The organism is Streptomyces polygonati (assembly GCF_042650325.1).
Classification (GTDB): Bacteria; Actinomycetota; Actinomycetes; order Streptomycetales; family Streptomycetaceae; genus Actinacidiphila; species Actinacidiphila polygonati.
On record NZ_JBHSBB010000034.1, the window covers coordinates 1 to 57098 of the forward strand.

General features: G+C 73.2%; 48 protein-coding genes, 1 rRNA gene and 2 pseudogenes (1 of these 51 running past the window's edge). 41 read left to right on the top strand and 10 right to left on the bottom strand.

The window, feature by feature from the left end; all coding sequences use genetic code 11:
• The first annotated feature begins 201 nt into the window (after positions 1 to 201).
• From rrf to ACFO3J_RS31760, 3 genes and pseudogenes are all read left to right on the top strand, one after another.
• Positions 202 to 318, top strand: a 5S ribosomal RNA gene (gene rrf / locus ACFO3J_RS31750).
• A gap of 159 nt (positions 319 to 477) precedes the next feature.
• Positions 478 to 1398, top strand: a pseudogene (locus ACFO3J_RS31755) (hypothetical protein); the annotation flags it as partial.
• A 486-nt stretch (positions 1399 to 1884) separates the two neighbouring features.
• Positions 1885 to 2596: pseudogene (locus ACFO3J_RS31760) on the top strand (hypothetical protein); the annotation flags it as partial.
• 382 nt (positions 2597 to 2978) lie between these two features.
• Here the strand turns inward: ACFO3J_RS31760 and ACFO3J_RS31765 are convergent.
• Positions 2979 to 4268: a DUF1015 domain-containing protein gene (locus ACFO3J_RS31765; RefSeq protein WP_386436938.1), complete on the bottom strand. Its 1290-nt coding sequence runs from the start codon at positions 4266 to 4268 to the stop codon at positions 2979 to 2981.
• 79 nt (positions 4269 to 4347) lie between these two features.
• Here ACFO3J_RS31765 and ACFO3J_RS31770 point away from each other — a divergent pair, with 79 nt between their 5' ends.
• Positions 4348 to 5376, top strand: a complete 1029-nt coding sequence (locus ACFO3J_RS31770; RefSeq protein ID WP_386436941.1) for an HAD-IIA family hydrolase — start codon at positions 4348 to 4350, stop codon at positions 5374 to 5376.
• 44 nt (positions 5377 to 5420) lie between these two features.
• Here the strand turns inward: ACFO3J_RS31770 and ACFO3J_RS31775 are convergent, their stop codons facing one another.
• Positions 5421 to 5768 (bottom strand): sterol-binding protein, encoded by a 348-nt coding sequence (locus tag ACFO3J_RS31775; protein WP_386436944.1) that lies wholly within the window; start codon positions 5766 to 5768, stop codon positions 5421 to 5423.
• Between the two features lie 130 nt (positions 5769 to 5898).
• Here ACFO3J_RS31775 and ACFO3J_RS31780 point away from each other — a divergent pair, with 130 nt between their 5' ends.
• The 6 genes from ACFO3J_RS31780 (at position 5899) to ACFO3J_RS31805 (ending at position 12372) form a co-directional block, all read left to right on the top strand.
• Entirely contained in the window at positions 5899 to 6858 is a 960-nt protein-coding gene (locus tag ACFO3J_RS31780) for a histone (protein ID WP_386436947.1), read from the top strand.
• Positions 6851 to 7168, top strand: coding sequence for a hypothetical protein (locus tag ACFO3J_RS31785; RefSeq protein ID WP_386436949.1), 318 nt, complete (start codon positions 6851 to 6853; stop codon positions 7166 to 7168). Before ACFO3J_RS31780 ends, ACFO3J_RS31785 begins: the two co-directional genes overlap by 8 nt.
• 7 nt (positions 7169 to 7175) lie before the next feature.
• The gene (locus ACFO3J_RS31790; protein WP_386436952.1) at positions 7176 to 7982 is read left to right on the top strand and encodes a TlyA family RNA methyltransferase; all 807 of its coding nucleotides are present in this window, start codon (positions 7176 to 7178) and stop codon (positions 7980 to 7982) included.
• Positions 7979 to 8893, top strand: a complete 915-nt coding sequence (locus tag ACFO3J_RS31795; protein ID WP_386436954.1) for an NAD kinase — start codon at positions 7979 to 7981, stop codon at positions 8891 to 8893. Before ACFO3J_RS31790 ends, ACFO3J_RS31795 begins: the two co-directional genes overlap by 4 nt.
• A 234-nt stretch (positions 8894 to 9127) precedes the next feature.
• Positions 9128 to 10879 (top strand): DNA repair protein RecN, encoded by a 1752-nt coding sequence (gene recN, locus ACFO3J_RS31800; protein WP_386436957.1) that lies wholly within the window; start codon positions 9128 to 9130, stop codon positions 10877 to 10879.
• A 368-nt stretch (positions 10880 to 11247) separates the two neighbouring features.
• Complete coding sequence (locus ACFO3J_RS31805) at positions 11248 to 12372, top strand: glycosyltransferase family 4 protein (RefSeq protein WP_386436959.1); 1125 nt, start codon at positions 11248 to 11250, stop codon at positions 12370 to 12372.
• Positions 12373 to 12495: 123 nt separating this feature from the next.
• On the opposite strand, the gene ACFO3J_RS31810 is transcribed toward ACFO3J_RS31805, so the two are convergent.
• Positions 12496 to 14319 carry a glycoside hydrolase family 15 protein gene (locus ACFO3J_RS31810; RefSeq protein WP_386437151.1) on the bottom strand — a complete coding sequence of 608 codons (1824 nt, stop codon included), beginning with the start codon at positions 14317 to 14319 and terminating at the stop codon, positions 12496 to 12498.
• A gap of 594 nt (positions 14320 to 14913) precedes the next feature.
• Between ACFO3J_RS31810 and ACFO3J_RS31815 the strand changes: the two genes are divergently transcribed.
• From ACFO3J_RS31815 to ACFO3J_RS31860, 10 genes are all read left to right on the top strand, one after another.
• Positions 14914 to 16566, top strand: a complete 1653-nt coding sequence (locus ACFO3J_RS31815; RefSeq protein ID WP_386436962.1) for a CTP synthase — start codon at positions 14914 to 14916, stop codon at positions 16564 to 16566.
• A 72-nt stretch (positions 16567 to 16638) separates the two neighbouring features.
• A complete protein-coding gene (locus ACFO3J_RS31820; RefSeq protein WP_386436965.1) occupies positions 16639 to 17262 on the top strand; it encodes an NUDIX domain-containing protein in 624 nt (207 codons plus the stop codon).
• A gap of 279 nt (positions 17263 to 17541) precedes the next feature.
• Positions 17542 to 19824, top strand: coding sequence for a tetratricopeptide repeat protein (locus ACFO3J_RS31825; protein WP_386436970.1), 2283 nt, complete (start codon positions 17542 to 17544; stop codon positions 19822 to 19824).
• 284 nt (positions 19825 to 20108) lie between these two features.
• A complete protein-coding gene (gene ald, locus ACFO3J_RS31830; RefSeq protein ID WP_386437153.1) occupies positions 20109 to 21224 on the top strand; it encodes an alanine dehydrogenase in 1116 nt (371 codons plus the stop codon).
• 355 nt (positions 21225 to 21579) lie between these two features.
• Positions 21580 to 22548, top strand: a complete 969-nt coding sequence (locus ACFO3J_RS31835; RefSeq protein WP_386437155.1) for a ParA family protein — start codon at positions 21580 to 21582, stop codon at positions 22546 to 22548.
• The gene (locus ACFO3J_RS31840) at positions 22533 to 23168 is read left to right on the top strand and encodes a hypothetical protein (protein ID WP_386436973.1); all 636 of its coding nucleotides are present in this window, start codon (positions 22533 to 22535) and stop codon (positions 23166 to 23168) included. The genes ACFO3J_RS31835 and ACFO3J_RS31840 overlap by 16 nt, the downstream gene beginning before the upstream one ends.
• Before the next feature lie 119 nt (positions 23169 to 23287).
• Complete coding sequence (locus ACFO3J_RS31845; protein ID WP_386436976.1) at positions 23288 to 24517, top strand: segregation and condensation protein A; 1230 nt, start codon at positions 23288 to 23290, stop codon at positions 24515 to 24517.
• A complete protein-coding gene (gene scpB, locus ACFO3J_RS31850; protein WP_386436979.1) occupies positions 24514 to 25224 on the top strand; it encodes an SMC-Scp complex subunit ScpB in 711 nt (236 codons plus the stop codon). The genes ACFO3J_RS31845 and scpB overlap by 4 nt, the downstream gene beginning before the upstream one ends.
• Positions 25224 to 26426, top strand: a complete 1203-nt coding sequence (locus ACFO3J_RS31855) for a pseudouridine synthase (protein WP_386436982.1) — start codon at positions 25224 to 25226, stop codon at positions 26424 to 26426. The genes scpB and ACFO3J_RS31855 overlap by 1 nt, the downstream gene beginning before the upstream one ends.
• Positions 26427 to 26660: 234 nt before the next feature.
• Positions 26661 to 27689 carry an ADP-ribosylglycohydrolase family protein gene (locus ACFO3J_RS31860; RefSeq protein WP_386436985.1) on the top strand — a complete coding sequence of 343 codons (1029 nt, stop codon included), beginning with the start codon at positions 26661 to 26663 and terminating at the stop codon, positions 27687 to 27689.
• Here the strand turns inward: ACFO3J_RS31860 and ACFO3J_RS31865 are convergent.
• Positions 27642 to 28382 (bottom strand): nucleotidyltransferase domain-containing protein, encoded by a 741-nt coding sequence (locus tag ACFO3J_RS31865; RefSeq protein ID WP_386436988.1) that lies wholly within the window; start codon positions 28380 to 28382, stop codon positions 27642 to 27644. The two genes, ACFO3J_RS31860 and ACFO3J_RS31865, sit on opposite strands and share 48 nt — an antisense overlap.
• A gap of 243 nt (positions 28383 to 28625) precedes the next feature.
• Here ACFO3J_RS31865 and ACFO3J_RS31870 point away from each other — a divergent pair, with 243 nt between their 5' ends.
• The 4 genes from ACFO3J_RS31870 (at position 28626) to der (ending at position 32900) form a co-directional block, all read left to right on the top strand.
• Entirely contained in the window at positions 28626 to 29711 is a 1086-nt protein-coding gene (locus ACFO3J_RS31870) for a prephenate dehydrogenase (RefSeq protein ID WP_386436991.1), read from the top strand.
• Positions 29712 to 29975: 264 nt separating this feature from the next.
• Positions 29976 to 30650 (top strand): (d)CMP kinase, encoded by a 675-nt coding sequence (gene cmk, locus ACFO3J_RS31875; protein WP_386437157.1) that lies wholly within the window; start codon positions 29976 to 29978, stop codon positions 30648 to 30650.
• A gap of 68 nt (positions 30651 to 30718) precedes the next feature.
• Complete coding sequence (locus ACFO3J_RS31880; RefSeq protein WP_386437160.1) at positions 30719 to 31303, top strand: lysophospholipid acyltransferase family protein; 585 nt, start codon at positions 30719 to 30721, stop codon at positions 31301 to 31303.
• Positions 31304 to 31442: 139 nt separating this feature from the next.
• Positions 31443 to 32900 (top strand): ribosome biogenesis GTPase Der, encoded by a 1458-nt coding sequence (gene der, locus ACFO3J_RS31885; protein ID WP_386436994.1) that lies wholly within the window; start codon positions 31443 to 31445, stop codon positions 32898 to 32900.
• 69 nt (positions 32901 to 32969) lie between these two features.
• On the opposite strand, the gene ACFO3J_RS31890 is transcribed toward der, so the two are convergent.
• The gene (locus tag ACFO3J_RS31890) at positions 32970 to 33212 is read right to left on the bottom strand and encodes a hypothetical protein (RefSeq protein WP_386436997.1); all 243 of its coding nucleotides are present in this window, start codon (positions 33210 to 33212) and stop codon (positions 32970 to 32972) included.
• 270 nt (positions 33213 to 33482) lie between these two features.
• Entirely contained in the window at positions 33483 to 34274 is a 792-nt protein-coding gene (locus ACFO3J_RS31895; RefSeq protein WP_386437163.1) for a hypothetical protein, read from the bottom strand.
• A 454-nt stretch (positions 34275 to 34728) separates the two neighbouring features.
• Between ACFO3J_RS31895 and ACFO3J_RS31900 the strand changes: the two genes are divergently transcribed.
• From ACFO3J_RS31900 to ACFO3J_RS31915, 4 genes are all read left to right on the top strand, one after another.
• Entirely contained in the window at positions 34729 to 35403 is a 675-nt protein-coding gene (locus ACFO3J_RS31900; protein ID WP_386437165.1) for a transglycosylase family protein, read from the top strand.
• 112 nt (positions 35404 to 35515) lie between these two features.
• Complete coding sequence (locus ACFO3J_RS31905) at positions 35516 to 36355, top strand: LysM peptidoglycan-binding domain-containing protein (RefSeq protein WP_386437000.1); 840 nt, start codon at positions 35516 to 35518, stop codon at positions 36353 to 36355.
• A 140-nt stretch (positions 36356 to 36495) separates the two neighbouring features.
• On the top strand, positions 36496 to 37860 hold the full coding sequence (locus ACFO3J_RS31910) for a glycosyltransferase family 4 protein (protein ID WP_386437002.1): 1365 nt from the start codon (positions 36496 to 36498) through the stop codon (positions 37858 to 37860).
• Between the two features lie 145 nt (positions 37861 to 38005).
• Positions 38006 to 38230 carry an I78 family peptidase inhibitor gene (locus ACFO3J_RS31915; protein ID WP_386437005.1) on the top strand — a complete coding sequence of 75 codons (225 nt, stop codon included), beginning with the start codon at positions 38006 to 38008 and terminating at the stop codon, positions 38228 to 38230.
• 209 nt (positions 38231 to 38439) lie between these two features.
• Here the strand turns inward: ACFO3J_RS31915 and ACFO3J_RS31920 are convergent, their stop codons facing one another.
• Complete coding sequence (locus ACFO3J_RS31920) at positions 38440 to 39543, bottom strand: phosphatase PAP2 family protein (RefSeq protein WP_386437008.1); 1104 nt, start codon at positions 39541 to 39543, stop codon at positions 38440 to 38442.
• A 377-nt stretch (positions 39544 to 39920) separates the two neighbouring features.
• Here ACFO3J_RS31920 and ACFO3J_RS31925 point away from each other — a divergent pair, with 377 nt between their 5' ends.
• Both ACFO3J_RS31925 and ACFO3J_RS31930 read left to right on the top strand, forming a co-directional pair.
• Positions 39921 to 41516 carry an MFS transporter gene (locus ACFO3J_RS31925; protein WP_386437011.1) on the top strand — a complete coding sequence of 532 codons (1596 nt, stop codon included), beginning with the start codon at positions 39921 to 39923 and terminating at the stop codon, positions 41514 to 41516.
• Positions 41517 to 41577: 61 nt separating this feature from the next.
• Entirely contained in the window at positions 41578 to 42774 is a 1197-nt protein-coding gene (locus ACFO3J_RS31930; protein WP_386437014.1) for an acyl-CoA dehydrogenase family protein, read from the top strand.
• Positions 42775 to 42889: 115 nt separating this feature from the next.
• Here the strand turns inward: ACFO3J_RS31930 and ACFO3J_RS31935 are convergent, their stop codons facing one another.
• A complete protein-coding gene (locus ACFO3J_RS31935; RefSeq protein ID WP_386437017.1) occupies positions 42890 to 43333 on the bottom strand; it encodes a cell division protein SepF in 444 nt (147 codons plus the stop codon).
• A gap of 847 nt (positions 43334 to 44180) precedes the next feature.
• On the opposite strand from ACFO3J_RS31935, the gene ACFO3J_RS31940 reads away from it, so the two are divergent.
• From ACFO3J_RS31940 to ACFO3J_RS31950, 3 genes are all read left to right on the top strand, one after another.
• Positions 44181 to 45317 (top strand): LLM class flavin-dependent oxidoreductase, encoded by a 1137-nt coding sequence (locus ACFO3J_RS31940; RefSeq protein ID WP_386437020.1) that lies wholly within the window; start codon positions 44181 to 44183, stop codon positions 45315 to 45317.
• Complete coding sequence (locus ACFO3J_RS31945; RefSeq protein WP_386437023.1) at positions 45314 to 46138, top strand: LLM class flavin-dependent oxidoreductase; 825 nt, start codon at positions 45314 to 45316, stop codon at positions 46136 to 46138. The genes ACFO3J_RS31940 and ACFO3J_RS31945 overlap by 4 nt, the downstream gene beginning before the upstream one ends.
• 491 nt (positions 46139 to 46629) lie before the next feature.
• Positions 46630 to 47655 (top strand): S1 family peptidase, encoded by a 1026-nt coding sequence (locus tag ACFO3J_RS31950; protein ID WP_386437026.1) that lies wholly within the window; start codon positions 46630 to 46632, stop codon positions 47653 to 47655.
• A 132-nt stretch (positions 47656 to 47787) separates the two neighbouring features.
• Here ACFO3J_RS31950 and ACFO3J_RS31955 read toward each other — a convergent pair whose 3' ends face one another.
• On the bottom strand, positions 47788 to 48252 hold the full coding sequence (locus ACFO3J_RS31955) for a PPOX class F420-dependent oxidoreductase (RefSeq protein ID WP_386437029.1): 465 nt from the start codon (positions 48250 to 48252) through the stop codon (positions 47788 to 47790).
• Between the two features lie 306 nt (positions 48253 to 48558).
• Between ACFO3J_RS31955 and ACFO3J_RS31960 the strand changes: the two genes are divergently transcribed.
• The 6 genes from ACFO3J_RS31960 to ACFO3J_RS31985 all read left to right on the top strand — a co-directional run bounded on the left by ACFO3J_RS31960 (position 48559) and on the right by ACFO3J_RS31985 (position 54267).
• Positions 48559 to 49416 carry an esterase/lipase family protein gene (locus tag ACFO3J_RS31960; RefSeq protein WP_386437032.1) on the top strand — a complete coding sequence of 286 codons (858 nt, stop codon included), beginning with the start codon at positions 48559 to 48561 and terminating at the stop codon, positions 49414 to 49416.
• A gap of 250 nt (positions 49417 to 49666) precedes the next feature.
• Positions 49667 to 51220, top strand: coding sequence for a carboxyl transferase domain-containing protein (locus tag ACFO3J_RS31965; protein WP_386437035.1), 1554 nt, complete (start codon positions 49667 to 49669; stop codon positions 51218 to 51220).
• A 46-nt stretch (positions 51221 to 51266) separates the two neighbouring features.
• Positions 51267 to 52415 carry a methyltransferase domain-containing protein gene (locus ACFO3J_RS31970; protein ID WP_386437037.1) on the top strand — a complete coding sequence of 383 codons (1149 nt, stop codon included), beginning with the start codon at positions 51267 to 51269 and terminating at the stop codon, positions 52413 to 52415.
• Positions 52412 to 52783: a GntR family transcriptional regulator gene (locus tag ACFO3J_RS31975; RefSeq protein WP_386437040.1), complete on the top strand. Its 372-nt coding sequence runs from the start codon at positions 52412 to 52414 to the stop codon at positions 52781 to 52783. Before ACFO3J_RS31970 ends, ACFO3J_RS31975 begins: the two co-directional genes overlap by 4 nt.
• Before the next feature lie 208 nt (positions 52784 to 52991).
• On the top strand, positions 52992 to 53264 hold the full coding sequence (locus ACFO3J_RS31980; protein ID WP_386437043.1) for a CDGSH iron-sulfur domain-containing protein: 273 nt from the start codon (positions 52992 to 52994) through the stop codon (positions 53262 to 53264).
• Positions 53245 to 54267, top strand: a complete 1023-nt coding sequence (locus ACFO3J_RS31985; protein WP_386437046.1) for an iron-containing redox enzyme family protein — start codon at positions 53245 to 53247, stop codon at positions 54265 to 54267. The genes ACFO3J_RS31980 and ACFO3J_RS31985 overlap by 20 nt, the downstream gene beginning before the upstream one ends.
• A 135-nt stretch (positions 54268 to 54402) precedes the next feature.
• Here the strand turns inward: ACFO3J_RS31985 and ACFO3J_RS31990 are convergent, their stop codons facing one another.
• Positions 54403 to 55692 carry a DUF5925 domain-containing protein gene (locus ACFO3J_RS31990; protein WP_386437049.1) on the bottom strand — a complete coding sequence of 430 codons (1290 nt, stop codon included), beginning with the start codon at positions 55690 to 55692 and terminating at the stop codon, positions 54403 to 54405.
• Between the two features lie 331 nt (positions 55693 to 56023).
• Between ACFO3J_RS31990 and ACFO3J_RS31995 the strand changes: the two genes are divergently transcribed.
• Together ACFO3J_RS31995 and ACFO3J_RS32000 are read left to right on the top strand one after the other, a co-directional pair.
• Positions 56024 to 56818, top strand: coding sequence for an SGNH/GDSL hydrolase family protein (locus ACFO3J_RS31995; protein WP_386437052.1), 795 nt, complete (start codon positions 56024 to 56026; stop codon positions 56816 to 56818).
• Positions 56819 to 56987: 169 nt separating this feature from the next.
• Positions 56988 to 57098, top strand: the 5' portion of a protein-coding gene (locus ACFO3J_RS32000; RefSeq protein ID WP_386437055.1) for a hypothetical protein. 153 nt of this gene lie beyond the right edge of the window; 111 of the gene's 264 nt are visible here — the first part of the coding sequence; the start codon lies at positions 56988 to 56990; its stop codon lies off the right edge, out of view.

Consider the following 57098-nt stretch of genomic DNA (forward strand, 5'->3'; position numbering starts at 1 on the left):
GGCCGGATGTGGAAGCCCTGTGAGGGGTGGAGCTGACCGGTACTAATAGGCCGAGGGCTTGTCCATGTATGCTCGCGTCCACTGTTTGGTTCCCGGGTTGCGAACAGTCGCACCGGTCGAACCAGTTCACACAATTGAAGAGTGTGCTTGTTCGCTTGGACTCTGTCGATATCCCGCAGTAGCGGGATGGCCCGATAGTGTTTCGGTGGTCATAGCGTTAGGGAAACGCCCGGTTACATTCCGAACCCGGAAGCTAAGCCTTTCAGCGCCGATGGTACTGCAGGGGGGACCCTGTGGGAGAGTAGGACACCGCCGAACAATCTTTCTGGACCCTCGGTCCTGGCCTAAGCGCTGGGACCGGGGGTCTTTTTGTTTTACCTCGACGCACGATCTCTCGGACGGTACGGGAGACGCGCACTACAGCAGCACAATCCGACAGGAGTCACGTCGATGTCCAACTCACCCGAAGACCGGCCCGAACGCCCTGAGCGTCGGGACTCTCGTAGCGGCGCTCCCCGCCGCGACGATCGGCGTGATGATCGGCGTGATGACCGCCCCCGTGGTCCCCGCCGTGATGACGACCGCGGAGCCCCGCGCCGTGATGACCGCCCGAGCGGCGGTGCCGCCGCCTTCCGCCGTGACGGCCCGCCGAGGAGCGACCGTCCGCGTGACGATCGTTCCGGTGGTGCGCCGCGTCGTGATGACCGGCCCTCGGGTGGGTTCCGCCCCGGTGGCGACCGTCCGCGCTACGACCGTCCCGGTGGCGATCGCCCCGGCGGTGGTGGCTTCCGTCGTGACGACCGCCCCGGTGGCGGCGCCGGCGGTGGCGGTTTCCGACGTGACGACCGCCCTCGTGATGACCGTTCAGGTGGCGGGTTCCGGAGGGATGACCGTCCGCGTGACGATCGTTCCGGTGGTGCGCCGCGTCGTGACGATCGGCCCGGTGGTGGGTTCCGCCCGGGCGGCGACCGTCCGCGCTACGACCGTCCGGGTGGCGACCGCCCCACTGGCGGCGGTGGCGGTTTCCGACGTGACGACCGTCCGAGGGTCGACCGTCCACGTGATGACCGCTCCGGTGGTGGTTTCCGCCCCGGCGGTGACCGCCCCCGCTACGACCGGCCGGCCGGGGACCGTCCCAGTGGTGGCGGCTTCCGTCGCGACGACCGGCCCCGTGACGATCGCCCACGCGATGACCGCTCCGGCGGTGGCAGCGGCTTCCGCCGCGATGACCGCCCGCGCTACGACCGTCCCCGTGATGACCGGTCGAGCGGCCCGCGCCGTGACGACCGCCCCAGCGGTGGTGGTTTCCGCCGCGATGACCGTCCGCGTGATGATCGTCCCCGCGACGACCGTCCGCGTTTCGATCGTCCGAGGGATGATCGGCGTGATGATCGTCCCCGTGACGATCGCCCGCGCTACGACCGTCCCCGTGATGATCGTCCCAGTGGTGGTGGTTTCCGCCGTGACGACCGTCCGCGTGATGATCGTCCCCGCGACGACCGTCCGCGTTTCGACCGTCCCAGGGACGATCGTCCCCGTGACGATCGCCCGCGCTACGACCGTCCCCGTGACGATCGCCCCAGCGGTGGTGGTTTCCGCCGTGACGACCGGCCGCGTGATGATCGCCCCCGCGACGACCGTCCGCGTTTCGACCGTCCCAGGGATGACCGTCCCCGTGACGACCGCCGGGACGATCGTCCCCGTGGGCCGCGCCAGGAGGGCGGCGGCGACCGGGACGGCCGTGATTTCGGGCGGCGGCCGTCGGTGCAGGGTCGTGGGCGGTTCGAGAACCGGGACGGTCGGGACGAGCGCCGTGACCACCGTGAGCCGATCAGGCGGCTGCCGATCCCGGACGAGGTGACCGGACAGGAGCTCGACAAGAGTGTGCGGCAGGAGCTGATGAGTCTGCCGAAGACGCTCGCCGACGACGTGGCGCGCAACCTGGTCATGGTCGCCCAGCTGCTGGACGAGGACCCCGAGCGGGCCTACGCCTACTCGCGGGTCGCGCTCCGGCTGGCCTCTCGTGTCGCGGCCGTCAGGGAGGCGGCCGGCTTCGCGTCGTACGCCACCGAGCGGTACGCCGAAGCGCTGGCGGAGTTCCGTACCACCCGGCGGATGACCGGGACCGTCGACCTGTGGCCCGTCATGGCGGACTGCGAACGCGGACTCGGGCGGCCCGAGCGGGCGCTGGAGATGGCCGGCGCGCCCGAGGTGCAGAAGCTGGACAAGGCCGGCCAGGTGGAGATGCGCCTGGTCGCAGCCGGCGCGCGGCAGGACATGGGCCAGGCCGAGGCGGCCGTGGTCACCCTGCAGAGCTCCGAGCTTGCGGCCAGTGCGGTGCACCCGTGGACGGCGCGGCTGCGCTACGCCTACGCCGACGCGCTGCTTGTCGTCGGCCGGGAGGGCGAGGCCCGCGACTGGTTCGCCAAGGCGCTGGAGGCCGACCACAACGGCACCACCGACGCGTCCGACCGGCTCGCCCAGCTCGACGGCCTGGAGTTCGTCGATGTCGTGGACGATGAGGAGGAGGCCGAGGAGGCCGAGGAGGCCGAGGACGGAGCGGACGAGATCACGACGGCCGCCCGCGCCACCGACGCGGTGGAGGACGAGGGCACCGACGAGGATGTCCTGGACGACGACCTCGATGACGAGGACGAAGAAGCCGCGCCCGCCGGCGTATCCGCGGTGGTCGGCCGGGACGATCACACCGCCGTTGATGACGTTGACGACGACGAGGATGACGAAGACGGGGACGACGAGGACGAGGACGAAGAAGACGACGACGTGAAGGCCGAGTCGCCCGGCGACGCCGCCCCCTCGTCCTTCCTGGTCTCCCCCTTCCGCGAGCCCGCCCGCGACGACCGCGACGAGGACTGACGGTCCGACCGCGGCGGCCCCCGCCGCCGACACCGCCGAGGGCGGCACCCGAACACCAGCGGGTGCCGCCCTCGGCGGTTGCCGTTACGGACGGTGCGGGCTCAGCCCAGGTCCAGGCAGCGCATGACGAGCCCGCCGGCCGGCTTCGGCCCGAAGGAGGTGGACTTGCGCGGCATCATCACGCCCGCACGGGCCAGCTCCAGCACCACCTGTTCCCGCACCGGATGCATCAGCACCGCCGTGCCGCCGTGCTGCCGGGCGAGCTCGACGGCCGCCGCGGTGTCGTGGATGTAGCGGATGTCCTCGGGGGTGTCGGGGATCCGCCAGACGTCGTCGAGCAGGAGATGGTGCAGCACGGCGGCGTCCAGGCGCCGCCACTGCTCGGGGCGGTCGTGGGGGAGGGAGCCGGCCAGCCGGTCCGGTCGCGGCCGGTCCAGCAGCTGGAAGCCGTCCCCAGCGAGCAGGAAGGCGTTGCCCTCGGCGGCTGCCCCGGCCAGCGCGGTGAGCGCCTGGTCCAGCGGGCCGGACAGCGTCCTGACCCGGAAGACGTCCCGGGCCGCCGAGAGCGCCGCGTCCAGGGGGAGGCGCGGCAGCACCCGGTGGATGGCGCGTACGCGCAGCGGATGGCGGGCGCTGTCCACCAGCAGCACCAGGCCGTAGTCCCAGGGCGTACCGGGCCGCTGGGCCTCCCGCAGGCGGAGGTAGGTGGCCCAGCGGTGGTGGCCGTCGGCGATCATCGCCTGGTGCCGGGCCAGATCGGCCTGGACAGTGGCCACTTCGGCGGGGTCGGTGAGCGCCCACAGCCGGTGGCGTACGCCGTCCTCGGTGGTGGTGGCGAGCAGCGGCGGGGTGTCGGCGGCGGTACGGTCGATCAGCCGGGCGGTGGGTTCGCCGTCGCGGTAGGTGAGCAGCAGGGGTTCGAGGTTGGCGCGGGTGGCGCGCATCAGGGCGGCGCGCTCGGCGACCGGTCCCGGCATCACCTCCTCGTGCGGCAGTACGACGCCCTCCTCGGGCGGGCTGAGCCGCAGCGCCCCCATCACACCGCGCTGGAGGTGGCCGCCGTCCAGTTGCTCGTACACATAGAGCGCCGGGCGCGGGTCGGGGGCGAGCACGCCCTCGCGCCGCCAGTCGGCGAGCGTCCGCGCGGCCCCGCGGTGGCGTTCGCCGGCCGTGGGTCCCTCGGGCAGGATGAGCCGCACCACGTTGTACGGGTCGGCGGTCTCCAGTTGACGCTGCTCGTCGGGGCGCACCACGACGTCGTACGGCGGCGAGGTGACCGCGGCGAGGCTGCCGACCCGTTCCGGTACGTAGCGCAGGCCGCGGAAGGGCGCCAGGTGAAGACCGCGCTCTGGGGCGGGGCGCGCGGGGCCGGCCGGACCGGGAATGCTCATCAGCGCATGCTACGTCCTGTCGCGGGCGGGTATGAGGGATGATCGAGCCATCGACCCACGACGAGGAGCGAGCCCCGCCATGACCCACCGGACCCGTCCGAACGGCAGCGAGCAAGCGCTCGACACGGCCTACGACACCGCGCTGCTCGACCTCGACGGGGTGGTCTACGCCGGTGGGGACGCGATCGCGCACGCGGTGGACTCGCTGGCGGCGGCCCGGCGCGACGGGATGGCGCTGGCGTACGTCACCAACAACGCGTCCCGTACGCCGCAGGCGGTGGCCGAGCATCTGACCCGGCTCGGCGTGCCGGCGGCCGCCGAGGAGGTGATCACCTCGGCGCAGGCGGTGGCGCGGCTGATCGCCGATCAGGTCCCGGCCGGGTCGAATGTGCTAGCGGTAGGCGGGGAGGGGCTGTTCGAGGCGCTGCGGGAACGCGGGCTGGTGCCCGTCGAGTCGGCGCGGGACGCGCCCGCCGCCGCGGTGCAGGGCTTCTCGACGGAGCTGCGCTGGCCGCAGCTCGCCGAGATGGCCTACGCCGTCAGCGCCGGAGTGCCCTGGTTCGCGTCCAACACCGATCTGACGATTCCCACCGCCCGGGGTATCTCGCCGGGCAACGGCGCGGCGGTGGAGGTGGTACGGATCGCGACGGGCGCCACGCCGCAGGTCGCGGGGAAGCCGCTGCCGCCGATGCACCGGGAGACGGTGATCCGTACCGGCGCGAAGCGGCCGCTGGTGGTGGGGGACCGGCTCGATACGGACATCGAGGGGGCGTGCGCGGGGGGAGTGGACTCCCTGCTGGTCCTGACCGGGGTGTCCACCCCCGGGCAGTTGCTGGCCGCCGAGCCGAAGCAGCGGCCGACGTATGTGGCCGCGGATCTGCGCGGGCTGCTCGTCGCGCACCCGTCGGTGGACCCGGCCGGCGACGGCTTCCGCTGCGGCGGCTGGACGGCGACGGCGTCCTCCGACACGCTCGTTCTCGACGGCGGGGGCGAACCGGTCGACGGCCTGCGGGCATTGTGCGCCGCCGCGTGGACGGCGGCGGGGGACGGCTCGTGCCGCCTGGACGCGGACAAGGCACTGACCGGCTTGGGCCTGGGTCATCGCTGAGCGCGGACTTCCGGCCGAAGCGGCGGGCGGTGGGCGCGGGCTCGCTACAGCAGTGAGCGCAGCCGCAGCAGGTCCCGCAGACCTGCCTGCAGCTTGATCCGGCCGCTGCCCCACGCCCGGGCGAAGTTCAGCTCGCCGCCGACCACCGCCACAAGGTCGTCGCCTTTCATCGTCAGCCGGATCTCGGCCCTGTCGGCGGGTGTGCCGGCCACCGTCGTCACGTCCTCGATCCGGCCGCCCGCCAGCCGGCCCACGAAGGTGATGTCCAGGTCCGTCAGGTGGCAGCTCAGCGACCGGTCCAGCGCGACCGCGGTGCGTACGTCGCCCTCGGCCCGGGAGAGGTTCGCCGACAGTCGGTCGAGTGCGGCGCGGCACTCCTCGATGGTGGCCATCGGAACGGATTCCCCCGATCTCGTGATACGTCCGGATGACGGTACCGCAGGGCAGGTGAGCGGGCCCGGGTGGCCGGAGGCGGTAGCGTCGTGACCACATGTGTCAACGGCGAGGCGAGGAGTGAGAGCGATGCGGGACGCGCTGCGTACCTGTCTGCAGATCGCGGGCGGCCTGACCGAGGCCACCCGGCGCCGTACGGTCGATGCGGCCAGAGACCTCATCGGCCAGACCGGCATCGATGTCGGGGCCCTCCAGCAGCGGATCGGCTCCGCCGTCCCGGCCGAGGTGCAGACCCTCGCCGACGAGCTGATGGCCTCCGGCCGGGCCAACCGCGACCTGCTGCTCGGGCTGATCCGGGAGGAGATCGACAAGGGCATGGGCCGGGTGGGCCGGATCGCCGACGAGGTGACCAAGGTCGGCGTCGTGCTGGAGACCCTGGAACGCCGCATCCGCAATCTGGAGAACCCCGCGCAGCCCGCGCCGGGTTCGGACCAGGCTCCGCCGGTCGAACATGTCCGGGTCGAGCCGGAACCCGCACCGGAGCAGCCCGCCCGCCCGGCCCGCACCACCACCTCCAAGCCCTCGCCGACGGTCAAGCCCGTACCGAACGTCAAGCCGGCGCCGACCGACAAGCCGGCGCAGACGCCGAAGGCGAGCCCCAAGTCGGCGCCCGCCCCGGCCAAGAAGGCCGCCGCGCGCAAGACGGCGGCCAAGAAGACCGCCACCACCCGTAAGGCCTCCGCCTCCGACGCGGCGTCCGGGACGACCAGGGCCACCGTCGGCGCGAAGAAGGCGGCCACCACCAGGAAGGCGGCCCCGGCCAAGAAGACGGTGACCGCGGCGGAGGCCCCCGCCGCGGGGAAGGCGTCCGCCAGGAAGGCACCGGCGAAGAAGGCCGCCGCCGAGAAGGCCACCCCCGCCGACCTCGCCGCGAAGAAGGCCGCCCCGCGCAAGACCGCCAACCCGTCCCGTACCACCGCCGCCAAGAAGGCGCCCGCGGCCGGGAAGACCGCCGCCCCGAAGCCGTCGGCCGAAACACCGGCGCCCGGAAGGGCGGGGTCCGGAAAGGCGGGGTCCGGCGATGAGTGAGCCGACCGGGACAGGCGGGCAGCCGTACGCGGCCCGGCCGGCCGACGCAGCCGCCGGCACTCCCGCGCTCGCCCCGGTCGGCACCCCCGCCGACCCGTCCGGGGCCGCCGACGCGCCCGCCCCCGGACCCGCCGAACCCCTGCCGCTGGGAGTCGTCGTCGGTGCCACGGGGAATGCTGAGGTCGATACGGCGGTTGTGCGCCTCGGCGACGCGGACGAGTTGCCGACCCAGGCGCACATCGAGGTGTACGAGGATGTGCATCGGGGGCTGCGGGACGCGCTCACCGCGCTGGACGAGAACAGGGGCTGAACTGCACGTGGCACGACGCCGACTCGACGCTGAGCTGGTGCGCCGGAATCTCGCGCGCTCCCGGGAGCACGCGACCCAGTTGATCGCCGCCGGCCGGGTGGCCGTCGGCGGCGCCACCGCGACCAAGGCGGCCACCCAGGTGGAGACCAGCGCCGCCGTCGTGGTGGCCGAGGACGGCGACGAGCCCGAGTACGTATCGCGCGGCGGCCACAAACTCGCCGGCGCGCTGGCCGCGTTCACCCCGCTCGGGCTGGCCGTGGCCGGCCGCAGGGCGCTGGACGCGGGCGCCTCCACCGGCGGCTTCACCGATGTGCTGCTGCGGGCCGGCGTGGCCGAGGTCGTCGCCGTGGACGTCGGCTACGGGCAACTGGCCTGGTCGCTGCGGAGCGACGACCGGGTCACCGTGAAGGACCGCACGAACGTAAGGGAGTTGACGCTCGACATGATCGACGGCCGGCCGGTGGGTCTGGTGGTCGGCGATCTGTCCTTCATCCCGCTCGGCCTGGTGCTGCCCGCCCTGGTGCGGTGCGCCGAGCCCGAGGCGGACCTGGTGCTGATGGTCAAGCCGCAGTTCGAGGTCGGCAAGGAGCGCCTCGGCAGCGGCGGAGTGGTCCGCAGCACCGAGTTGCGTGCGGAGAGCGTCCGCAAGGTCGCCGGGCAGGCCGCCGGGCTGGGGCTCGGCGTGCTCGGTGTGACCGCGAGTCCACTGCCCGGTCCGTCCGGGAACGTGGAGTACTTTCTGTGGCTGCGGACCGGAGCGCCCGCACTGGACCCGGCCGATGTCGACCGCGCTGTGGCGGAGGGGCCCCGTTGACCGTGAAAAGCGAAAGCCAGGACCGAACCGTCTTCCTGCTCACCCATACCGGACGGGAGGCGGCGATCCGCAGTGCGGAGCTGGTGGTGACCGCGCTGCTGCGCTCCGGCATCGGCGTTCGGCTGCTGGCGGACGAGGCGGCCGATCTGCCGCTGCCGCCCTCGGTGGAACTGGTCGGGGAGGTCGGACCCGGCGCCGTGCGGGGCTGCGAGCTGATCATCGTGCTGGGCGGCGACGGCACCCTGCTGCGGGGCGCGGAGTTCGCCCGTGCCTCCGGGGTGCCGATGCTCGGCGTCAATCTCGGCCGGGTCGGCTTCCTCGCCGAGGCCGAGCGCGACGACCTCGACAAGGTCGTGGACCGGGTGGTGACCCGTGAGTACGAGGTCGAGGAGCGGATGACGCTGGATGTGCTGGTCCGCAACGGCGGCCACGTCGTGCACACCGACTGGGCGCTGAACGAGGCGTCGGTGGAGAAGGCGTCCCGCGAGCGGCTGCTGGAGGTCGTCACCGAGGTCGACGGCCGCCCGGTGTCCCGCTTCGGCGGCGACGGCGTGGTCTGCGCCACCCCCACCGGCTCCACCGCCTACGCCTTCTCGGCCGGCGGCCCGGTGGTCTGGCCCGAGGTGGAGGCGCTGCTGATGGTGCCGATCAGCGCGCACGCGCTGTTCGCCAAACCGCTGGTCACCTCACCCCGCTCGGTGCTCGCCGTCGAGGTGCAGCCCGAGACCCCGCACGGCGTGCTGTGGTGCGACGGCCGCCGCACCGTGGAACTCCCCGCGGGCGCGCGCGTCGAGGTCCGGCGCGGCGCCGTCCCCGTCCGGCTGGCCCGGCTGCACCACGCGTCCTTCACCGACCGCCTGGTGGCGAAGTTCGCCCTGCCGGTCGCGGGCTGGCGGGGCGCGCCGCACTAGGTGGCGCCGCACGCACAGGCCCGTCCGCCCGGGGGGCGGAGCCCGCGGTGTCCGGTGCTCCCCGCTGCCTTCGGTGTGGGGGCACCCTCGGAAGGCGCCCCCGGATCGCCGGGCGCCGGACGCGCCTCCCGACGGTGACCGGGGGAGGGATTCGGCAGGCCCCGGCCCGGTGTCGGAGGCCCGCGCGGGGCCGTTGCGGGGCAGGCGCGTCGCGCGGTGGGTGGCAAACCTCGTATGGTCGTATCCGTGTTGGAGGAAATGCGGATTCGGTCGCTCGGAGTCATCGAGGATGCCGTGGTGGAGCTCTCACCCGGCTTCACGGCGGTCACCGGCGAGACCGGCGCGGGCAAGACCATGGTCGTCACCAGTCTCGGCCTGCTGCTCGGCGGCCGGGCGGACCCGGCGCTGGTGCGGATCGGCGCCAAGCAGGCGGTGGTCGAGGGCCGGCTCACCATGGACCCCGCGGCCCGGGCAGCGGTCCGGGCCGCCGAGGCCGGCGCCGAGCTGGACGGCGGCGAGCTGCTGATCAGCCGTACGGTGTCGGCCGAGGGCCGCTCCCGGGCGCATGTCGGCGGGCGTACGGTCCCGGTCGGACTGCTCGCCGAACTCGCCGACGACCTGGTGGCGGTGCACGGCCAGACCGACCAGCAGGGCCTGCTGCGCCCGGCCCGGCAGCGCGACGCGCTCGACCGCTACGCCGGCGGCGCCGTATCCGTACCGCTGGCCAAGTACGCCTCCGCCTACCGGCGGCTGCGCGAGGTCGCCGCTGAGCTGGAGGAGCTGACCACCCGGGCCAGGGAACGCGCCCAGGAGGCCGACCTGCTGCGCTTCGGCATCGAGGAGGTCTCGGCGGCCGAGCCGCTGCCCGGGGAGGACGCCGAGCTGGCCGCCGAGGCGGAACGGCTCGGGCACGCCGAAGGGCTGGCCGCCGCCGCCACCATGGCGCACGCCGCCCTGGCCGGGAACCCCGAGGACCCCGAGGGCGTGGACGCCGTCACCCTTGTCGCCGGGGCGCAGCGCTCCCTCGACGCGGTCAGCGCGCACGACCCGGTGCTGTCCGCGCTGGCCTCCCGGCTCGGCGAGGTCGGCATCCTGCTCGGCGACGTCGCCGGAGAGCTGGCCGGCTACGCGGACAATCTGGACGCGGACCCGCTGCGGCTCGCCGCCGTGGAGGAGCGCCGGGCCGTGCTGGCGCACCTGGTGCGCAAATACGGCGAGGACATCGACGGGGTGGTGGCCTGGGCCGCGCAGAGCGTCGCCCGGCTCGCCGAACTCGAGGGCGACGACGACCGGATCGCCGAACTCACCGCGGAGCGCGATGTGCTGCGCGCCGAGCTGAGCGCGCTGGCCCAGCTGCTGACCGACGCCCGGGAGGAAGCGGCGGACCGCTTCGCCGCCGCCGTCACCGCGGAACTGGCGGAGCTGGCGATGCCGCACGCCCGGGTCACCGTGGCCATCCGGCAGACCGAGGCGGCGGACCCCGAGGCCGGGGTGGATGTGGGCGGCCGGGCGGTGGTCTACGGACCGAGCGGCGCCGACGAGGTGGAACTCCTGCTCGCCCCGCACCCCGGCTCGCCGGCCCGGCCGATCGCCAAGGGCGCCTCCGGCGGTGAGCTGTCCCGGGTCATGCTGGCCGTCGAGGTGGTCTTCGCCGGGTCCGACCCGGTGCCGACCTATCTGTTCGACGAGGTGGACGCCGGTGTCGGCGGCAAGGCGGCGGTGGAGGTCGGCCGGCGCCTGGCCCGGCTCGCCCGCACCGCCCAGGTCGTCGTGGTCACCCATCTCCCGCAGGTGGCCGCCTTCGCCGACCGCCAGCTCCTGGTCGAGAAGACCAATGACGGGTCGGTGACCCGCAGCGGTGTCACCGTGCTGGAGGGCGAGGCCCGGGTCCGCGAACTGTCCCGCATGCTCGCGGGGCTGGAGGACTCCGAGCTGGGCCGCGCCCACGCGGAAGAGCTGCTGGCCGCCGCCAAGGCCGCCCGCTGACCCGGGCGGACCCCGGGGCGCGGTGTCCTCGCCGGCGCGCCCCCCGCCGGCGCCCCCGCCCTCCTCATCCGCGGGCGGTCCCGGCTTGGCGGCCCGGTCGCCGGGCAGAAGTCAGGAAGGCCGCGACGACGGCGCTCGACGACCGGGTGCCGGCGGGGAGGATCCCCGCCGCGGCCATGCGTATCCCGACCGGACCCCGGTGGTGGAACGCCCCCCGAATACGGCACGTTGACCGATGGGGCCGCCCGGCACACCCGTACGGGTGATCCCCGGCCCGGGTGAGCGGACCGGAACTGGCATCCTTGACGGGTCACCGCACACCCGCCCCGCCCTTCCCGACCGGCGCCGAGTCAGGAGCCCCACCCCAGGTGAGCAGCATCCCGCACCCCGCTCAGGGCCCGCTGCACGCCGTGCACGTGCTCAGCACGGTGGCGGGAGCGCACGTCAGCTCGCTGGCCGGCGGCCTGGTGGCGCGCGGGATCGAGGTGACCGTGTGCGGGCCCGCCGCGACCGAGCGGGAGTACCGCTTCACCGGGGCCGGAGCCCGCTTCCTGCCGGTCGACATCGGCCGCCGCCCGGCCGCCGACGCGCCCGCCGTCGGCTCGCTGCGGGCCGCGTTCACCGGCGTCGGCCTGGTGCACGCGCACGGACTGCGGGCCGGTCTGCTCGCCGCGCTGGCGCTCGGCGGCCGGCGTACCCCGCTCGTGGTCACCTGGCACGGCACCGAGGGCCCGCACGACGGCGGCCTGATGCTGCGCTGGCTGGAGCGGCGGGCGGTACGCGGCGCGGCCGTCGTCCTCGGTGTCTCCTCCGACCTGGTGGACCGGGCCCGCGCGCACGGCGCCCGCGATGTCCGGCTGGCCCCGGCCGCCGTACCGCGCCCGATCGCCCGGCCGCCGCGGCCACCGGCCGACGGGGAGCGCCACCGGCAGAAGATCCGGGCCGAATTCGGCGCCGTCGACAGGCCGTTGCTGCTGGCCGTCGGCCGCCTGGAGCCGGACAACGGCTATGACGTGCTGCTCGACGCCGCCGCCCGTTGGGCCGGGCCCGAACCGCGACCGCTGATCGTCATCGCCGGCGAGGGACCCGAACGCGCGGCCCTGGAGCGGCGGATCAATGCCGGGCGGCTGCCGGCGCTCCTGCTCGGCCGCCGTGACGACATCCCCGAACTGCTGTCCGCCGCCGACCTGGTGGTGCTGCCCAGCCGCTGGGAGGCCAGGGCGCTGATCGCCCAGGAGGCGCTGCACGCGGGTGTGCCGCTGGTCGCCACCGCGGTCGGCGGCACCCCCGAACTCGTCGGCGAGGCCGCCGTCCTGATCCCTTACGGCGACGCCGCCGCACTGGCCGAAGCGGTCACCGGCCTGCTCGGCGACCCGGCCCGACGTACCGCGCTCACCGTCGCCGGCCGCGCCCAGGCCGCCACTTGGCCGACCGAGGACGACACGGTGGCCCAAGTGCTCAGCGTCTACGACGAGTTGATCCAGGGGACCTGATCGGACCGGCGGCCCGGCCGGTGAGCGGCCGAGCCGGGTGAGTCAGCATGCCGTCGAACGTACATAGCGGCGGCGGCAGGCCCGGGCCGCGGAACGCGACAACAGCCCGGGCAGAGCGGCCCGTCAGGCCCGGAACGCTCCGGCCGCGGTGAGCCTGAGCGCCGTGTCGATCAGCGGCACATGGCTGAACGCCTGCGGGAAGTTGCCCACTTGGCGCTTGCGGCGCGGGTCCCACTCCTCCGCGAGCAGTCCCAGGTCGTTGCGCAGCACCAGCAGCTTCTCGAACAGCCGTCGCGCCTCCTCCACCCGGCCGATCATCGCCAAGTCGTCGGCGAGCCAGAACGAACAGGCCAGGAAGGCGCCTTCGTCGCCGGGCAGGCCGTCCAGATTCTCGTCGCCGCTGGAGTCCCGGGAGGTCGGGTAGCGCAGCACGAAGCCGTCCTCGGTGGACAGTTCGCGCTGGATCGCCTCGATGGTGCCGATCACCCGCTTGTCGTCCGGCGGCAGGAAGCCCATCTGCGGGATCAGCAGCAGCGACGCGTCCAGCTCGCGCGAACCGTAGGACTGCGTGAAGGTGTTGCGCCGCCGGTCGTAGCCCTTCTCGCACACGTCGTAGTGGATCTCGTCCCGCAGATCCCTGAACCGCTCCAGGGGACCGTCCACCTCGCCGGACTCGATCAGCTTGACCGTCCGGTCGACGGCGACCCAGGCCATCACCTTGGAGTGCACGAAGTGGCGGCGCGGACCGCGCACCTCCCAGATGCCCTCGTCCGGTTCGTTCCAGTGCTTCTCCAGATAGCGGATCATCTTCAGCTGGAGCACGCTGGCGTAGTCGTTGCGGGCCAGACCCGTCATATGGGCCAGGTGCAGCGCCTCGGTCACCTCGCCGTAGACGTCCAGCTGGAGCTGGTGCGCCGCGCCGTTGCCGATCCGGACCGGCGCGGAGTTCTCATAGCCGGGCAGCCAGTGCAGTTCGTTCTCGCCCAGCTCGCGCTCGCCGGCGATGCCGTACATGATCTGCAGGTTCTCCGGGTCGCCGGCCACCGCGCGCAGCAGCCACTCGCGCCAGGCACGGGCCTCGTCGCGGTAGCCGGTGCGCAGCAGCGAGGACAGCGTGATCGCGGCGTCCCGCAGCCAGGTGAAGCGGTAGTCCCAGTTACGAACACCGCCGATGTCTTCCGGCAACGATGTCGTGGGCGCCGCGACGATCCCGCCGGTCGGCGCGTAGGTGAGCGCCTTCAGGGTGATGAGGGAACGTACGACCGCCTCCCGGTACGGGCCGGTGTACGTGCACTGCTCGACCCAGCCGCGCCAGAAGTCCTCGGTGTTGACCAGCGCGACCTCGGGTTCCGGGAGCGAGGGCTGCGGCTTGTGCGAGGGCTCCCAGCTGATGGTGAAGGCCAGCCGGTCGCCGGGGGCGACGGTGAACTCCGAGTAGGTGGTCAGGTTCTCGCCGTAGGTGTCCGCCTCGGTGTCCAGCCAGACCGAGTCCGGCCCGGCCACCGCGACCGTGCGGTCGCCCACCTTGTGCACCCACGGCGTGACCTGCCCGTACGCGAAGCGCATCCGCAGGGAGGAGCACATCGGCACCCGGCCGCTGACACCCTCCACGATCCGGATCAGCTGCGGCGCTCCGTCACGCGGCGGCATGAAGTCGATCACCCGGACCGTGCCCCGGTCGGTGTCCCACTCGGCCTCCAGGACGAGCGAATCGCCCCGGTAGCGGCGGCGGGTGGCCCGGGGCGGCTGCGTGCCCGCCGGATGCGCGGGGCCCAGCCGCCAGAAACCGTGCTCATCGGTGCCGAGCAGACCGGCGAACACCGCCGGTGAGTCGAAGCGGGGCAGGCACAGCCAGTCGACCGTGCCGTCTCTGCAGACCAGGGCGGCGGTCTGCATATCACCGATGAGTGCGTAGTCCTCGATACGCCCGGCCACGTGCAACTCCAGTCGAACACGGCGCCGCCCCCGCGGGACGGTCTTGCGGTCTTGGGAACGAACAACAGCGCAGGTCTGGGTCTGTCGGGTCCGGATCTGCTCAGGGATCTGTTCGGGGATCTTGTTCGGGAATGGGGATGGGGAGGTGGAACTCGATGTGGTCTGGACCTGGGACGAGCTCAGCGATCCGGAGGAGGGCGGGGATGGTGCCGTGTGCCGGGCTGCTCGCGCAGTGCGTTCGAGCAGAATACGTCTTCGCGACGGCCGGTGTGCGTCTCTCGGTGATCTCCGCTGAGCCGAACGGGTGACTCCTGGCAACCTCGCGGCCCAAAAGCCGTAACGTCCGCGAAACGGAAGTACCACCCACCTCGCACTTCGTCGTCGCGAGGCCCGCACAACACTCCCACGAGCTTCTCACATCATCCGCACCCCGCCTTCGAGCAGCGGAAAGCGGCCGGTGGCACGTGCCGCCGGGGAGGGCACCGCGGCGGCGCTGATACCCTGGTAGCCCGTGGGCCGGTGGGCCGAACCACTGAACCGCCGCGACGGCGCTCCCAGGTACGAACGCCGTTTCGCCCCTCACCTCGCGACCACGGGAGCCCTCTGTTGGCAATTGCGCCGAAACCCACCACCACCAAGCACATCTTCGTCACCGGTGGCGTGGCCTCATCGCTCGGCAAGGGGCTCACCGCCTCCAGCCTCGGCGCGCTGCTCAAGGCGCGCGGCCTGCGGGTCACCATGCAGAAGCTCGACCCCTACCTCAACGTCGACCCGGGCACGATGAACCCCTTCCAGCACGGTGAGGTGTTCGTCACCGACGACGGCGCCGAGACCGACCTGGACATCGGCCACTACGAGCGCTTCCTCGACGTCAATCTGGCCGGCTCCGCCAACGTGACCACGGGGCAGATCTACTCCTCGGTCATCGCCAAGGAGCGGCGCGGCGAGTATCTCGGCGACACCGTGCAGGTCATCCCGCACATCACCAACGAGATCAAGTCCCGGATCCGCCGGATGGCCACCGACGACGTCGACGTGGTGATCACCGAGGTCGGCGGCACCGTCGGCGACATCGAGTCGCTGCCGTTCCTGGAGTCGGTACGGCAGGTACGCCACGAGGTCGGCCGCGACAATGTGTTCGTGGTGCACATCTCGCTGCTGCCCTACATCGGCCCCTCCGGCGAGCTGAAGACCAAGCCCACCCAGCACTCGGTGGCCGCGCTGCGCAACATCGGCATCCAGCCCGACGCGATCGTGCTGCGCGCCGACCGGCCGGTGCCGGTGGCGATCAAGCGCAAGATCTCGCTGATGTGCGACGTGGACGAGGACGCGGTGGTCGCGGCGATCGACGCGCCGTCCATCTACGACATCCCCAAGGTGCTGCACACCGAGGGCCTGGACGCGTACGTCGTCCGCCGGCTGGACCTGCCCTTCCGCGATGTGGACTGGACCCAGTGGGACGACCTGCTCAAGCGGGTGCACGAGCCCGCCCACGAGGTGACGGTCGCCCTGGTCGGCAAGTACATCGACCTGCCCGACGCCTATCTGTCGGTGACCGAGGCGCTGCGGGCCGGCGGCTTCGCGAACAACGCCAAGGTGCACATCAAGTGGGTCACCTCGGACGACTGCCGGACCCCGGCCGGCGCCGCCGCGCAGCTCTCCGACGTGGACGCGATCTGCGTCCCCGGCGGCTTCGGCGACCGCGGGGTGGAGGGCAAGGTGATGGCCGTCACCTTCGCCCGTGAGAACCGCGTCCCGCTGCTCGGACTCTGTCTGGGCCTCCAGTGCATCGTCATCGAGGCGGCCCGCAATCTGGTCGGCGTCGCCGAGGCCAACTCCACCGAGTTCGACCCGGCCACCGAGCATCCGGTGATCTCCACCATGGCCGAGCAGCTCGACATCGTCGACGGCAAGGGCGACCTGGGCGGCACGATGCGGCTGGGCACCTACCCGGCCAAGCTCGCCGAGGGCTCCATCGTGCGCGAGGTCTACGGCGACCAGGCGTACGTGGAGGAGCGGCACCGGCACCGCTACGAGGTCAACAACGCCTACCGGGTCGAGCTGGAGCAGAAGGCCGGCCTGGTCTTCTCCGGCACCTCGCCGGACAACACGCTGGTGGAGTACGTCGAATACCCCCGCGAGACGCACCCGTACCTGGTGGCCACCCAGGCCCACCCCGAGCTGAAGTCGCGGCCCACCAGGCCGCACCCGCTGTTCGCCGGGCTCGTCGCGGCGGCGGTGGCGGCCAAGCAGGGCTGAGCCCACCCCGACCACCCGATTCGTCCCACCCCGAGTCGTCCGACGGACCACAGAACCCCGGAAAGGCGCAGCATGCTCCAGGACACCCCGCAGGAGTGGCAGGTGGTGGCCAGCGCCACCCCCTTCACCGGCAAGAAGACCGGCGTCCGCACCGATGAGGTCGTCATGCCGGACGGCGGCACCGCCACCCGGGACTACCAGGTGCACCCCGGGTCCGTCGCCATCCTCGCGCTGGACGAGACCGGCCGTGTCCTGGTCATCAAGCAGTACCGCCACCCCGTGCGGCACAAGCTCTGGGAGATCCCGGCCGGGCTGCTCGACGTCCCCGGCGAGAACCCGCTGCACGCCGCCCAGCGCGAGCTGTTCGAGGAGGCGCACGTCAAGGCGGGCGACTGGCGGGTGCTGTCCGATTTCTACAGTTCGCCGGGCGGGTCCGACGAGGCGGTACGGGTCTTCCTCGCGCGGGACATCACCGCGGCCGAGGGCGAGCGCTTCGAGACCTCCGACGAGGAGTCCGACATGGAGACCGCCCGGGTGCCGCTCGACGAGCTGGTCCGCGCGGTGCTGGCCGGCGAACTGCACAACATCAGCCTGGTGGTCGCGGTGCTGGCGCTGTCCGCCGCGCTGGCCGGCGGCGGGCTGGAGACGCTCCGCCCGGCGGACGCGCCGTGGCCGGCCCGGCCGTTCGGCGAGTGACCCGGCGAGTGACCGGCGAGTGACTCGGCGACGGGGAGGGCTGCGGGGCCCCGGTCGAACCGGCCCGTCCGGCCGCTCCCGGGTACCGGTCCCGGCCTCGGTCCGGCACTGATCACCGTCCGGGCTGATGATCGGATGGCGCGATGATCCGATGGGGTGATCATGGCCCTGGCGGTCGCGTCGCATCCGGGGAAGGGCCGCACCGCGTGAACTAGGCTCGGCGCACGCCCCTCGCGGGCGGCACAGCGACGACCACCCACCCAGCCGGGAGCGTGCCCCGTGACGGACCAGGCGCTCGATCCGCTCCCGGCACACCCTGCCGACGACGCCCCGCCGGCCCCCGTCGTCCGGCCCGCCCGGGCGCCCGAGGAACGCACCGCCCCGGTGGCGGACACCCTTCCCCCGGACCTGCCGGGCTTCGTCGGCCGCGAGCGCGAACTGGCCGAACTCCGCGCGGAGATCTCCCGCCCCGGCCTCGGCGCCTCCCGGAGCAAGCACCCCGACCGGGCCCGCGTCCTGCTCGTCGTCGGCCGCCCCGGCGTCGGCCGCACCGCCATGGCGGTCCACCTCGCCCACCAGCTCGCCTCCCGCTACCCCGACGGCCGCTTCTTCCTCCGGCTGACCGGCGAGGGCGGGGAACCGATCCCGGCCGAACAGACCACCGCGACCCTGCTGCGCGCGGTCACCGGCCGGGCGGGCGGGAACACCGAGGCGGGTGAGGACCCGCCGGCCGGCGAGAACGCACCGACGGCCGCGCCCGCCACCGCCGGGCCCGGCTGGCCCGCCCCACCGCGGCCCGTACCGCCGGAGGCGGACCCCGCCGCCGCCCTGCGGGAGGCGTTCGCCGGACGGCGGATGCTGGTGGTGCTGGACGACGTGACGGACGCCGGGCAACTGGCCGGGGTGCTGCCGGAGGCCGCCGGGAGCCTGGTGCTGGTGACCTCCGGGGGGCCGCTGCCCGGGATCGCGGACGCGCGCCCCAGCACGCTCGGCGGGCTGGACACGGCGGCGGGGGTGGCGCTGCTCGGCCAGTCGCTGGGAGACATCCGGCTCACCAATGACCCCCGCGGCGCCGAGGCCCTGGTGCAGGAGGCCGCCGGACACCCGACCGCGCTCCGCCTGGTCGGCGCCTGGCTCGCCGCCCAGCCGAGGCTCGCCCTGTCCGAGGCCGCCGTGCGCCTGCGCTCCGCCTCGGCCGGCGCCTTCCCGGCCGCCAGGGCCACCGACGGCCTGGCGCCGCCCGAGCTGGTGGCGAAGGCCGCGTCGCGGACCCCGGCCGGCCGGGGGGCGAAGCCCGGGCCCGTCACCGATCCGCCCGCGCCGCCCACCGCCCCCGGCGAACTCGTCCGGGCCTTCCGGCTGGTGTACGAAGCGCTGCCGGACACCGCGGCGCGGATGCTACGGCTGCTGGTGCTGGCCCCGGCCGGCCTGGTGGACGCCCAAGCGGCGTCCGCGCTGGCCGGCTGCTCCGTGCCGGCCGCGCAGGGCACGCTGGAGGACTTCGTGGCCGGCGGGCTGCTGACGGCAGGGCCCGAGGAGGGCCAGTACCGGCTGCCCGGCTGCCTGGAGCCGCTGCTGCGCGGGCTGGTGGACAGCAGGGACCGCCCCGAGGATGTACGGCTCGCGCGGGCCAGGATGCTGGAGCGGACCGTACGGCTGCTGCTGTCCTGCCGGGCCGCGCTGGGCGGTGAGGCGCCGGCCGACGGCCTGCCGCGCACCCTGCGCTTCGCCTCGCCCTCCGTGGCGGCCGACTGGCTGGCCTCCCGGCTGCCCGCGCTGATGTCCGCCGCCCGGACGGCGGTGGCCGACGGGGAACTCGACACACTCGCCCGCCGTCTGGTGGCCGCGCTGGTCCGCGCGCTCGTCGACGCCCCGGCGGCCTTCCCGGCCCTCGCGGAGCGCTACGACCTGCACCGGCTGGTGCTGGACATCGCCGAGCGCCGCGGTCTGCACCGGGAGAAGGCCGCCGCCCTGATCAACCTCGCCGATCTGGACGCCGAGTCGGGCCGGCCGCAGGACGCGCTGGAGAAGTACCGGCAGGCCCTCGGCGCGGCCAGGACCAGCGGCGACACCGAGGCCGAGGGCCGCGTCCTGGAGGCCCTGGGCGGCACCTACCTCGCGCTGCGGGACCTGCCGCGCGCCTCCGACTGGTTCGGCCGCGCCCTCGCGCTGCGCCAGGCCCGCGGCGAGCTCGGCCACCAGGCCCGGCTGCACGCCCGGATCGGCTCGGTGCTGACCCATCTCGGGCGCTACGGGCCCGCGCTGCGCGAATGGCGGTCCGCGGTCGGCGTCTACCGCCGGCTCGGCGACCTGCCCTCCCAGGCCCGGGCCCTCACCGAGGCCGCGCGGGTCCAGGAGTACGCCGGCCACCCCGAGGACGCGCTGCGCACCTGCCGGGACGCGCTCTACTGGGCCCGGCAGGCCGGCGAGCGCCGGCTGGAGGCCGCGGTGCTGCTGCGGCTCGCCGACGCCCTCGACCGCCTCGGCGACTCCGGTGGCGCCGGGCTCCAGCGGGCGGCGGCGCGGCGCCTCTTCCGCCCCGGCGAGTTCCCCGCCTTCTGAGCCTTCTGTGCCTTCCGAGCCCTCCGAGCGGCGCCCGGCGGGCCGCCGCGCGCCGGGTCCGCACCCCGATCGGCCTACGAAACTGCCAATGTCCCCGGCTGAACCCTCCACTTTGTAAGGCTGGACAGCGGCTCTTCCTTCACTAGACTGGGAATGGCCGCGCACAACGCGGTCAGGTCCGATGCGTCGTGCCATGGCGCACCATGTCCCGGCCTCCTCCGGCGCACCCGCCGGAACCCTGCCGGATCCCCCAGTCATCCCTGAGTGCAAGGACCGTGATCGACGTGAAGGTGGGCATCCCCCGCGAGGTCAAGAACAACGAGTTCCGTGTGGCCATCACCCCGGCCGGCGTGCACGAACTCGTCCGCAACGGACATCAGGTCGTCGTCGAGCGGGGCGCCGGGCAGGGCTCGTCCATCCCCGACGAGGAGTACGTGGGCGCGGGCGCCGCCATCCTGGCCACCGCCGACCAGGTCTGGGGCGAGGCCGACCTGCTGCTGAAGGTCAAGGAGCCGATCGCCGAGGAGTACCCGCGGCTGCGCAAGGGCCAGACCCTCTTCACGTATCTGCACCTCGCCGCCTCCCGGGAGTGCACCGACGCGCTGCTGGAGTCCGGCACCACCGCCATCGCGTACGAGACGGTCGAGCTGGCCAACCGGCAACTCCCGCTGCTCGCACCGATGTCCGAGGTGGCCGGCCGGCTGGCCCCGCAGGTCGGCGCCTACCACCTGATGCGCTCGGCGGGCGGCCGGGGCGTACTACCCGGCGGTGTGCCCGGGGTGCAGTCCGGCCGGGCCGTCGTCATCGGCGCCGGCGTCTCCGGCTGGCACGCCACCACCATCGCGCTCGGCCTCGGCTTCCATGTGACCCTGCTCGACAAGGACCTGAACAAGCTCCGCGAGGCCGACAAGGTGTTCGGCAACCGGGTGCAGACCATCGCCTCCAACGCCTACGCGCTGGAGCAAGCGGTGACCGAGGCGGACCTGGTGATCGGCGCGGTGCTGATCCCCGGCGCGAAGGCGCCCAAGCTCGTCACCAACGAACTGGTGTCACGGATGAAGCAGGGCTCGGTACTTGTCGACATCGCGATCGACCAGGGCGGCTGCTTCGAGGACTCCCGGCCCACCACCCACGCCGAACCGACCTTCACCGTGCACGAGTCGGTGTTCTACTGCGTGGCCAACATGCCCGGCGCGGTGCCCAACACCTCGACATACGCGCTGACCAACGCCACCCTGCCCTACATCGTCGAACTGGCCGGCCGCGGCTGGCGCGAGGCGCTCCGACGGGACGCGGCGCTCGCCCGGGGTCTCAACACCCATGAGGGTCAGGTCGTTTACGGTCCGGTCGCCGAGGCGCACGGCCTGGACCCGATCGACTTGCAGACATTGCTGGCGTGATTCGGCAGCAGGTCCCAACTTCGCACTGATGGCCGGGTCTTGGCGTCCGAGACCCGGCCGTTCGGGTGGTTACGCCCTTGACAGCGGGGTGTTCGGTCACCGACACATCGTGCCGTGTCCGGCGGATTGTGTTGCTGCGGACCACCGACACGCCATAGAGTCGCAAAGCGTCGGCTGTAGTCGCGCCGACCTGTCTAGAAGTTTCCTGGTCACCAAGGAGGTAAGACGACTTGTGAATGAGTCGACATTTGCTCCCGGGGGTGGTCAACCAGGAATGACCGTCGGTTCGGTCGCGGTCCGCACCTTCGAGTCCCGCCGAGCCGAGACGAGCACGGGGACGCAGCCCGCTCACGCCATGACGCCTTACGACCATGACGACCACGAGTTGCAGGACGGTCAGTTCTACGACCCCGACGCGGAGTACGAGCCCGACCCGGAGTACGCCGCCACCCTCGCACCGGACGCCGCCCGGCAGCGCCGCGAGCGCGTCGGGCCCACCGGCCGTCCGCTCCCGTACTTCCCGATCCCCAACCCGCTCACCGACCACGGCCCGGCGAAGATCGTCGCGATGTGCAACCAGAAGGGCGGGGTCGGCAAGACCACCTCGACCATCAATCTGGGCGCCGCGCTCGCCGAGTACGGCCGCCGGGTGCTGCTGGTCGACTTCGACCCGCAGGGCGCGCTGTCGGTCGGCCTCGGGGTCAACCCGATGGAACTCGACATCACGGTCTACAACCTGCTGATGGAACGCGGTCTGGCCGCCGACGAGGTGCTGCTGAAGACCGCGGTGCCCGGCATGGACCTGCTGCCCTCCAACATCGACTTGTCGGCCGCCGAGGTGCAGCTGGTCAGCGAGGTGGCCCGGGAGTCCGCGCTCGCCCGCGCGCTCAAGCCGCTGCTGGCCGACTACGACTATGTCGTCATCGACTGCCAGCCCTCGCTCGGCCTGCTCACCGTGAACGCGCTGACCGCCGCCCACTCGGTGATCGTGCCGCTGGAGTGCGAGTTCTTCGCGCTGCGCGGCGTCGCGCTGCTCACCGAGACCATCGAGAAGGTCCGCGAGCGGCTCAACCCGGAACTCGAACTCGACGGCATCCTCGCCACCATGTACGACTCCCGCACCGTGCACAGCCGCGAGGTGCTGGCCCGGGTGGTGGAGGCTTTCGACGAGCACGTCTTCCACACCGTGATCGGCCGGACCGTGCGATTCCCCGAGACCACCGTGGCCGGTGAGCCGATCACCACCTACGCCTCCAACTCCGTCGGTGCCGCGGCCTATCGGCAGCTCGCCAGGGAGGTGCTCGCCCGGTGCCACGCCGAGTGAGTCTGCCGGGCGCCGACGAGCTCTTCCGGACCACCGGGGGAGCCGCGCTCCAGGCGCCGCAGCCGCGGCAGCACACCGGAGGCGACACACAGGTGCGCCCGGTCCCCGAAGGCGGGGAGGGCGGCCAGGGACAGCGGCAGGACCGCGGTCAGGAGGACGAGGCGGAACCGCGGTCCGGCGCCGCTCCCGACCGCGACAGCGGCGAGTACGCCGGCCGGGACGCCCCGCCCGGCCCCCGCAGGCCGCTGACCGCCGAGCGCGCCGGCATCCAGTCCGCCGCCGGAGCCGGCTCCACCGTGACCGCCACCGTGCCGCAGCAGGTCCCACCACCGATGCAGAACCCCGGCCCCGTCCCGCAGCCGTCGAACGGGACCCGCCGGAAGTCGTCCCGGCAGAACCGCCGGCCCAGCGGCCGCGAGCGCCACGACGAGAAGATCACCGTCTATGTCTCCGCCGAGGAGCTGATGGACCTGGAGCACGCCCGCCTCGTACTGCGCGGCGAGCACGGCCTGGCCATCGACCGCGGCCGTATCGTCCGCGAGGCCGTCGCCGTCGTGCTGGCCGACCTGGAATCCCGCGGCGACGCCAGCATCCTGGTCCGCCGCCTGCGCGGTCGCTGAGGACCGCTCCGCGCGGTGACCCGCCAGGCCGCGGCCCGCTGCGGGCGGCGCGGGGTCGCGCCGGGCTCCGGACACGGGCGATAGCCTGCCGTCCTGACCTCCCCGCACTTTGGACCTCGATGCCCAGTACATCCGACGACCCGGACCGCCCCCGCCGCCGTTTGGGCCGCGGTGCCGCTCCGAACCCGGAACTGGCGCCCGCGGTCCCCGAGCCCCGCCCGCCGGTGCCCCGGCCGGAGCTCCAGCCGGAGCCTCGGCCCGAGCCAGAGCCCCTGCCTGAGCCCGTGCCGGAGCCGCCGCCGGACTCCCCACCGGATCCCGGGCCGGACTCGGAACCGGACCCTGAGCCGAACCCTGAACCTGACCTGGGACCGCCGCCCGGGCCCGTGACCGCGGCCCCGGCCGAGCCGCCCGACGCCGCCGCACCCGCGCCCCCCGCCGAGCAGCCGCCCGGGCAGGCCGAGGCCGGCAGCCGCTTCACGGTCCGGCTGGCGAACTTCGAGGGCCCCTTCGACCTGCTGCTCCAGCTGATCTCCAAGCACAAGATGGACGTCACCGAGGTCGCGCTGTCCAAGGTGACCAATGAGTTCATGGCCTACATCCACGCCATGGGCGTGGACTGGGACCTCGACCAGACCACCGAGTTCCTGGTGGTCGCCGCGACCCTGCTCGACCTGAAGGCGGCCCGGCTGCTGCCGTCCGCCGAGGTCGAGGACGAGGCGGACCTCGCGCTGCTGGAGGCTCGCGACCTGCTCTTCGCCCGGCTGCTCCAGTACCGGGCCTACAAGCAGATCGCCGCGATCTTCGCCGAGCGGCTGGAGCAGGAGGCGCTGCGCCACCCGCGGACCGTCGGCCTCGAACCGCAGCACGCCGAACTGCTGCCGGAAGTGGTGCTCAGCATCGGCCCGGAGCGCTTCGCCCAGCTCGCGGTGAAGGCGATGCAGCCCAAACCGAAGCCGCAGGTGTACGTGGACCACATCCACGCACCGCTGGTCAGCGTGCGCGAGCAGGCCGAGCATGTGATCGCGCTGCTGCGCGAGCTGGGCGCGGCCAGTTTCCAGGAGTTGACCCGGGACGCCACCGACACCCTGACCGTCGTCGCCCGCTTCCTGGCGCTGCTGGAGCTGTACCGGGAGAAGGCGGTCACCCTCGACCAGGAGGAGGCGCTGGGCGACCTCCAGGTCCGCTGGACCGGCGTCGCCGACGAGAGCGCGCCGCTGGTGACCGACGAGTTCGACCGGCCGCCCGAGCCCGCGGCCAAGGCGGCGGGCGGATCCCGCGCCGAGCCCCCGGACTTCCCCGCGGGCAAGCCCGCCGGGAAACCGACCGAGAACGGAGAAGAGCGATGACCGAGCCGGCCGATCTGCCGCGGGGCGCCGCCGACCTGGAACCGGGAAGGGCGGAAGGTACGGCCCCGGCCCCGACCGGGCTGCTCGGCGCCGCGCTCGCCGAGCTGGAACTGAAGCCCGCCCTCGAAGCGGTGCTGATGGTCATCGACGAGCCCGCCACCGAAGAGCAGCTGGCGAAGATCCTGGACCGGCCGCGCCGGCGGGTCACCAAGGCCCTGCGCGAACTCTCCGACGACTACACCCGCGAGGGACGCGGCTTCGACCTGCGGCTGGTGGCGGGCGGCTGGCGCTTCTACACCCGGCCCGCCTTCGCGCCCGCGGTCGAGAAGTTCGTCCTCGACGGCCAGCACGCCCGCCTCACCCAGGCCGCGCTGGAAACCCTGGCCGTGGTCGCGTACCGTCAACCGGTCAGCCGCTCCCGGGTCTCCGCGGTGCGCGGAGTGAACTGTGACGGCGTGATGCGTACCCTCCTCCAGCGCGGGCTGGTGTCCGAAGGTGGGACGGAACCCGAGACAGGTGCGATCCTGTACAGGACGACCAACTACTTCCTGGAACGTATGGGCCTGCGCAGCCTCGATGAGCTGCCCGAGCTCGCCCCGTTCCTGCCGGAGGCGGACGCGGTCGAGGCGGAGTCCCAGGAAGGGCTTCCGTCCTTCGATCCGGACGCTCAGGACGAGACAGTGACTACCTCGATTACGGAAACTTGATGCGAAGCAGCGACAGGAACAGCGGCGGCGGCCGGAACTCCCGCGGTGGCAGCGGCGGCGGCGCCGGCGGCTCCGACCGGCGCGGGGGCGGCTCCGACCGGCGGGGCGCGAGCTCCGACCGCCGCGGCGGCGGCCAGCCCCGCGGCCAGGGCCAGGGCCAGGGCCAGGGTGGTCGGGGTCAGGGGCAGAGCCAGGGCCCGGCCCAGGGTCCAGGGCAGGGCCAGGGGCAGGAGCGCCCCAGCAGGCCGCGCCCGGAGGAGCGCCGCTACGACGTCGGCACCACCGGCCAGTCCGGTGCGAACAAGCCCGGCGGCATGCCCCGCACCAAGACCGAGGGCCAGCCCGGCAACCGTGGCAAGCGGGCCGGCCGCACCCTGGCCGCCCGCCCGCGCGAGCTGGACGCCCAGATCGAGGAGCGCAACCGCGAGCGGCACAGCAAGCCGAAGCTGAACCTCCCCAAGACCTTCCCCGGCGCCGAGCAGGAGGGCGAGCGGCTGCAGAAGGTGCTGGCCAGGGCCGGTATGGGGTCGCGCCGGGCGTGCGAGGAGCTGATCGAGCAGCGGCGCGTCGAGGTGAACGGCAAGGTCGTCACCGAGCAGGGCCTGCGGGTCGACACCGACAAGGACGAGGTCAAGGTCGACGGGCTGACCGTCGCCACCCAGACGTATCTGTTCTTCGCGCTGAACAAGCCCGCCGGTGTCGTCTCCACGATGGAGGACCCCGACGGCCGCCAGTGCCTCGGCGACTACGTCACCAACCGCGAGACCCGGCTCTTCCACGTCGGGCGGCTGGACACCGAGACCGAGGGCCTGATCCTGCTCACCAACCACGGCGAGCTCGCGCACCGGCTCACCCACCCGCGCTACGGCGTGCAGAAGACGTATCTCGCCGCCATCCAGGGCCCGCTGCCGCGCGACCTGGGCAAGCAGCTCAAGACCGGCATCGAGCTGGAGGACGGCTGGGCGCGCGCCGACCACTTCCGCATCGTGCAGAACACCGGCAAGAACTACCTGGTGGAGGTCACCCTGCACGAGGGCCGCAAGCACATCGTGCGCCGCATGCTCTCGGAGGCCGGCTTCCCGGTCGACAAACTCGTCCGCACCAGCTTCGGCCCGATCCCGCTGGGCGACCAGAAGTCCGGCTGGCTCCGCCGCCTCACCAACACCGAGGTCGGCATGCTGATGCGCGAGGTCGACCTGTAACCCCGGTTCGACGGCGCCTTGTTCGGGACGGTGCGGCGGTCCGGCCCGGACAGCCGCCGCGATCCGCCGAAAGCCCTCGCGTACGGAGCCGCCGACCGGCTTGGATGACCGTATGACCAGCATCCGAACCGATGTCCGCTCCGCCGCGGGGCCGGCCGCGCCCGCCAGGCGTCTTCCCCCGCTTCCCCCGCTTCCCCTGCCGCGACCCGCCGTCCGTGCGTGGACGGCGGTCCGATGACCGCCGGCAAGCGCCCGGCGACCGGCGCCATGATCGGACTGGCCCTCGGTGACGCGCTCGGTTTTCCCACCGAGTTCAGCACGGTGGCCATGATCGAGGCGAAGTCCGGGCCCTGGCGGGGCATGGAGCTGCCCCGGCCCGCCTTCGTCACGGACGACACGCAGATGACGCTGGCCGTCGGGCGCGCCCTGCGCACCGCGGCGGAACGCAGCCCGCTGACACCGCTCAGGCTGCTCCGGCCGCTGCGCGAGGAGTACGTCGAGTGGTGGCGGTCGCCGGAGAACAACCGGGCGCCCGGGCGCACATGTCTGACCGCCTGCGCGTTGCTCAGCCGGCCGGAACGGGTCTGGCAGCAGGCGAGCCAGCCCGAATCCAAGGGCTGCGGGGCCAATATGCGGGTCGCCCCCGCCGGGCTCGTCCCGGCACTCGACGAGCCGACCCGGGCCGGGGTGGCGCAGCTCCAGGCAGCCCTGACCCATGGGCATCCGACCGGACTCGCCGCCTCGGACCTGACGGCGTACGCGGTGCGGGTGCTCGCGCAGGGCGCGCGGCCCGAGGAGATGCTCCCGCTGCTCCGGGAGTACGTGGCCGCGAACCGGTCCACCTACCACGAGCACTGGCTCGGCGACCTGTGGACGTACTCCCAGGACCCGACAGCGACCCACTACATCGAGCGCGGCTGGGACGAGTGCGCGCGGGTGCTGGACCGGGTGGAGCAGGCGCTGGCCGAGCGCGACGAGGAGGCCGACCCCTGCCTGGTCACCGGCGCCGGATGGGTCGCCGAGGAGGCCTTCGCCACCGGCCTGCTGTGCTTCCTGCTCTTCCCCGGGGAGCCGGTCACCGCGCTGCGCCGGGCCGCCCACAGCTCCGGGGACTCGGACTCCATCGCCTGTCTGACCGGGGCCTTCGCCGGGGCGTATCTCGGCGCGGACGCCTGGCCGGCCCGCTGGGCGGACGGCATCGAGTACGGCGACGAGCTACGCGCGCTGGGCGGGCTCTGGGACGGCGGGGGGCTCGGCGGCTGACACCGAGGCGTGGCGGACCCGGCGCAGGAAGTCCTCCACCCGGGCGCGGTCCGGCTGCTCCGGCAGCGGGCTGCCGGCGAGGGCCGCGTCCGCCTCCTCGTGCAGGGCGCGCATCCAGGCCCGGACCTCCTCCCAGCCCAACTCGCCCCGCTTCACGGCCAGCAGCCGCGTCCGGTGCTCACCGACGTCGACGGTGAGCCGGCCGCTGCGCAGCAGGTCCCGGCGGCTGATCAGCAGCCGCAGCAGCTGCATCGCGTGCCGCCAGCCCGGCTCGCCGCCGGTGCGCAGCTCGGCCTCGGCCCGGGCCAGTCGGCGGGCCGCGGCGGCGCGGAAGCTGGCGTCCACCCGCCGCGACAAGAACGCGTCGCGCAGGTCGAGCAGCTCGCGGCCGGTCGCGTCCACGTGTTCGACCAGCGGCGAGTGCAGGCACTCCAGCAGATTCGGATGGGCCCGCAGCGCCAGCGAGCAGAACCGCTCCAGCTCCCAGGAGAACTGCTCGTCCAGGGGTCCGGCGACCTGCGTCGGCGGCTTCTCGAACCGCCAGAACAGCGGCGTGGGCGCCACGAACACCCCGCGCCGGTCGGTGTCCCCGCCGTGCGTCGCGAGCCCGAAGGCGCGTGCCCCCATGACACAGGCGTAGACCGTGTGATCCCTGACGAGGGCGTGGCCCAGCGAGCCCGGCGAGTCGCGCATGAGGGCGATTATGGCCACACCGTTCGACCCGCGCCGGGGATTCGGTGCTTCCCCTGGTGGCCGAGAGGAGACCGGAGGCCACCGGAAGGCGAGTGACCAAGGGTGCGGACGGGGCTGATGGGCCGCCGTCTCGCCCTGCGGGCGACGGCTCCGCCGGGTCGGCGCGCCCACTTACCCTTGTCCGCAGAAGACACCGGTGAAAGCTTCCGTTCCGGTGCGACCCGCTCAGTGAGGACCGCCAAGGTGAGGACCGCGCTCGTCATCGGAACCGGGCTGATGGGCACCTCCGCCGCCCTCGCGCTCAGCGCCCGCGGCATCGGGGTGCACCTCGCCGACCGCGACGACTCCGCGGTCCGTACCGCGGCGTCGCTCGGCGCCGGCACCGCCGGCGTCCCGGGAGAACCGGTCGACCTGGTGATCGTGGCGGTGCCGCCGGCCCATGTCGCCGCGGCCCTCGCCGACGCGGTCGCCCGCGGGCTGGGCCGCGGCTACCTGGACGTGGCCAGCGTCAAGGGCGGCCCGCGCCGGGACCTGGAAGCCCTCGGCTGCGACCTCAGCCGCTACATCGGCACCCATCCGATGGCCGGCCGGGAGCGCTCGGGCCCGCTGGCCGCCACCGCCGACCTCTTCGAGGGCCGGCCCTGGGTGCTCACCCCGACCCCGGCCACCGACACCGAGGTGCTCAACCTGGCGCTGGAACTCGTCGCCCTGTGCCGGGCCGTCCCGGTGGTGATGGACGCCGACGCGCACGACCGCGCGGTCGCCCTGGTCTCGCACACCCCGCAGCTCGTCTCCAGCATGGTCGCGGCCCGGCTGGAGCACGCCGAGGAGGCCGCGGTCCGGCTCTGCGGGCAGGGCATCCTCGACGTCACCCGGATCGCCGGGTCGGAGCCCGGCATGTGGATGGACATCCTGGCCGCCAACCCGGGCCCGGTCGCCGACGTGCTGGCCGACCTCGCCGCCGACCTCGCCGAGACGGTCACCGCGCTGCGCGCCCTGCAGAGCGCCGACGACGACAAGCGGCGCGGCGGGGCGGACGGCATCGAGGACCTGCTGCGCCGGGGCAACATCGGCCGGGCCAAGGTGCCGGGCAAGCACGGCACCGCCCCCAAGGCCTACGAAGTCCTCGCCGTCCTCATCGGCGACCAGCCCGGTGAGCTGGCCCGGCTGTTCGCGGACGCGGGCGCGGCCGGGGTCAACATCGAGGACGTCCGGATCGAGCACTCGACCGGCCAGCAGGCCGGCCTGGTCCAGCTGACGGTCGAGCCGCGCACCGCTCCCCAGCTCACGGCGGCGCTGCGGGAGCGCGGCTGGGCGCTGCGGAAGTAGTGCCGGCCCCACCCGGGCCCGGCAACGGCACGGGTGCCGGCCGGGCGGGGAAGCCCTGGCCCCGCATCGGCGGTGTGACCTGCCGCGGCGCCGGCCGCGCGGCCCGGACCGGCCGTCGCGTGGCCCCGGCGAAAACCCGTGGCACCGGGCCCTCCGCACGGCCGGTAACCTTGAGGGATGGCATCCGGCCCGCGCCGGGCAGCCGCGCCCCCCGATCGATGTGCACGAGGAAGGTCCAGCCCTGTGGAAAATCCGGTAAGTCCGGTGAACCCGGTGATCGTCGCCATCGACGGCCCCTCCGGCACGGGCAAGTCCAGCACCTCCAGGGCGGTCGCCGCCGAACTCGGGCTGAGCTATCTGGACACCGGCGCCCAGTACCGGGCGATCACCTGGTGGATGCTCAGCAACGGGGTGGACGTGAACGACCCCGGCGCCGTCGCCGACGCCGTCGACAAGCCGGTGATCGTCTCCGGCACCGACCCCGGCAAGCCCGCCATCAGCGTGGACGGCCTGGACGCCAGCGGCCCGATCCGCTCCCAGGAGGTCACCGCCGCGGTGAGCGCCGTCAGCGCGGTGCCGGAGGTACGCGCCCGCATGGTGGCCTACCAGCGCAGCACCACCGCCGCCGCGCCCGGCGGCATCGTGGTGGAGGGCCGGGACATCGGCATCACCGTGCTGCCCACCGCCACCGTCAAGATCTTCCTCACCGCGTCCGCCGAGGCCCGCGCCGCCCGCCGCAGCGGGGAGCTCAACGGCGCGCTGAGCGTCGCGGAGACCCAGGACGCGCTGATCCGCCGGGACGCCGCCGACTCCGGCCGCAAGACCTCGCCGCTGGCCAAGGCCGACGACGCCATCGAGGTCGACACCACCACGCTCACCCTGGAGCAGGTCGTCGAGCGGGTCGTGGCGCTGGTCGAGGAGAAGCGGGCGTCCCGGTGACATCGCAGCTCGCCCCGCCGCCGGGTCCGCGCGGCGCCGCAGTGGCACGCGGCATCGGCATCGGCCTGATGAACGGCCTGTGGCGCCCCCGGGTGCTCGGTGCCTGGCGGATCCCCGCCAAGGGCCCGGTCATCCTGGCCGGCAACCACAGCCACAACGTCGACGGACCGATGCTGATCGGCACCACCCCGCGCCCGATCCACTTCCTGGTGAAGAAGCAGGCGTTCGTCGGACCGCTCGACCCCTTCCTGCGGGCCATCGGCCAGATCGAGATCGACCGGGAGAGCGTCGACCGTACCGCCATCGCCAACGCGCTCGGCGTGCTGGCCCGCGGGGGTGTGCTCGGGATATTCCCCGAGGGCACCCGCGGTGACGGCGACTTCGCCCAGCTGCGGGCCGGCCTGGCGTACTTCGCGGTGCGCTCCGGCGCACCCGTCGTCCCGGTCGTGGTGCTGGGCAGCGCCCGCAAGGGCCGGATGGTGGGCGCGCTGCCACCGCTGCGGTCACGTATCGACGTCGTCTTCGGCGAGCCCTTCGACGCCGGGGACGGCAGCGGGCGCCGCACCCGCAGCGCGCTGGACACCGCCACCACCCGTATCCAGGAACGGCTGACCGCACACCTGGCCGAGGCCAGGCGGGCCACCGGCCGCTGAGCCGACGGACCACACGGACCCCCACGGACCACACGAACCCACAACGGACCTGTACCGGCCGCCGCGGAAGCGCGGAACCGGACCGGTTGCCGCCACACCGATTACGGCAGCCACCCCTGTCGACCGACGGAGAGACCTCATGGACCAGCAAGACCAGCACGGCGACATCGGCGCGCTCGGCGGCGCCGAATACGCCGAGTTCATGGAGCTCGCCGCCGAAGAGGGCCTCGACCTGGACGAGGTGGCCGACGACCTCGCCGACATGAGCCACGGCCCGCTGCCGGTCCTGGCCGTCGTCGGCCGGCCGAACGTCGGCAAGTCGACGTTGGTGAACCGCATCATCGGCCGCCGCGAGGCCGTCGTGGAGGACCGCCCGGGCGTCACCCGCGACCGGGTGTCGTACGAGGCGAACTGGAACGGCCGCCGCTTCAAGATCGTGGACACCGGCGGCTGGGAGCAGGACGTCCTCGGCATCGACGCCTCGGTCGCCGCGCAGGCCGAATTCGCCATCGAGGCCGCCGACGCGGTGGTCTTCGTGGTGGACGCCACGGTCGGCGCCACCGACACCGACGAAGCCGTGGTCAAGCTGCTGCGCCGGGCCGGCAAGCCGGTGGTGCTGGCCGCCAACAAGGTGGACGGCCCCTCGGGCGAGGCGGACGCCGCCGCGCTGTGGAATCTCGGCCTCGGCGAGCCGCACGCGATCTCCTCGCTGCACGGGCGCGGTACCGGCGACATGCTGGACGCCATCCTGGAGGCGCTGCCCGAGGCCCCCGCGATGACCTTCGGTGACGTGGTCGGCGGCCCGCGCCGTATCGCACTGATCGGCCGCCCCAATGTCGGCAAGTCGTCGCTGCTGAACAGGGTGGCGGGCACCGACCGTGTGGTGGTCGACGAGGTGGCCGGCACCACCCGGGACCCGGTCGACGAGCTGATCGAACTCGGCGGCGTCACCTGGAAGTTCATCGACACCGCGGGCATCCGCCGCCGGGTGCACCTGGCCGAGGGCGCCGACTACTACGCCTCGCTGCGGACGGCGGCGGCGCTGGAGAAGGCGGAGGTCGCGGTCATCCTGGTGGACGGCAGCGAGATGCTGGCCGAGCAGGACACCCGGATCATCAGCATGGCCGTCGAGGCGGGCCGGGCCGTGGTCATCGCCTACAACAAGTGGGACCTGCTGGACGAGGAGCGCCGCTACTACCTGGAGCGGGAGATCGAGCGCGATCTGGTCCAGGTGCAGTGGGCGCCGCGGGTGAATGTCTCGGCGCGCACCGGGCGGCACATGGAGAAGCTGGTGCCGGCCATCGAGACCGCGCTGGCCGGCTGGGAGACCCGGGTGCCCACCGGGCGGCTGAACGCCTTCCTCGGCGAGATCGTCGCCGGGCATCCGCACCCGATCCGCGGCGGCAAGCAGCCCCGCATCCTGTTCGGCACGCAGGCCGGCGCCAGGCCGCCGCGCTTCGTGCTCTTCGCCTCCGGCTTCCTGGAGGCGGGCTACCGGCGCTTCGTGGAACGCCGGCTGCGCGAGGAGTTCGGCTTCGCGGGCACGCCGATCCAGGTGTCGGTGCGGGTCCGGGAGAAGCGCGGCCGCAAGAAGTAGCCCGTGCGCGGGCGGCGGCACGGGCGGGTCCTGCGGCAGGGCGGCGGCTCGGGCGACCGCCGGGCTGTGTCAGCCCGGCCGGCCGTCGCCGCGGCCCGGTGGCAGCGCCGCCGGGCCGTTGTTGCCGCGGTGCCGGCCGCCGGGCGCGAACGGCTGATACTGGGGGCGCCAGGCGGCCACCCCGTCGAAATCCAGCTGCTCCTCACCGGAGCGATCACCCGGCAGGGTGCGGAAGAGCCTGCGGTACTCGGAGTACAGCGCGTCGTAGATCGGTGTGCCGCTGCCTCCCGCGGAGTCCTGGGCGGTGCGCATGGACGGGATGTAGCGCTGATAGGGGGCTCGGGCGGAGGCGTCAAAAGTGTGCACGTATCAGCCAACGAGACCGGATGCCGCGGGATGCGGGCCGCACGGCTGAATCACCGATCTTTGACGGCGTCAATGGGCCAACGGGGTCAATGACGTCAACGGTGCCGCTGGCGCCGACGATGTGACCGCATGGCGAGGGGCGCGCACGGCATTCCCGTACGCGCCCCCGAGTGCTTCAATCCGCCGGCCGGGCTCGCGGCCGGCCGCCGCGCCGGATCAGGTGCCCGACAGCGGCATCGTGGCCGCCACCAGCTGACCGCGCGCACAAGCGCGGGCCAGCGCGTCCCGCATCAGGTCCTCGCGGGGCTGCCGGCCGATCGAGCCGGCCGGCCCCGCGTACACATACACCTCATTGCTCCGGCTGACCGCCGCCCGCCAGCCGTCGCTGACCTGGAGCGGCTGGTGCGCCTGCCACCACGCGGTGGCCGGACCGCCGCCCGGGCCCGGCTGGAGCACCGCGTGCAGCTTGCCCATCGCCAGCAGCACCGACCAGCCGGACAGCGCCGACGGCCGTGTGTCCAGATCCAGCTGCGGTACGAAGCCCTGCTCGATCAGCAGCGGCAGGAAGTCGTCGCCCCCGCCCTCGGCGCCGACCCGGGCCACCGGTCCGGTGGGCTCGACCACCAGCGCCGGACGCAGTTGGTCCTCCACGATGATCAGCCCGCAGGTGATGCCCAGCACCGCTTGGCGCGGGGCGGCCTCGACCGGGGCGGGCGCGGCGGCCTCGGCCTGCTCGCCGCCGCTCACCGACATGCTGCGCGCGGCTCCCTGCAGCTGCGACTCCGCCACCGGGACCACCTGCGAGGGGATGCACGCCGCGTGGGCGAAGGCCAGCACCGCCGTCTCGTCGCCCACGAAGAGCACGGTGCTGGTCGGCTCCTGGCCGGTGTCGCCGGGGGTGCGGCAGGAGGTGCAGTCGTAAGTGCCCGGCGCGTTCTCACCGTTGAGGAGTCGCTCGGTCTCCTCCTCGCCGATCTCGGCTCGTACCTCGTCACTCACGTCGAGCATGGGCGCCACGGGAGTCTCCTTGAAGTGCGGTGCTGCGGTCACTGAGTGACAACGGATGGTCTGTGGCAGGAGTCACGGTTTGTGGCGTATCTCATTTCGTCGCCCGTCGCGGTCGGTGAGAATCCCCGGCATTCCCTCACGGAATGTCGAACGAACGTATGAACGAGGTGAGTTGGTGCTGTGAGGAGACTCACGGTTGGTGTCTGGAGTGTCCGTACATACGACGATACACGCCCGCCGGGAATCACCGTTCCGTTGATCGTTACCAGCGGTAAAGGCCAACTGGCCTGCGAGGAAAAGGAATTGTTTGCCCCTTGGCGGCAGCACTGCCTAGATTCGCCCGCCGTGTGCAGAGTGCACCGCCCGGGTTCGGACGGGCGTCGCTTCATGAGGGAAGCGGCGCCCGTTCTTGACGCGCCAACGGGGAAACCCCGGGTCCGTGGAGAGGGATTCCATGGTCTTCAGCTGCAAGTACCGGCATACCGCATTGCTCACCGGCGTCGCCGCCCTCGCACCGCTGGCCGTCCTGGCGGCCGCGGGCGAGTCATCGGCGGCGGACAGCGCCGTGTGGGACCGTATCGCCCGGTGCGAGAGCGGCGGCAACTGGCACATCAACACCGGCAACGGCTATTACGGCGGGCTGCAGTTCTCCGCCGCCACCTGGCGGTCCTACGGAGGCGGTGCGTACGCGTCGACCGCCGACCGGGCCAGCCGGGCGGAGCAGATCGCCATAGCGACGAAGCTTCAGCACGCGAGCGGTTGGGGCGCCTGGCCGGTGTGCGCCCGCGAGGCCGGGGCCTACGGCTCGGCGCCCGCCGCGGACAAGCCGACGGCGACGCACACATCGGCACCGAGCAAGCCCGCGAAGCACTCCAAGCACCGCAAACCCGCCAAGCCGTCCGAGCCGGCCAAGCCCGCGAAGCCGGTCAAGCCGGCCAAGCACGCCCACGCGGCCAGGAACAGAGCGACCGTCAGGCACGTCGAGCGGCACCGCACCGTCGCGTCGCGCCGTCCGTCGGTGAGCGCGCGGGCCGACCGGGGGACGCCGCGCCCGGTGCTGGGCGGCGCGGTACGGGGGACTTCCGTGCTCTGGGCAGCCGCGATTCCGGCCTGGTGGCCCATGTGGTGACGGCCAGTCGGATTATCTGCCCCGCTCGGGTGTGGTCCACCCGGGTGGGGCGCGCCCCGCGCCGGGCCGCGTCGCCAGCGGACCGGGGTGGGGGCCTGCTTAGCGTGGCCCGATGATCGAACTATCGAACTATCGCCAAAGCGACACGGACGGTCATCCCGCCGCGGGTGATCGTACGACCGCCGATCGCCCGACCGCCGCCACGACCGGCGCCCCCACGACCAGTGCCGCCCGTACGGGCGCCGCCACGACCGGCGCCCGTACGGAGGACGCCCCCACGACCGGCGCCGGCCCCGCGCCGGCCCGTACAAGAGCTGTCCGCACCGCCGGTGCCCGCGCCGCCGCCGCGCTCGCCGCCCTCGGCACGGTCGCCCTGCTGCCGCTCACCGCCGCACAGCCGGCGCGAGCGGCCGGGCCGCAGCGCATCGCCCCGGCCCCCGCACGCGCCGTCGAGGCGGCGCCGATCGCCCGGACGGCCCAGGACGCGCTTCTGCGCACCGGCCCGCGGGCGGCGGTGCGCCGGGTCGTCAGCCGGGGGCGCTCGGTCTGGGACGACATCGCGAGGTGCGAGAGCGGTGGCGACTGGCACATCAACACCGGCAACGGCTACTACGGCGGGCTGCAGTTCATCCAGGGCACCTGGGAGGCCTTCGGCGGCCTGAGGTACGCCCGGCGCGCCGACCTCGCCACCCCCGAGCAGCAGATCGCGGTCGCCGAGACCCTGGTGCGCGCCCAGGGCTGGGGCGCCTGGCCGGCCTGCTCCCGCGGGATCACCCCGGCCGACCACACCCCCCGACACGTCCACACGGTGCGCAGCGGCGAGACCCTCTCCGGCATCGCGCAGGACCTCGGCGTCGACGGCGGCTGGCCGCGGCTCTACCGGATGAACAAGGCCGCGATCGGCCCCGACCCGAACCGGCTGCGGACCGGCGTCGTCCTCACCCTCTCCTGACGGCGGCGGCCGCTCCACCGCGGAGCCGGGGCGGACCCGGCCCGCTCGGGCGGCATTGCTAGGGTCGGTGGTCCATACCACCGGCCCGCGGCAGGGGACGCGAGGACGGGAAACGGCGGAGTCGGGGGCTCGGGACACGCATGCGTATCGCCTTTCTGATGAACAACGCCTACGGCATCGGCGGCACCATCCGCACCACCTGCAATCTCGCCGGCCAACTCGCCGCCGAGCACGAGGTGGAGATCGTCTCGGTCTTCCGCGACCGCGACGAACCGTCCTTCGCGTACGACCCGCGGATCAGGCTCCGCCCGCTGGCGGACCTGCGCGCGGACAGCCCGTCGAGTGTCCGCGACGATCCGGGTCGGCGGCGGCCCGCCGCGGTCTTCCCCGCCTCCGACCGCCGGCACGCCGAATACAGCGCGCTGACCGACGAACTGATCGGCCGCTGCCTGGCCGAGCTCGACGCCGACGTGGTGGTCGGCACCCGGCCGGGCCTCAATGTGCACCTCGCCCGGCAGGCCCCGCGCCGTCTGGTCCGCGTCGCCCAGGAGCACTTGACGCTCGACACCCACTCCACCCGGCTCGTGCTGGCGCTGCGCCGCCACTACCCCGCCCTGGACGCGGTGACCACCACCACCGAGGCCGACGCGGCCGTCTACCGCCGCCGGATGCCGGGCGTGCGGGTCACCGCGGTCCCCAACAGTGTGCCGTCGGCCGCCGTCCCGCCGTCGGACTGCACCGCCCCGGTCGTGGTCGCCGCCGGACGGCTCGCCGAGGCCAAGCGCTACGACGACCTGATCCGCGCCTTCGCCCGGGTCGGCGACACGCGCCCCGACTGGCGTCTCAAGCTCTACGGCAGCGGCGAGCAGCAGGACCGGCTGGCGGCGCTGATCACCGAACTGGGTGTCGGCCAGCGGGTCACGCTGATGGGCCCGGTCGCCCCGCTCGAACCCGAACTCGCCAAGGCCTCGCTGCTCGCGGTCACCTCCAGCATGGAGTCCTTCGGCATGACCATCGTCGAGGCGATGCGGGTCGGCCTGCCGGTGGTCGCCACCGACTGCCCGCTCGGCCCGCGCGAGATAGTGCGCGACGGTGTGACGGGTCTGCTGGTGCCGCCGCGCGACATCGCGGGCATCGCCGGGGCGCTGCTCGCCCTGATCGAGGACGACGGCCGCCGCAAGGAGATGGGCCGCGCCGCGCTGCTGTCCGCCGAGCGCTACGACCCGGCGGTCATCGCCGACCAGCACGTGCGACTCTTCCGCGCGCTGCTGGCCGCCCGGTCCGCGCCCGGCCACCGGGCCAGGGCGGGCGTACGGGCCGGCGCCGGCCGCGGGCTCGGCGCACTGCTGTCCGTGGCGGACACCGCGGGGGCGGCGGTGCGCAGGGCACGGCGAGGGGCGCACCGGGTCGGGCAGGAGTCCGGCAAGGGGTCCGGCCAGGGCTCGGACCCCGGCTCGCACTCGGCCGGCGGCTCGGATCCCAGCCCGGAATCGGGCGCCCGCTGACGGACCGGCCGCATGGGCGGCACACAGGAAACACCCGGGCCCGGGAGATTTCGCGCGGAATTTGTGCGGAATCTGTGTGCGGGACGAATTGAATACGAGCCGGTATTCGGACGCCGGGCCCGCCGTTCCCGCATACGGTGGTCCTATGGAGCAGCAAGCGAACTTCTCCGGTGGTAATCCGCACGACGACCCGGACGCCTACCTGGGCCTCGGCCAGGAGGAGGCCGAGGGCCGGGCCAGGGAGCACGGCTGGACGACGGTACGCCTGCTGCCGCCCGGCGCGGTGGTGACGTTGGAGTACCAGGCCGGCCGGCTGAACTTCCTGGTGGACCAGGAGCAGGACCGGGTCACCGAGTGCTGGCTCGGCTGAGCGGCGGCGCGGGCGTCCGTCCCTGGGCGGAACGCCGAGCTTGAGCCCGCTCTTCTTGGACGTCTGCCCGCCCGTACGCCTACCCGCTTACGTGCCGACCCGCTTGGACGTCTGCCGGGGCCGGACGCCTGCCCGGCCCCGACCCGTGCCCGGACGGTCCGCGCGGGCGGGAGCAGGACCACCGGGTCCGGCTCCCGCCCGGCGCGCGCTCAGGTCTGGGTGCCCCTGCCGCGCCCCTGCTGGTGCACCAGCGGAGTCGCGGGCCGGCCCGGCCGCTCGACGGGCGGGCGGCGGCTGCCGGCCGGGGTCAGCGGGGTGCGCTCGTTGCGCACGGCGGAGGGGCGGCCAGGCGTGTGGTGGCCGCTCGGCGCGGCGCCCGCCGGGGAGCCGACGGGCTGGGCCGCGGCCGAGGACTGCGGGCCGGCGGCCGGGGCTTGTGCCACGGGGGCCTGTGCGGCCGAAGCCTGCCCGACCGAGGCGCCCAGGCTGCCGGCGCCGACCGGCTCGCGGCTCGACTCGTCCTCCTCCGAGGGGCGCGGACCGACCACCACCGAGGGGCCCGCCACCGGGACGGGCGACATGAGGCCCGAGCGGCGCCACCGCTCCCAGCCGGCCAGGATCAGATCCTCGGTGCGCGCCATCGCCGGCTCGAACCACGGCAGGGCGAGCAGGATCAGCAGCCCCGCGGCCCACCCGAGCAGCACATCGCTGACCCAGTGCGTCCCGAGGTAGACCGTGGTCGCGCCCACCCCGAGGGCGAGCAGGGCGCTGCTCACCGAGCCCAGCCGCCGGGCCCGCTGCGTGGTGGCCAGGTAGGCCAGCACGCCCCAGGTGACCACGGCGTTCGCGGTGTGACCGGAAGGAAATATATCGCCGCCGGCGAACATCTCCGAGGAGCCGACGGTCGTGGCGTAATGCGGGCCGAGCCGCCCGAGGCCGTATTTCACGGCGCCCACGGTGACGTTCAGCAAAAGGAGTGAGGTGCCGAGCACCAGCAGCGGATGGAGGGTGTGGCGGCGCCACGACCGCCAGCCCAGCCAGGCGAGCACTATCACCGCGGTGGGGCCACGCTGACCGAGAACGACGAAATAGTCCAGAAACGCGTGGATCTGCGGCCATTGTTTGTAAGGGCGCCACAGCATGACCTGCCAGTCGAGCGTCACCAGTTTCGAGGTGGTCACGACACCCACGACGATCGCCACGTAGGACGCCAGCGTCAAGCCGAACAACCAGACGCGTGTTCGGCTCATCCGCGGTAGGTCCCGTCTGGTCGGGTGCTCCACCGTGCGGTGGAGCCTCTCATCGGTACGCACTGAATCGACGTTACAGCGTGTGACGGCATAGATCGGCTGAACAGGCCGCTTTGTAATGACGATGTGATGTGGAGTGCGTCTCACAGGTTCTTTGACGGCCGGCGGTCGGCCTGAATACGGGAAGTTCGTGGAGTTTATGTTCAGGTGTTGATAGTCACACCCCCGTCTTCTTATATATCGCTTATTTCCCTGGTCTTTCTCCGCAGTTTCCCTGCCGATCGCCCACCGGACGCCCATGGGGTCATCGCGACCTGTCCGGCATGGCCCCGGACAGTCACTGTACGATCACGTAACGTTACACATAGGAGCGACGCAACCGGAAGCGGCGCTTCCGGTTCACGTACGCTGTCGTCTCATCCGCTCGTGGAGGTGGGCCTATGGCACGGCCGGTCAGCCGGTGGACCGTCCTGGTCGTCCTCTGCGTCAGCCTGCTGGTCGTAGCGCTGGACGCCACTGTTCTGCAGGTGGCCGTGCCCTCGCTCACCGAGGATCTGCGGCCGGGTTCCCAGCAACTGCTCTGGATCGTCGACGCGTACTCGCTCATCGCCGCGTCCCTGCTGATCCTCTTCGGCACCCTCGGCGACCGAATCGGCCGCCGCCGGGTCCTGTTGCTGGGCTACGCCCTGTTCGGCGCGGCCTCCGCGGCCGCCGCCTTCGCACCCACCCCGAACGTACTCATCGGCGCCCGGGCGCTGCTCGGCGTCGGCGGCGCCATGATCATGCCGGCCACCTTGTCGATCCTCCGTCAGGTCTTCCCGGACCGGCGGGAGCGGGCGATGGCGATCGGTCTGTGGAGCGCGGTGGCCGCGGTCGGCGCGGCGGTCGGCCCGGTGCTCGGCGGCTTCATGGTCGAACACTGGTGGTGGGGCTCGGTGTTCCTGATCAACATCCCGCTGATGGCCGTGATGCTCCCGCTCGGCCGGCTGCTGCTGCCGGAGTCCCGCGGCGGCGGCGACGGACCCTGGGACGTGCTCGGCGCGCTCACCGCGGCCGGCGGCATCCTCGGGCTGGTGTTCGGCATCAAACGGCTGGGCGGCGGCGCCGGTCCGGCCGCCGCCTCGGTCTGCCTGCCGCTGCTGGCGGGCGCCGCCCTGCTGGTGCTGTTCGTACGGCGCCAGCGTCGCCGCGAACACCCGCTGATCGATGTGCGGATGTTCACCCGAGTGGCCTTCTCCACCTCCGTCGGCTGCATCGTGCTGGCCATGCTCGCGCTGGTCGGACTGGAACTGATCGCCGGGCAGTATCTGCAACTCGTACTCGGCCTCAGCCCGTTCCGCACCGGCCTGCGGCTGCTGCCGCTCACCTTCGCCGCGATCGCCTCCGGCCTGGCCGGCTCCCGGCTGCTCCACCGCTTCGGACCGCGCCGGATGGTCGTGGCCGGTTTCCTGCTCACCGCGCTCGCCGTCGTGTCGCTGACCGGCATGGGACAGACCGACCGTCCGGGCCTGCTCACCACCGGCTTCGTGCTGCTGGGCTTCGGTCTGGAGACCACGCTCTTCGGCGCCTACGAGTCGATGCTCAGCGAGGCCCCCGCCCACCAGGCCGGCGGCGCGGCGGCGATCGGCGAGACCTCGTACCAACTCGGCGCCGGCCTCGGCGTCGCGCTGCTCGGCAGTGTGATGAACGCCGTCTACTCACCCCACGCGGCCGGGGTGAGCAGCGCCGACAGCACCGCCGCCGGGCAGTCGCTCGGCGAGGCGTACGACGTCGCCCACCGGCTCGGCGGCAGTTCGGGGGCGGCGCTGCGGCAGGCCGCACGTCACTCGTTCGTGGAAGGCATGCATGTGACGCTGCTGGTCAGCGGGGGCCTGCTGCTCGCGGGCGCGTGTGCGGCGCTGCGGCTGCCGCGGGTGATGGACTGCGGCCCGCGGGCCGACGACCTCGACCCGTCGGCCGAAACGGCCGGGACCGCCTCGGAGTCGGCGGGTGAACGGTCCGCCTCGGCGGTCCGCTCTGGACGGGCGAGGGACTGACCCGTAACGTCGGCGCCGAGTCGGGATGACCACTGCTAGTTTTCGGGCCGGAGGTCCAGCCATGTCCGCACGCCCCCCGTCCAGGCCCCCTTTCGACCCGTACGACCCCCTGGGCCTGGACGATCTGCTCACCCCGGAGGATCTGGCGGTCCGCGACACGGTCCGGGACTGGGCCGCCGACCGGGTGCTGCCGCAGATCGCCGACTGGTACGAGCGCGGGGAACTGCCCGTCATCCGCGAACTCGCCCGTGAACTCGGCTCCATCGGGGCGCTCGGCATGCCGCTGACCGGCTACGGCTGCGCGGGGGCCAGCGCGGTCCAGTACGGCCTGGCCTGCCTGGAGCTGGAGGCCGCCGACTCGGGCGTCCGTTCGCTGGTCTCCGTCCAGGGCTCCCTGGCGATGTACGCGATCCACCGCTACGGCTCGGCGGCGCAGAAGGAGCGCTGGCTGCCGTCGATGGCGGCGGGCGAGGTCATCGGCTGCTTCGGGCTGACCGAACCCGACCACGGCTCCGACCCGGCCGCCATGCGCACCCACGCCAAGCGCGCCGGCTCCGACTGGGTGCTCAGCGGCCGCAAGATGTGGATCACCAACGGCTCGGTGGCCGGCGTCGCCGTGGTGTGGGCCCAGACCGACGACGGCGTACGCGGCTTCCTCGTACCGGCGGACACCCCCGGCTTCTCCGCCCCCGAGATCCGCCACAAGTGGAGCCTGCGCGCCTCGGTCACCAGCGAGTTGGTCCTGGACGGCGTACGGCTGCCCGCCGACGCGGTGCTTCCCGAGGCCACCGGGCTGGGGGGCCCGCTGAGCTGCCTGAACCACGCCCGCTACGGCATCGTGTGGGGCGCGATGGGCGCGGCGCGCTCCTGCTTCGAGTCCGCGCTGGAATACGCCAAGAGCCGCGAGCAGTTCGGCCGGCCCATCGCCGGTTTCCAGCTCACCCAGGCCAAACTAGCCGACATGGCGGTGGAACTGCACAAGGGCATCCTGCTCGCCCATCATCTGGGACAGCGGATGGACGCCGGGCGGCTGCGCCCGGAGCAGGTCAGCTTCGGCAAGCTCAACAACGTGCGCGAGGCGATCGAGATCTGCCGTACCGCCCGTACGATCCTCGGCGCCAATGGGATCTCACTCGAATACCCCGTGATGCGGCACGCGACCAATCTGGAGTCGGTGCTCACCTACGAGGGCACGGTGGAAATGCACCAGCTCGTGCTGGGCAAGGCCCTGACCGGGCTCGACGCGTTCCGCGGCTGACGCCTGACCGCGATGTGCCGCCGCGCCGGGGCACACCGGGGGCTGGACTCGGCGGTTCCCGCGGGCGACCCCCCGGACCCCCGGTGGGAGGTGCGGCGGCTGGGGGTCCGGGGAATCAGCTCTGGTTGAAGAAGCGGTCGCCGCCGTGGCGGGCGTCCGCGTTCATGACCGAGTAGTCGGTCGGGGTCAGCAGGAAGACGCGGGTGGCGACGCGCTCGATGGAGCCGCGCAGACCGAAGGTGAGGCCGGCCGCGAAGTCGACGACGCGCTTGGCGTCGGCCGGTTCCATACCGGTGAGGTTGACGATCACCGGCACGCCGTCACGGAACAGCTCACCGATGCCGCGCGCGTCCCGGAAACTGTCCGGGGTCACGGTCGCGATCCGGTGGCCCTGCTCCTCGGCCGACTCGGAGGCCACCCGCACCCGCGGGTCCGTCACCCAGGTGTCGGCACGTTCGGAGCCCTCGCCGTAGTCGGCGTACTCCTCGTCGTAGTAACGCTCGCCGCCGTTGTCGTCGACGAGGCCCAGCCAGGCACTCGCCCGTCGTACCGAACCCATGGACGCCTCCTCTCTCACACGCGGTCGTACCGTCCGCTGTTCCTATGTTCGTCCATGATGTGGATGATGTGCCATGCGGATTGCCGCCACTCAGGCGACTTGTGACGGTACTGGCACACACGATAGTGGCGCACCGTCAAGCCGCGGCAGGGTTCGGCGAGGTGATGGTTCGATGGGAACTTCCTTCACGTGCGGGTGATTCAGGGGGCCGTACGGCCCTACCTGCCCCGAGAACGCGGGCCCATAACATGATTGTCGGTTGAAGTGCCGAGCTCAGCGTCGGTACGCGAGCGGCTCCGCGAGGCGGGCGACGGCAGTTCGGGCGGTGACGACGGCTGGAGGAGTCGGCCGGCCGGACCCGACGCCGAGCGGGATCCGGGACGGATCGCGGACGGACCGGGGCCGGAGCGGGATCGGACCGGGGCTGGGTCCGGGGCGGCGCGGGGCCCGGGTAGTGGGGGGTCGGGCCGGGCCGGAAGAGCTATGACGCGGGAGCCCTGAGGGAGGGGCCGGAGCGGCTGAACGATGCGTGTGTGAAGACGGGACGATCCGTCGGACGTCTGTCGGAGAAAGTCAGCGGCGACAACACGACGCCGACCACACCCGACCGAAGTCGATGTGGTCGCGGGTGACCAGCTGACAGCTACGCATGCGCACAGTGCAGCAGCCGGGCGGGCGATCCGTCAACCGCGCTGAGACACGGTGTCCACGTCTCGGACAGGCTTGACAGCCTGCGCCGGGCTCGGCATAGCCTCATGCCACGGTCCTCGGGCCGAGCCGCGTTGAGGGACGCGGCGGCTGTGTGAAGGCGTCTCCCGCCTCTTCCGCGTGTCCACGGAGCCTTCGCATGCCTGCCGAAACCTCGCCCCTCGCCCCCACCCCGCTCCTCTCCGGGCCGCAGCCGCCCGCCCCCGCGCCGCTGTCGTACCGCCGCACCCGCACCCGCACGCTGCATCTCGCCGTCGCGATAGACGGCGGCAGCGGGCAGCATCCGCCGGAGTACTACGTGGAACTGGCGCGGCTCGCCGAGCGCGGCGCACTGGACTTCGTGACGCTGGGCGGCGGTGGCGGTCGCGACGGCCACCACGGCGACCGCGGCCGGGCGTCGGACGCGCTCGCGCTGCTCGCCCGGGTGGCGCCCGCGACCGACCGGATCGGGCTGGTGCCTTCGGTGGACGCGGCGCCGTCGTCGTCCTCGGCGGCCGGGCCGGCCCTGGATGTCGCCACCCTCGACTGGGTGAGCGGGGGCCGCGCGGGCTGGACGGTCACCGTGCCGGCCGAGGGAGAGGACGGAGAGGATAAGGACGAGGGCGGGCGGGCACGCGGGCGGGACACGGGACGGGGAGCGGCGGCCCGGCAACGGGCCGCCGAGCGGGCCGAGGCGCGCTGGCGCCGGGCCGGCGACGCGATCGAGGCGGCCGCGCTGGCCTGGGACAGCGGCGACGGACCGCGCCCGCCGCAGGGCCGGCCGGTGATCGCGCTGGACGTGACCGAACCCGGCGCCCGGGCCGTCGCCGCCCGGCACGCCGACATCGCCTTCGTCCGGGCCGCCGACAAGGAGCAGGCCGACCGGATACGCGGCGAACTGCGACTGCTCACCGCCGAGATGGGCCGGGACCCGGACCGGCTGCTGGTGCTCGGAGAACTCTCCGTCGACCTCGGCGGCGGCGAACTCGGCTGGCCGGCCGGCATGGTCGCGGCGCCGGTGGCCGACGGGGCGGGCGGTGTGCTGTTCAGCGGCGGTCCGGTCGACCTGGCCGAACTCATCGCGGACTGGCAGCGGTCGGGCGTGGTGGACGGCTTCCACGTACGGCCGGTGGAGCCCCGGCGGGACCTGGAGCGTTTCGTCAACGGCACCGCGGCGCTGCTCCAGCACCGCGGTCTGTTCCGCTCCTTCCACCCGGGCGCGACGCTCCGCGAACACCTCGGGCTCCGCGGCCGGGCGGGGGACCGGCTCGCGGCCACGGGCGGAGTGATGGCATGACCGGCGCTCCAGGGGCGGGCGGGGACGTACGGCGGATGCATCTGGCGGTGCAGCTGCCCGGGGCCGGGGGCGCGGCCGGGGCCGTTGAGGGGGCGGATGGCGGCGGGGGCGGCCGGCCCACGGCCGCGCTGGACTTCGGCGCCTACGCGCGGCTCGCACGCACCGCCGAGCGGGGCCTGTTCGATTTCCTGCTGGCCGCTCCGGCCGGTCGCGGCCCGGAGCCGTTCACCGTACTGAACGCCCTGGCCGGGGCCACCGAGTCCATCGGGCTGGCGTTGGTCACACCCCCCGACCGGTGCGGTCCGGACGAGCTGGCCCGGCGGATCGCGCTGCTGGACCGGCTGAGCGCGGGGCGCGCCGGAGGACCGGTGGTCGCGTGCGCGGCCGGCTTCGCGCCGGGGCCCAGTGCGCAGGGCCGGCCGGTGCTGATCCGGGAACAGGGTGGGACGGAACCGGCAGAAGTGGTGCTGGCCGGAGCGCGGGGGCTTGCGCGCCCCGGCGCGATCGTGCTGGCGCGCCTCGATTTCACCCGCGGTGGAGCGGCGGATTTTCCGGCTCTCGGCGAGCCGGGGGACCGCGCCAGACCCGACGATCCCCGGGCGGCTGCCGCTGCGCTCGCGCTGGCGGTCCGGCTGGACGCACCCGTGCAGTCCGGCGCGCTCGACGGTTATGTGCTGCTGCCTGACGCGGCGGCCGGCGGGCGGGCTCTGGACGCGTTCGTGGAGTTGGTCGTACCGCTCCTCCAGCACCGCGGATCACTGCGGACGGCCTATCGGGGGACCACCCTCCGCGAGCATCTGGGGCTTCCGCTTCCGGCCTGAAGGGCTGACCCCGACACCGCCCTGACGCGGGCCATGACCCCTTCGGGGAGCCGAGCGGACGACAGCCCGGCGATTCCGCTTCCTGCTCAGCCGCCGGATGCGTCCCCGCCGGACGGGGGCAGGTCGGCGCCCGCGGCCCGGGCCGTAGGACATCGCCGCGGGGCCGCTTTCGCCGACGCTTTCGCCCGCCCGCCCGCTTCGCTCGGCGGGACCCGTGTGCTCCGGCCCCAAGCCGGGAAGCGGCTCGATCTCAGCGGTTGAGACGACTTGAGACGCCGCCGGGCGACCGGCGCCGACCGCCTCCTGATGCCCCCGGGCGCCCCCGGACGCCAAGTACCGGACCGGGACGGCCTCTTGTGTGTTTCCTGTGAGATCTGAATACTCCCATGAGTGCCCGTCAGTCGCATGAGGCGTTCGTTTATCGGTGCGGTTCTGACGGTACACCGACAAATCCACCCCTGTGCCCACCTCCACCCCCACAGGAGGAACGTGTGAAGTCCACCCGACGCATATCGCTGATCGCGGTCGCTTCAGGCATGATCGCCGCGACCGCTTTCGCGCTCCCGTCCGCCAGCGCCGCCCCGTCCGCGACGGCGACTCCGGCCGCCGCCGCATCCGTGGCCGCGCAACTCGGCGCCAACGCGACCGCGGGTACGTACTACGACAGCGCGAGCAAGACCACCGTCGTCAACGTCACCACCCAGGCCGCGGCCGACGCCGTCCGCGCCGCGGGTGCCACTCCCCGCCTCGTCGCGCACAGCGCCACCCAGCTCGCCCAGGCCGGCACCGCCACCAAGTCCGCGGACATCGCGGGCACGGCCTGGTCGGTGGACCCGCGCTCCGACACCCTGGAAGTCAGCGTCGACAGCCGGGTGACCGCTTCTCAACTGGCTCAACTGCGGAAGAGCACCGCGGGTTACGGGAGCGCGGTCAACATCACCCGCGTCTCCGGCACCTTCAGCAAGCTGCTGTCCGGCGGCGACCCGGTGCTCACCAACAGCTGGCGCTGCTCGGTGGGCTTCAACGTCCGCAGCGGCAGCACGTACTACTTCCTGACCGCCGGCCACTGCACCGAGGGCCTCCCGGCCTACTACACCAGCTCCGGCACGTACATCGGCCCGACGACCGGTACGAGCTTCCCCGGCAACGACTACGGCATCGTCCGCTACGACTCGACCGTCGCCCATGACGGAACGGTCGGCACCCAGGACATCACCAGCGCCGCGAACGCCTTCGTCGGCGAGGCGGTCAAGCGCCGCGGCTCCACCACCGGCATCCACAGCGGCACGGTCCAGGCGCTCAACGCCACGGTCAACTACGGCGGCGGCGACGTCGTCTCCGGCCTGATCAAGACCAACGTCTGCGCCGAGCCCGGCGACAGCGGCGGCTCCCTCTACGACGGCACCAAGGCGATCGGCCTGACCTCCGGCGGCAGCGGCAACTGCTCCTCCGGCGGCACGACGTACTTCCAGCCGGTGACGGAGGCGCTCAGCGCCTACGGGGTCAGCGTGTTCTGATCCGGGACCCGCTGAGGGCCGCCCGGCCCCCAGCGTCTCCCCGGCGCCCCGGCGTCCCCCGCCGATGGCACCCCGCCGTTCCTGGCACCCCGCCGTCCCCGCCGCGATCTGCTCGCGCGGCGGGGACGGCGGTCAGTCGACCGGGCCGCTGACGCCGCCCTGGCCGCGGCCCCACCCGTACGCCCGATCGACCCGCAGCCGGATGACGAGCCTGCGGTCGGCGACCATCGCCGCCCGGTACTCGTCCCAGTCCGGGTGCTCGCCACCGATCGCCCGGTAGACGTCGACCAGCTCCTCGACCGTGGCGTCCCCCGGGTCGGCGGCGACCGCGGTCACCTCGGCGTCGCCCTCGGCGACCAGATAGGCCCCGAGGTCGGGCGCCGACACATAGAAGCTGGCCCGCGGGTCCCGCCGCAGATTGCGGGTCTTCGCCCGGTCGTCGGTGGCCGAGAGACGGATGGTCCGGCTCGCCTCGTCGTACGCGAACGACACATTGGACAGCTGCGGCCTGCCGTCCCTCTTGAGGGTGACGAGCACCCCGGTACTGCTCTGCTTCAGCAACTCGAACAGCGAGCTGGCGGCGGGCGGCTGGCTCATGGTCACTCCGGAATCGTCTCGGCGTCAGGGATGCGGGCGCGGCGTCCCCTCGGGCGTAGTCGCCAACACGACCGGCCCGGCACTTGTTCCGTCCGGCCGCCCGTACGGCGGGGAATACGGCGGACGGCCGCGTGACCGAGGCGGCCTCCGGCGCGTTGTCAATGCGCGGACGACTTTTTACCCGCCCGTAACTAGGCACCTCTTGCTACTCGCGCGTAACTTGTCATGAGCCCGGTAAATGGTGATCCGGATCACAGGGCGTGTGTGTCGTCAGCGCGTTCACATCCCCACCCGTGAGGAGATCACATGAGGCTGTCCTGGAGACGACTCCTGGCCGTATTCTCGCTGGCCGCGACGATGGCGGTCGTCCCCACCGCCGCTTCCGCCGCCGCCGCGTCCGCGCCGACCCGCGGCTGGAACGACTTCTCCTGCCGCCCCTCGGCCCAGCATCCCCGCCCGGTCGTGCTGGTCCACGGCACCTTCGCCAACGGCACCGACAACTGGGGGGTCTTCGCGCCCTATCTGGTCGCCCGCGGCTACTGTGTCTTCTCCCTCGACTACGGCATGCTGCCCGGCGAGACGCTGATCGGGGGTCTGGGACCGATCGCGGACTCCGCGCGGCAGCTCTCCGACTTCACCGACCGGGTGCTGGCCGCCACCCACGCCGCGAAGGTCGACATCGTCGGGCACTCGCAGGGCGGCATGATGCCGCGCTACTACCTGAAGTTCCTCGGCGGCGCGGCCAAGGTGAACACCCTGGTCGGGCTGGCCCCCGACAACCACGGCACGACCCTGAACGGACTGACCGCGATCCTCCCGTACTTCCCGGGCGCCGCCGACTTCCTGCGGTCCGACCTGCCCGGCCTGGCCGACCAGGTGGCCGGCTCGGACTTCCAGCGACAGCTCAACGCCGGGGGCGACACGGTGGCCGGGGTGCACTACACGGTGATCTCCACCATCTACGACGAGGTGGTCACGCCGTATACGAGCCAGGCCCTGTCGGGACCCGACGTCCACAATGTGCTGCTCCAGAACCTGTGCCCGGTCGACACCTCCGAGCACGTCGCCATCGGCCTGTCCGATCGCATCGCGTTCCACGAGGCGGCGAACGCCCTGGACCCGGCGCACGCCACCCCCACCACCTGCCTGTCGGCCTTCAGTTAGCCCGCGGCGGGGCTCCTCCCCGGGCGCTGCTCGCGCCCAGGGAGGAGCCGGGCGGCAGTTCGGCCGGCGGCGCCGTCACCGAGCCGGCCGAACATCTGGGATCCACCCGTCGGGCGGCCCGTCGGATCGTCGGTGAACTGGTGTACAAGGGGTATGTGGAACGCCGACCGCACCCCGATGACACCAGAGCCCGGGCCGTCGTGCTCACCGACCACGGCTGGCCGCGCACCGCCGCCGGGTCCGCCGCGCGGTGACCGGCTCCGGCGGGCGGCCCACCGCCACGCGATTCCTGGAACTCGTGCTCGACCCCGGCAGCTGGTCGCGCTGGGACGAGCCGTGCACCGCGCTGCCCGAAGCCGCCGACTACCGTGCCGATCTGCTCGCGGCCAGGGAGCGCACCGGCCTGGACGAGTCCGTGATCACCGGGGAGGGTCGCATCCGGGGCCGCCGGGTCGCGCTGGTGGCCTGCGAATTCGGCTTCCTCGGCGGATCGATCGGCGTCGCAGCCGGCGGCCGGCTGGTCACCGCCGTCGAACGCGCCACCCGTGAACGGCTGCCCTTGCTGGCCACCCCGGCGTCCGGCGGCACCCGGATGCAGGAAGGGACCATCGCCTTTCTGCAGATGGTCAAGGTCGCCGCCGCCATCACCGACCACAAGGCGGCCGGCCTGCCGTACCTCGTCCATCTGCGGCATCCCACCACCGGCGGGGTGCTCGCCTCCTGGGGCTCGCTCGGCCATGTCACCTCGGCGGAGCCCGGCGCGCTCGTCGGCTTCCTCGGCCCGCGGGTGCACCAGGCCCTCTACGGCGAGGAGTTCCCGCCCGGGGTGCAGACCTCGGAGAATCTGCACGCCCACGGCCTGGTCGACGCGGTACTCCCGGCCGGATCGCTGGGCGCCGTGGCCGCGACGGCGCTCGACGTACTCACCGGCGAGCAGCGCCCGACCCCGGACCCCGAGGCGGCCCCGGCCCCGCCGGCCCCGGCGCCGGTGTCCGAGGCGCTGCCGCCCCCGGACACCGCCGACTCGCTGCGTCGCAGCCGCCGTCCCGAACGTCCGGGCCTGCGGGACCTGCTGCGCCACGCGGGCGACGTCACCGCGCTGAGCGGTACGGGCGCGGGCGAGCGCGATCCCGGGCTGCTGCTGGCCCTGGCCCGTTTCGGCCCCACCCCGTGCGTCGTGGTCGGCCACGACCGCGGTGCGACGGCCGGACCGCCCGCCGCCGGACCGGGACCGCTGGGCGCCGCGCCCCTCGGACCCGCCGGGCTGCGCGAGGCGCGCCGCGGCATGCGGATCGCCTCCGAACTCGGGCTGCCGCTGCTGACGGTGATCGACACGGCGGGCGCCGCGCTGTCGAAGGAGGCGGAGGAGGGCGGCCTCGCCGCCGAGATCGCCCGGAGCCTGGCCGACCTCGTCACGCTCGCCGCGCCCACGCTGTGCCTGATCCTCGGTCAGGGCGCGGGCGGCGCCGCGCTGGCCCTGCTGCCGGCCGACCGGGTGCTCGCCGCCCGGCACGCCTGGCTGTCCCCGCTGCCGCCGGAGGGCGCCTCCGTCATCCTGCACCGCACCACCGACCGCGCGGCCGAGCTGGCCGAACGCCAGGGCATCGGGGCGCCCGCGCTGCTCGCCCAGGGCATCGCCGACGCGATCGTCCCCGAACATCCCGACGCCGCCGACGATCCCGGCGCTTTCCTCACCGGCCTCGCCACGCTGCTCGGCGCCGAACTCGCCACCCTCCGCAGCCTGGGGGCCGAGGCGCGAAGAACCGCCCGCCGGGAGCGTTACCGCAGGCTGGGCGAGGTGTGAGCGCCCGGGCGGGCCGATTGTCGGTGGGAGGTGGCAGGCTGGACACATGAGCACCGAGAGTGACGACCGCCAGTTCTGGGACCGTGCGGCCGCCGGGTTCGACGACGAGCCGGACCACGGCCTGCGCGACCCCCTGGTCCGCGACGCCTGGGCCGTACGGCTGCGGTCCTGGCTGCCCGGCCGCGCGTCCGACGTCCTCGACCTCGGCTGCGGCACCGGCAGCCTCGCCCTGCTCGCCGCGGAGCAGGGCCACCGGGTCACCGCGGTCGACCTCTCGCCCCGCATGGTCGAAGCGGCCCGCCGCAAGCTGGCCGGCACCAGCGCCCGGATACTGATCGGCGACGCCGCCCGGCCCCCGGTCGCCCCCGGCGCTTTCGACGTGGTGCTGGTCCGGCATGTGCTGTGGACGCTGTCCGACCCGGCGGCCGCGCTGCGGCAGTGGGCAGGGCTGCTGCGGCCGGGCGGGCGGCTCGTGCTGGTCGAGGGCCGCTGGGGCACGTCCGCACCGGTCGGACTCACCGCCGACGCCCTCGCCGCGCTGGCCGCACCGCTCGGCGGCTCCATCCTGGTCGAGCAGCTCGGGCCCGACACCGCGTTGTGGGGGCGTCCGGTCCGGGACGAGCGGTATGCGGCCGTGCTCCGCCCCGCGCGGGCCGCCCCGCCGGTGGTCCGGCCCCGCCACACCGAGATCGTGGACGTCCACCTCCTGCTGGTGCGCGGCCAGGAGGTCCTGCTCGCCCGCCGTGCGAACACGGGATACGCCGACGGACTGCTGCACGCTCCGTCGGGCCATCTGGAGGACGGCGAGGACGTCAGGAGCGCCATGATCCGGGAGGCCCGCGAGGAGCTCGGCCTCGATCTGGCGCCGGACGACCTCGAAGCGGTCCTGGCGATGCAGCACCGTGCGCCGGACGGCGCCGCCAGGACCGGCTGGTTCTTCCTGACCCGCCTGGCCAGGGGCAGGGAGCCGGTCAACGCGGAGCCGGACAAGTGCTCCGAGCTGGGCTGGTACCGGCTGGCCGCGCTGCCCGACGACATGGTGGCCTACTGCCGGGCGGGTATCGAGGCCTGGCGCGCCGGACACCGGTTCCTGCTGCATCTGCACGAAAGCGGCGACGCCATCGCCTATGACCCCGCCGGGCCGCACCGAGCGGTGCCGCTGTCGCCACCGGCTGTGCCAGGATCGCTCATATGAGCCTGAAGATCGTCATCGATCAGGATGCGGCCGTCGCTCCCTACGAGCAGCTGCGCCGGCAGGTCGCGGAAGAGGCCCGTGCCGGCCGCATCCCGGTCGGCTACAAGCTGCCCACTGTCAGAGGCCTGGCGGAGCAGCTGGGGCTCGCCGCGAACACCGTCGCCAAGGCGTACCGCGCGCTGGAGGCGGACGGGGTGATCGAGACCAGGGGCCGTCACGGTACGTATATCGCGGCTGCCGATTCCGGCTCACGCGAGGCCGTCGCCGCGGCGACGGCCTATGTGGAGCGGACCCGCCGCCTCGGCCTGGACCGGGACGCGGCGCGCGCGGCGGTCGAGGAGGCCCTGCGCGCCGCCTACGGCGACTGAGCCCCGGTCCCGGCATCTGGGCACCCGCCCTGCTCGGGGCTGCTCCAGGCGGCCGTAGGTCCGTTTTGCGTACTTCCCGAGGCGTCGGGCAGAAGTGCCTACGACCCACCCGCGGGTGACGGAGGTATCCAGATGACGATCGCAGCCGCGTTGCGAGCCCGGCGCCTTTGCGGCGCCGACGAGGACGAGGAAGAGCTGGTGGTCATCCGTGTCGAACGCAGCTGACCGGCCACGGCGGGTCACCGTCGACCGGGACGGGCCGATCCTTGTCGAGGGGCCGGTGGAAGTGGTCCAGGACGACGGCACGGTCGTCGTCTCCGACCGGTTCGTCGTCGCCGTCTGCACCTGCCGCCGCAGCCGCACCTACCCGTGGTGCGACACCAGCCACCGCGGCCACAAGCGACCACCCGCCGGGCGGCCCCAGGACCGCGGGCAGTCCGGCCACGAACCGGAGGGATCCCATGACGGCGACCACCACTGACCGGCGGCGCGCCGACCCCGTCCTTCCCGCGCCCCGCGGCCCGCTGTCGGCCGGAGTCCTCGCCGCGCTCACCGCGCCGCGCCGGCTCCCGCCGGACGCGTCCGAAGCGATGTCGGCGGACCCGTACGGCGAGGATCTGCAGCTCGCCCTCTATGTGCTGTACGAACTGCACTACCGCGGTTTCGCCGGAGTGGAGGACGACCGGGAGTGGGATCCGGCACTCCAGCCGCTGCGCCGGGCGCTCGAAGACCGCTTCCTCGGCGCGCTGCGTGCTGACGTGCCGTCCGGCCGAGGGGCCGACGAGGCCTTCGGTGATCTGCTGGTCGAGTCGACCGACCACCGGGACAGCGTCGCCTACCACCTCGAACACGACGGCGAGCTGTGGCAGTTGCGCGAGTACGCGGTCCTGCGCTCCCTTTACCACCTCAAGGAGGGCGATCCGCATACCTGGGTGATCCCGCGGCTGACGGGCCGGGCCAAGGCCGCCATGGTGGCCGTCCAGTACGACGAATACGGAGCGGGCCACGCCGAGAATCTGCACGCGCGGCTGTTCGCCGACCTGATGGAGGATCTCGGGCTGGACACGGAGTACGGCCGTTATCTGGGAGTGGTGCCGGGTGTCGCGCTCGCCACCGTCAACCTGATGACGCTGTTCGGGCTGCGCCGCTCGCTGCGCGGGTCGCTGGTGGGCCACTTCGCGAGCGTCGAGGTCACATCGTCGCCCGGCTCGCGCCGCCTTGCCCGGGCCATGCGCCGGACCGGAGCCGGACCGGCCGCCGAGCGCTTCTACACCGAGCACGTCGAGGCGGACGCCGTCCATGAACAGGTCGTGCGGCGCGAGGTGATCGGTGGACTGCTGGCCGACGAACCACAACTGGAGGCGGATGTGGCCTTCGGCGCCGACGCGACCGGGTTCCTTGAGGACCGGCTGGGCGCCCATCTGCTCCGCGCCTGGCGGGCGGGCCGTTCCGCGCTGCGCGCCGGCCCGGACCCGACCGGCTGAGGGTTCCCCGGCCCGGCCGCCGGCCGCCGCCCCGCTCGGCAGCTCGCCGGGGCGGCGACCGGCGGCCGTTCGCTGGAGGTATCCGAGGTGTCGGACCTATCGGAGGCACCAGGGGTATCGGGGGTGTCAGAGGTATCAGAGGTAGAGGCCGTCCGCCGACTGGGCGGGCACCGGCAGGATGGCCGGGTGGCCGCGGCGCAGCGCGTAGAGCTCCGCGAGGGTGGCGCCCTCGCGGCCGATGCCCTCGCTGGTGCCGAGCCAGTCGACGGCCTCCTTGCGGGTGAGCGCGCCGACTTCGATACGGGCCAGGCAGCGGCCCGGGCGGACCACCGCGGGGTGGAGCCGCTCCAGATCCTCGTTGGTGGTGATGCCCACCAGCACGTTCCGACCCTGGCCGAGGAGGCCGTCGGTGAGGTTGAGTAGCCGGGACAGCGCCTGGCCGGTCTGGTGCTTGGCCTGACCCCTGATCAGTTCGTCGCAGTCCTCCAGGAGCAGCAGCCGCCAGCGGCCACCGGTCGCGTCGTCCTCGCCGATGGCGATCGACATCAGATATCCGACGTCGTTGAAGAGCCGCTCGGGGTCGAGTACGCAGTCCACCTGGCACCAGTCGCGCCACGCGCGCGCCAGTGTGCGCAGCGCCGAGGTCTTGCCGGTGCCGGGCGGGCCGTGCAGGAGCAGCAGGCGTCCGGCGACGTCGTCGGCGGTGAGCTTCATCAGACCGTCCATCGCGTCGGCGACCGGCGCGGTGTAATTGACCCTCAGCTCCTCCCAGGTCGCGGCGGCGATCCGCCGGGTGGTGCGGTGCGGTCCGCGGCTCGGCACGATGTACCAGAAGCCCATCGTCACATCGTCGGGCTGCGGCTCCGGCTGGTCCTCGGCGTCGTCCACCGATGACTTCAGGACCTGCTCGGCGAGTTCGTCGCTGACGGCGGCCACCGTGACATCGGCGCCGCGATTCCAGCGGGAGATGAGGATCGTCCAGCCGTCGCCCTCGGCGAGGGTGGCGCTGCGGTCCTTGTCGCGGGCCTGCCGCAGCATGGTCGCGTCCGGCGGCAGCAGCGTCAGCCCGGACTTGACGTTCTCCACCGAGGCGCCGCGGGCGAACGGCTGCTCTCCCGAGGTGAAACGGCCCAGGAAGAGCGCGTCCACGACATCCGACGGCGAGTCGCTGTCGTCCAGGCGCAGATGGATGGGCAGGGCGCTCTGCGGAGGCGTGACGGACGGGGCCTGCTTCGGTACGGCCTTTCCGGTCTTCCGGGCGCGCACCGTCTTCTGCGGCGTGACGGCCTTGCCGCTGGGGTCGCCCGGGTCGGTCCGGTCGGCCTGGCCGGTCTTCGCGGCCTTGTCGGGCTTGGCTGCGTTCGTCGATTTACCGGCTCCGGCGGGCGGCACTTGCCTCCTCGGTTCACGGGCTGTGGCGGACATGCGGCCCATGATCCGCCCTCCCGGGCCGATTCGCCCAGTGCTTTTCGTCACGGGCGCGGCGAATCCCGGATGGCGTCGCGCGGTCGGCCGCGGGTGGGCCTACCCAGCAGAATAGCGGGCCAATCTCACCGAACGGGTCGATTGATCGCAAGTCATCACGGATATGAACCTTACGTCGTCAAACGGACGTCCGAAAACCGTCCTCTGACGGCTGATCAGTATCCGTGCGCGTGACACTTCCCGCGGTCGTTGCCGGTCGTTGCCGGTCGTTGCCGGTCGGCGCGGCGGAGGTGGCAGCGAATCAGCCCAAAAACAAAGAGACAGAGGCTCCGTGAGAACGTCCCGCTTCGCGTCAGCCGCCGCCGCGCTGATCCTGACGTCCGTACTGACTCTGCTCGGGGCGGGCTCCGCGCACGCCGCGGGCATCGACTACGTCGCCCTGGGCGATTCCTACTCCGCCGGAGTCGGCTCGGGCAGCTACGACAGCGCCAGTGGCGACTGCGAGCGCAGCACCCGGGCCTATCCGGCCCTGTGGGCCGCGGCCCACGCCCCTGCTTCGTTCGCCTTCACCGCCTGTTCGGGCGCGGTGACCGGGGACGTCGTCAACAACCAGTTGGCGCCCGTCGATTCGGCCACCGGTCTGGTCAGCATCAGCATCGGCGGCAATGACGCCCGATTCTCCGAGGTCATGACCACCTGCGTGCTGGACTCGCAGAGCAGATGCCTCAGCCGGATCGCGCAGGCCCGCGCTTTCGTCGACCGCAGCCTGCCGGCACTGCTGGACGCCACCTACGACGCCATCCGCGCCAAGGGGCCCCACGCCCATGTGGTCGTGGTCGGTTATCCGCGCTTCTACCAGGTGCCGGGAGGCTGCTGGGCCGGCCTGAGCGACACCTCCCGCCGCGCCATCAACGCCGCCGCGGACGACCTCGACGGGGTCATCGCCAAGCGCGCCGCCGACCACGGCTTCACCTTCGCCGATGTGCGCGGCGCCTTCACCGGGCACGAGCTGTGCTCGGGGTCGCCGTGGCTGCACGGCCTGACCCTGCCGGCCGGCGATTCCTACCACCCCACCGCGGCGGGCCAGGCCAGTGGTTATCTGCCCCCGTTCAGCGCCGTAGCCTGAGCATCCGTGCCCCGCCCGCCGCTGCCCCGCGCCTGCTGTTCAAGGGTCAACACCCTTGCGGAGAAGGTGAATCGGGCGTCGGAGACGGGCAGGGGATGCGCATATGACGCGGCGGGGCGCTAGGGTTGACCTGCCCGAGCCGGGTGCCCTCTACAGGGTGGGGAGAGTCATGGATCAGATAGCGATGCACAGCAGGCCGAGAGTGCCTGCCATCAACTGCGGTACAGGCGCGTCCAGTGCGCGCCTCGACCGGCACCTGGCCATACTGGCCGGGCCCGCC

Bases quoted from the DNA above. Each gene is read 5' to 3' on its own strand.
- ACFO3J_RS31770 (WP_386436941.1), top strand. From the start codon at position 4,348: ATGACCCACCGGACCCGTCCGAACGGCAGCGAGCAAGCGCTCGACACG.
- ACFO3J_RS31785 (WP_386436949.1), top strand. From the start codon at position 6,851: ATGAGTGAGCCGACCGGGACAGGCGGGCAGCCGTACGCGGCCCGGCCG.
- ACFO3J_RS31905 (WP_386437000.1), top strand. From the start codon at position 35,516: ATGATCGAACTATCGAACTATCGCCAAAGCGACACGGACGGTCATCCC.
- ACFO3J_RS31915 (WP_386437005.1), top strand. From the start codon at position 38,006: ATGGAGCAGCAAGCGAACTTCTCCGGTGGTAATCCGCACGACGACCCG.
- der (WP_386436994.1), top strand. From the start codon at position 31,443: ATGGACCAGCAAGACCAGCACGGCGACATCGGCGCGCTCGGCGGCGCC.
- ACFO3J_RS31855 (WP_386436982.1), top strand. From the start codon at position 25,224: ATGCGAAGCAGCGACAGGAACAGCGGCGGCGGCCGGAACTCCCGCGGT.
- ACFO3J_RS31835 (WP_386437155.1), top strand. From the start codon at position 21,580: ATGACGCCTTACGACCATGACGACCACGAGTTGCAGGACGGTCAGTTC.
- recN (WP_386436957.1), top strand. From the start codon at position 9,128: ATGGTCGTATCCGTGTTGGAGGAAATGCGGATTCGGTCGCTCGGAGTC.
- ACFO3J_RS31930 (WP_386437014.1), top strand. From the start codon at position 41,578: ATGTCCGCACGCCCCCCGTCCAGGCCCCCTTTCGACCCGTACGACCCC.
- ACFO3J_RS31985 (WP_386437046.1), top strand. From the start codon at position 53,245: ATGACGGCGACCACCACTGACCGGCGGCGCGCCGACCCCGTCCTTCCC.
- ACFO3J_RS31970 (WP_386437037.1), top strand. From the start codon at position 51,267: ATGAGCACCGAGAGTGACGACCGCCAGTTCTGGGACCGTGCGGCCGCC.
- ACFO3J_RS31775 (WP_386436944.1), bottom strand. From the start codon at position 5,768: ATGGCCACCATCGAGGAGTGCCGCGCCGCACTCGACCGACTGTCGGCG.
- ACFO3J_RS31780 (WP_386436947.1), top strand. From the start codon at position 5,899: ATGCGGGACGCGCTGCGTACCTGTCTGCAGATCGCGGGCGGCCTGACC.
- ACFO3J_RS31765 (WP_386436938.1), bottom strand. From the start codon at position 4,268: ATGAGCATTCCCGGTCCGGCCGGCCCCGCGCGCCCCGCCCCAGAGCGC.
- ACFO3J_RS31860 (WP_386436985.1), top strand. From the start codon at position 26,661: ATGACCGCCGGCAAGCGCCCGGCGACCGGCGCCATGATCGGACTGGCC.
- ACFO3J_RS31945 (WP_386437023.1), top strand. From the start codon at position 45,314: ATGACCGGCGCTCCAGGGGCGGGCGGGGACGTACGGCGGATGCATCTG.
- ACFO3J_RS31900 (WP_386437165.1), top strand. From the start codon at position 34,729: ATGGTCTTCAGCTGCAAGTACCGGCATACCGCATTGCTCACCGGCGTC.
- ACFO3J_RS31895 (WP_386437163.1), bottom strand. From the start codon at position 34,274: ATGCTCGACGTGAGTGACGAGGTACGAGCCGAGATCGGCGAGGAGGAG.
- ACFO3J_RS31865 (WP_386436988.1), bottom strand. From the start codon at position 28,382: ATGCGCGACTCGCCGGGCTCGCTGGGCCACGCCCTCGTCAGGGATCAC.
- ACFO3J_RS31955 (WP_386437029.1), bottom strand. From the start codon at position 48,252: ATGAGCCAGCCGCCCGCCGCCAGCTCGCTGTTCGAGTTGCTGAAGCAG.
- ACFO3J_RS31880 (WP_386437160.1), top strand. From the start codon at position 30,719: ATGAACGGCCTGTGGCGCCCCCGGGTGCTCGGTGCCTGGCGGATCCCC.
- ACFO3J_RS31890 (WP_386436997.1), bottom strand. From the start codon at position 33,212: ATGCGCACCGCCCAGGACTCCGCGGGAGGCAGCGGCACACCGATCTAC.
- ACFO3J_RS31935 (WP_386437017.1), bottom strand. From the start codon at position 43,333: ATGGGTTCGGTACGACGGGCGAGTGCCTGGCTGGGCCTCGTCGACGAC.
- ACFO3J_RS31990 (WP_386437049.1), bottom strand. From the start codon at position 55,692: ATGTCCGCCACAGCCCGTGAACCGAGGAGGCAAGTGCCGCCCGCCGGA.
- ACFO3J_RS31910 (WP_386437002.1), top strand. From the start codon at position 36,496: ATGCGTATCGCCTTTCTGATGAACAACGCCTACGGCATCGGCGGCACC.
- ACFO3J_RS31925 (WP_386437011.1), top strand. From the start codon at position 39,921: ATGGCACGGCCGGTCAGCCGGTGGACCGTCCTGGTCGTCCTCTGCGTC.
- scpB (WP_386436979.1), top strand. From the start codon at position 24,514: ATGACCGAGCCGGCCGATCTGCCGCGGGGCGCCGCCGACCTGGAACCG.
- ACFO3J_RS31960 (WP_386437032.1), top strand. From the start codon at position 48,559: ATGAGGCTGTCCTGGAGACGACTCCTGGCCGTATTCTCGCTGGCCGCG.
- ACFO3J_RS31975 (WP_386437040.1), top strand. From the start codon at position 52,412: ATGAGCCTGAAGATCGTCATCGATCAGGATGCGGCCGTCGCTCCCTAC.
- ACFO3J_RS31820 (WP_386436965.1), top strand. From the start codon at position 16,639: ATGCTCCAGGACACCCCGCAGGAGTGGCAGGTGGTGGCCAGCGCCACC.
- ACFO3J_RS31845 (WP_386436976.1), top strand. From the start codon at position 23,288: ATGCCCAGTACATCCGACGACCCGGACCGCCCCCGCCGCCGTTTGGGC.
- ACFO3J_RS31940 (WP_386437020.1), top strand. From the start codon at position 44,181: ATGCCTGCCGAAACCTCGCCCCTCGCCCCCACCCCGCTCCTCTCCGGG.